This window comes from Paenibacillus sp. S28 (assembly GCF_016624415.1).
GTDB lineage: Bacteria > Bacillota > Bacilli > Paenibacillales > Paenibacillaceae > Paenibacillus_AQ > Paenibacillus_AQ favisporus.
This window is the reverse complement of sequence record NZ_JACVTM010000018.1, coordinates 1-57,671: the sequence shown is the minus strand read 5'-3', so window position 1 is coordinate 57,671 and position 57,671 is coordinate 1. Positions and strand designations below refer to the sequence as shown.

52 protein-coding genes (1 of these 52 running past the window's edge) are annotated in these 57,671 nt (G+C 51.9%); 14 read left to right on the top strand and 38 right to left on the bottom strand.

Annotation, left to right across the window (positions count from 1 at the left end):
- Window positions 1-373, top strand: the 3' portion of a protein-coding gene (locus tag IAE55_RS28600; protein ID WP_200634538.1) for an SRPBCC family protein. The gene continues 80 nt to the left of window position 1, outside the view; only the last 373 of its 453 coding nucleotides appear in the window; its start codon lies off the left edge, out of view; its stop codon occupies window positions 371-373.
- A 162-nt stretch (window positions 374-535) separates the two neighbouring features.
- Here IAE55_RS28600 and IAE55_RS28595 read toward each other — a convergent pair whose 3' ends face one another.
- From IAE55_RS28595 to IAE55_RS28580, 4 genes are all read right to left on the bottom strand, one after another.
- Complete coding sequence (locus IAE55_RS28595; protein WP_234489943.1) at window positions 536-1,453, bottom strand: ArsR/SmtB family transcription factor; 918 nt, start codon at window positions 1,451-1,453, stop codon at window positions 536-538.
- A gap of 288 nt (window positions 1,454-1,741) precedes the next feature.
- Complete coding sequence (locus IAE55_RS28590; RefSeq protein ID WP_076171613.1) at window positions 1,742-3,049, bottom strand: hemolysin family protein; 1,308 nt, start codon at window positions 3,047-3,049, stop codon at window positions 1,742-1,744.
- Between the two features lie 347 nt (window positions 3,050-3,396).
- Complete coding sequence (gene gerQ, locus IAE55_RS28585) at window positions 3,397-3,918, bottom strand: spore coat protein GerQ (RefSeq protein WP_181152716.1); 522 nt, start codon at window positions 3,916-3,918, stop codon at window positions 3,397-3,399.
- Between the two features lie 66 nt (window positions 3,919-3,984).
- Window positions 3,985-4,410, bottom strand: coding sequence for a cell wall hydrolase (locus IAE55_RS28580; RefSeq protein WP_076171610.1), 426 nt, complete (start codon window positions 4,408-4,410; stop codon window positions 3,985-3,987).
- Window positions 4,411-4,654: 244 nt separating this feature from the next.
- On the opposite strand from IAE55_RS28580, the gene IAE55_RS28575 reads away from it, so the two are divergent.
- The 3 genes from IAE55_RS28575 to IAE55_RS28565 all read left to right on the top strand — a co-directional run bounded on the left by IAE55_RS28575 (window position 4,655) and on the right by IAE55_RS28565 (window position 7,940).
- Window positions 4,655-5,596, top strand: a complete 942-nt coding sequence (locus tag IAE55_RS28575) for a carbohydrate ABC transporter permease (RefSeq protein ID WP_234489942.1) — start codon at window positions 4,655-4,657, stop codon at window positions 5,594-5,596.
- Window positions 5,593-6,417 (top strand): carbohydrate ABC transporter permease, encoded by an 825-nt coding sequence (locus tag IAE55_RS28570; RefSeq protein WP_200634536.1) that lies wholly within the window; start codon window positions 5,593-5,595, stop codon window positions 6,415-6,417. The genes IAE55_RS28575 and IAE55_RS28570 overlap by 4 nt, the downstream gene beginning before the upstream one ends.
- Before the next feature lie 143 nt (window positions 6,418-6,560).
- Window positions 6,561-7,940 (top strand): ABC transporter substrate-binding protein, encoded by a 1,380-nt coding sequence (locus IAE55_RS28565; RefSeq protein ID WP_145158988.1) that lies wholly within the window; start codon window positions 6,561-6,563, stop codon window positions 7,938-7,940.
- A gap of 151 nt (window positions 7,941-8,091) precedes the next feature.
- Here the strand turns inward: IAE55_RS28565 and IAE55_RS28560 are convergent, their stop codons facing one another.
- The 12 genes from IAE55_RS28560 to IAE55_RS28505 form a co-directional block, all read right to left on the bottom strand.
- Window positions 8,092-8,547 carry an SRPBCC family protein gene (locus tag IAE55_RS28560; RefSeq protein WP_105442341.1) on the bottom strand — a complete coding sequence of 152 codons (456 nt, stop codon included), beginning with the start codon at window positions 8,545-8,547 and terminating at the stop codon, window positions 8,092-8,094.
- Between the two features lie 172 nt (window positions 8,548-8,719).
- Window positions 8,720-9,823: a hypothetical protein gene (locus tag IAE55_RS28555; protein ID WP_200634535.1), complete on the bottom strand. Its 1,104-nt coding sequence runs from the start codon at window positions 9,821-9,823 to the stop codon at window positions 8,720-8,722.
- 89 nt (window positions 9,824-9,912) lie between these two features.
- Window positions 9,913-11,703: a hypothetical protein gene (locus tag IAE55_RS28550; RefSeq protein WP_200634534.1), complete on the bottom strand. Its 1,791-nt coding sequence runs from the start codon at window positions 11,701-11,703 to the stop codon at window positions 9,913-9,915.
- A gap of 219 nt (window positions 11,704-11,922) precedes the next feature.
- Entirely contained in the window at window positions 11,923-12,672 is a 750-nt protein-coding gene (locus IAE55_RS28545; RefSeq protein WP_200634533.1) for an SDR family NAD(P)-dependent oxidoreductase, read from the bottom strand.
- A gap of 176 nt (window positions 12,673-12,848) precedes the next feature.
- Entirely contained in the window at window positions 12,849-13,280 is a 432-nt protein-coding gene (locus IAE55_RS28540; protein WP_200634532.1) for a DUF2500 domain-containing protein, read from the bottom strand.
- Window positions 13,281-13,388: 108 nt separating this feature from the next.
- Window positions 13,389-14,660 (bottom strand): WD40/YVTN/BNR-like repeat-containing protein, encoded by a 1,272-nt coding sequence (locus tag IAE55_RS28535; RefSeq protein WP_200634531.1) that lies wholly within the window; start codon window positions 14,658-14,660, stop codon window positions 13,389-13,391.
- A 175-nt stretch (window positions 14,661-14,835) separates the two neighbouring features.
- Window positions 14,836-15,438, bottom strand: a complete 603-nt coding sequence (locus IAE55_RS28530; protein WP_076171583.1) for a nitroreductase family protein — start codon at window positions 15,436-15,438, stop codon at window positions 14,836-14,838.
- A 180-nt stretch (window positions 15,439-15,618) separates the two neighbouring features.
- Complete coding sequence (locus tag IAE55_RS28525; RefSeq protein WP_200634530.1) at window positions 15,619-16,035, bottom strand: SRPBCC family protein; 417 nt, start codon at window positions 16,033-16,035, stop codon at window positions 15,619-15,621.
- Between the two features lies 1 nt (window position 16,036).
- Complete coding sequence (locus IAE55_RS28520) at window positions 16,037-16,561, bottom strand: hypothetical protein (RefSeq protein WP_200634529.1); 525 nt, start codon at window positions 16,559-16,561, stop codon at window positions 16,037-16,039.
- A 70-nt stretch (window positions 16,562-16,631) separates the two neighbouring features.
- Window positions 16,632-17,285 (bottom strand): TetR/AcrR family transcriptional regulator, encoded by a 654-nt coding sequence (locus IAE55_RS28515; RefSeq protein WP_200634528.1) that lies wholly within the window; start codon window positions 17,283-17,285, stop codon window positions 16,632-16,634.
- A 281-nt stretch (window positions 17,286-17,566) separates the two neighbouring features.
- On the bottom strand, window positions 17,567-18,241 hold the full coding sequence (locus tag IAE55_RS28510) for an SOS response-associated peptidase (protein WP_105442337.1): 675 nt from the start codon (window positions 18,239-18,241) through the stop codon (window positions 17,567-17,569).
- Between the two features lie 256 nt (window positions 18,242-18,497).
- A complete protein-coding gene (locus tag IAE55_RS28505; protein ID WP_200634527.1) occupies window positions 18,498-19,784 on the bottom strand; it encodes an adenylosuccinate synthase in 1,287 nt (428 codons plus the stop codon).
- Window positions 19,785-19,891: 107 nt separating this feature from the next.
- Here IAE55_RS28505 and IAE55_RS28500 point away from each other — a divergent pair, with 107 nt between their 5' ends.
- Window positions 19,892-20,770, top strand: a complete 879-nt coding sequence (locus IAE55_RS28500) for a LysR family transcriptional regulator (protein ID WP_200634526.1) — start codon at window positions 19,892-19,894, stop codon at window positions 20,768-20,770.
- Between the two features lie 65 nt (window positions 20,771-20,835).
- Here IAE55_RS28500 and IAE55_RS28495 read toward each other — a convergent pair whose 3' ends face one another.
- Window positions 20,836-21,450 carry an NAD(P)-binding domain-containing protein gene (locus tag IAE55_RS28495; RefSeq protein ID WP_234489941.1) on the bottom strand — a complete coding sequence of 205 codons (615 nt, stop codon included), beginning with the start codon at window positions 21,448-21,450 and terminating at the stop codon, window positions 20,836-20,838.
- 164 nt (window positions 21,451-21,614) lie between these two features.
- On the opposite strand from IAE55_RS28495, the gene IAE55_RS28490 reads away from it, so the two are divergent.
- Window positions 21,615-22,556: a copper amine oxidase N-terminal domain-containing protein gene (locus tag IAE55_RS28490; protein WP_145158962.1), complete on the top strand. Its 942-nt coding sequence runs from the start codon at window positions 21,615-21,617 to the stop codon at window positions 22,554-22,556.
- Window positions 22,557-22,673: 117 nt separating this feature from the next.
- Here the strand turns inward: IAE55_RS28490 and IAE55_RS28485 are convergent, their stop codons facing one another.
- Entirely contained in the window at window positions 22,674-23,258 is a 585-nt protein-coding gene (locus IAE55_RS28485; protein WP_325168698.1) for a DUF2785 domain-containing protein, read from the bottom strand.
- Between the two features lie 236 nt (window positions 23,259-23,494).
- Window positions 23,495-24,070 (bottom strand): TetR/AcrR family transcriptional regulator, encoded by a 576-nt coding sequence (locus IAE55_RS28480; RefSeq protein ID WP_186381910.1) that lies wholly within the window; start codon window positions 24,068-24,070, stop codon window positions 23,495-23,497.
- Between the two features lie 219 nt (window positions 24,071-24,289).
- Between IAE55_RS28480 and IAE55_RS28475 the strand changes: the two genes are divergently transcribed.
- Window positions 24,290-25,297 (top strand): tetratricopeptide repeat protein, encoded by a 1,008-nt coding sequence (locus IAE55_RS28475; RefSeq protein WP_200634523.1) that lies wholly within the window; start codon window positions 24,290-24,292, stop codon window positions 25,295-25,297.
- Window positions 25,298-25,365: 68 nt separating this feature from the next.
- Complete coding sequence (locus IAE55_RS28470) at window positions 25,366-25,902, top strand: DUF1697 domain-containing protein (RefSeq protein WP_200634522.1); 537 nt, start codon at window positions 25,366-25,368, stop codon at window positions 25,900-25,902.
- A gap of 183 nt (window positions 25,903-26,085) precedes the next feature.
- Here IAE55_RS28470 and IAE55_RS28465 read toward each other — a convergent pair whose 3' ends face one another.
- From IAE55_RS28465 to IAE55_RS28450, 4 genes are all read right to left on the bottom strand, one after another.
- Window positions 26,086-26,919, bottom strand: a complete 834-nt coding sequence (locus IAE55_RS28465) for a carbohydrate ABC transporter permease (protein ID WP_116229976.1) — start codon at window positions 26,917-26,919, stop codon at window positions 26,086-26,088.
- A 15-nt stretch (window positions 26,920-26,934) separates the two neighbouring features.
- Window positions 26,935-27,828, bottom strand: a complete 894-nt coding sequence (locus IAE55_RS28460; RefSeq protein WP_089547803.1) for a carbohydrate ABC transporter permease — start codon at window positions 27,826-27,828, stop codon at window positions 26,935-26,937.
- Between the two features lie 94 nt (window positions 27,829-27,922).
- Window positions 27,923-29,368: an ABC transporter substrate-binding protein gene (locus IAE55_RS28455; RefSeq protein WP_200634521.1), complete on the bottom strand. Its 1,446-nt coding sequence runs from the start codon at window positions 29,366-29,368 to the stop codon at window positions 27,923-27,925.
- Window positions 29,369-29,866: 498 nt separating this feature from the next.
- Window positions 29,867-30,214, bottom strand: coding sequence for a hypothetical protein (locus tag IAE55_RS28450; RefSeq protein WP_105442327.1), 348 nt, complete (start codon window positions 30,212-30,214; stop codon window positions 29,867-29,869).
- A gap of 168 nt (window positions 30,215-30,382) precedes the next feature.
- On the opposite strand from IAE55_RS28450, the gene IAE55_RS28445 reads away from it, so the two are divergent.
- The 3 genes from IAE55_RS28445 to IAE55_RS28435 all read left to right on the top strand — a co-directional run bounded on the left by IAE55_RS28445 (window position 30,383) and on the right by IAE55_RS28435 (window position 36,276).
- A complete protein-coding gene (locus IAE55_RS28445; protein WP_200634520.1) occupies window positions 30,383-31,357 on the top strand; it encodes a helix-turn-helix transcriptional regulator in 975 nt (324 codons plus the stop codon).
- A 69-nt stretch (window positions 31,358-31,426) separates the two neighbouring features.
- A complete protein-coding gene (locus tag IAE55_RS28440) occupies window positions 31,427-32,059 on the top strand; it encodes a GyrI-like domain-containing protein (RefSeq protein ID WP_200634519.1) in 633 nt (210 codons plus the stop codon).
- Between the two features lie 392 nt (window positions 32,060-32,451).
- A complete protein-coding gene (locus IAE55_RS28435) occupies window positions 32,452-36,276 on the top strand; it encodes a S8 family serine peptidase (protein ID WP_200634518.1) in 3,825 nt (1,274 codons plus the stop codon).
- Window positions 36,277-36,381: 105 nt separating this feature from the next.
- Here IAE55_RS28435 and IAE55_RS28430 read toward each other — a convergent pair whose 3' ends face one another.
- From IAE55_RS28430 to aroC, 7 genes are all read right to left on the bottom strand, one after another.
- Entirely contained in the window at window positions 36,382-37,365 is a 984-nt protein-coding gene (locus tag IAE55_RS28430) for a phosphotransferase family protein (RefSeq protein WP_200634517.1), read from the bottom strand.
- Between the two features lie 360 nt (window positions 37,366-37,725).
- Complete coding sequence (locus IAE55_RS28425) at window positions 37,726-39,318, bottom strand: amidohydrolase (protein ID WP_200634516.1); 1,593 nt, start codon at window positions 39,316-39,318, stop codon at window positions 37,726-37,728.
- Between the two features lie 121 nt (window positions 39,319-39,439).
- The gene (gene mraY, locus IAE55_RS28420; RefSeq protein WP_200634515.1) at window positions 39,440-40,393 is read right to left on the bottom strand and encodes a phospho-N-acetylmuramoyl-pentapeptide-transferase; all 954 of its coding nucleotides are present in this window, start codon (window positions 40,391-40,393) and stop codon (window positions 39,440-39,442) included.
- A gap of 167 nt (window positions 40,394-40,560) precedes the next feature.
- Window positions 40,561-41,757, bottom strand: a complete 1,197-nt coding sequence (locus IAE55_RS28415) for an ATP-binding protein (RefSeq protein WP_267918384.1) — start codon at window positions 41,755-41,757, stop codon at window positions 40,561-40,563.
- 153 nt (window positions 41,758-41,910) lie between these two features.
- Window positions 41,911-42,609 (bottom strand): CD3324 family protein, encoded by a 699-nt coding sequence (locus IAE55_RS34305; RefSeq protein WP_325168695.1) that lies wholly within the window; start codon window positions 42,607-42,609, stop codon window positions 41,911-41,913.
- 11 nt (window positions 42,610-42,620) lie between these two features.
- Complete coding sequence (locus IAE55_RS28405; protein WP_234489940.1) at window positions 42,621-43,400, bottom strand: hypothetical protein; 780 nt, start codon at window positions 43,398-43,400, stop codon at window positions 42,621-42,623.
- Between the two features lie 65 nt (window positions 43,401-43,465).
- Entirely contained in the window at window positions 43,466-44,521 is a 1,056-nt protein-coding gene (gene aroC, locus IAE55_RS28400) for a chorismate synthase (RefSeq protein WP_200634513.1), read from the bottom strand.
- Window positions 44,522-44,690: 169 nt separating this feature from the next.
- Here aroC and IAE55_RS28395 point away from each other — a divergent pair, with 169 nt between their 5' ends.
- Window positions 44,691-45,581, top strand: a complete 891-nt coding sequence (locus tag IAE55_RS28395) for a LysR family transcriptional regulator (RefSeq protein ID WP_200634512.1) — start codon at window positions 44,691-44,693, stop codon at window positions 45,579-45,581.
- Window positions 45,582-45,605: 24 nt separating this feature from the next.
- On the opposite strand, the gene IAE55_RS28390 is transcribed toward IAE55_RS28395, so the two are convergent.
- Window positions 45,606-46,499, bottom strand: coding sequence for an AraC family transcriptional regulator (locus IAE55_RS28390; RefSeq protein WP_200634511.1), 894 nt, complete (start codon window positions 46,497-46,499; stop codon window positions 45,606-45,608).
- Between the two features lie 110 nt (window positions 46,500-46,609).
- On the opposite strand from IAE55_RS28390, the gene IAE55_RS28385 reads away from it, so the two are divergent.
- Window positions 46,610-47,521: an EamA family transporter gene (locus IAE55_RS28385; RefSeq protein WP_200634510.1), complete on the top strand. Its 912-nt coding sequence runs from the start codon at window positions 46,610-46,612 to the stop codon at window positions 47,519-47,521.
- 101 nt (window positions 47,522-47,622) lie between these two features.
- Here IAE55_RS28385 and IAE55_RS28380 read toward each other — a convergent pair whose 3' ends face one another.
- From IAE55_RS28380 to IAE55_RS28370, 3 genes are all read right to left on the bottom strand, one after another.
- Window positions 47,623-48,456: a carbohydrate ABC transporter permease gene (locus tag IAE55_RS28380; protein ID WP_145158928.1), complete on the bottom strand. Its 834-nt coding sequence runs from the start codon at window positions 48,454-48,456 to the stop codon at window positions 47,623-47,625.
- Window positions 48,457-48,458: 2 nt separating this feature from the next.
- On the bottom strand, window positions 48,459-49,352 hold the full coding sequence (locus IAE55_RS28375) for a carbohydrate ABC transporter permease (protein ID WP_105442313.1): 894 nt from the start codon (window positions 49,350-49,352) through the stop codon (window positions 48,459-48,461).
- A 75-nt stretch (window positions 49,353-49,427) separates the two neighbouring features.
- A complete protein-coding gene (locus IAE55_RS28370; RefSeq protein ID WP_076171508.1) occupies window positions 49,428-50,759 on the bottom strand; it encodes an ABC transporter substrate-binding protein in 1,332 nt (443 codons plus the stop codon).
- A 758-nt stretch (window positions 50,760-51,517) separates the two neighbouring features.
- Between IAE55_RS28370 and IAE55_RS28365 the strand changes: the two genes are divergently transcribed.
- Window positions 51,518-52,894: a serine hydrolase gene (locus IAE55_RS28365; RefSeq protein WP_200634509.1), complete on the top strand. Its 1,377-nt coding sequence runs from the start codon at window positions 51,518-51,520 to the stop codon at window positions 52,892-52,894.
- 176 nt (window positions 52,895-53,070) lie between these two features.
- Here IAE55_RS28365 and IAE55_RS28360 read toward each other — a convergent pair whose 3' ends face one another.
- From IAE55_RS28360 to IAE55_RS28345, 4 genes are all read right to left on the bottom strand, one after another.
- Window positions 53,071-53,955 carry a carbohydrate ABC transporter permease gene (locus IAE55_RS28360; protein WP_076171504.1) on the bottom strand — a complete coding sequence of 295 codons (885 nt, stop codon included), beginning with the start codon at window positions 53,953-53,955 and terminating at the stop codon, window positions 53,071-53,073.
- 22 nt (window positions 53,956-53,977) lie between these two features.
- Window positions 53,978-54,868, bottom strand: a complete 891-nt coding sequence (locus IAE55_RS28355) for an ABC transporter permease (protein ID WP_105442309.1) — start codon at window positions 54,866-54,868, stop codon at window positions 53,978-53,980.
- A 93-nt stretch (window positions 54,869-54,961) separates the two neighbouring features.
- Complete coding sequence (locus IAE55_RS28350; RefSeq protein ID WP_200634508.1) at window positions 54,962-56,638, bottom strand: extracellular solute-binding protein; 1,677 nt, start codon at window positions 56,636-56,638, stop codon at window positions 54,962-54,964.
- Window positions 56,639-56,818: 180 nt separating this feature from the next.
- Window positions 56,819-57,671: helix-turn-helix transcriptional regulator (locus tag IAE55_RS28345; RefSeq protein WP_200634507.1), on the bottom strand; the 853-nt coding region annotated here is incomplete at its 5' end.

Genomic DNA, 57,671 nt, shown 5'->3' with positions numbered 1-57,671 from the left:
GGCGTGGCTGGCTCCTGCAGCACGGATTGAACCATGGGAAGGCGGCAAATACGAGCTGTACCCTAACCCGAATGATCAAACACCGACCGGATGCAAACTGCTCAAATATGAGAAACCACGGGTGCTGCAGTTTGAGTGGAAAGGACCTGAAATTTTTGCGGAGACGATGAATCTGGACGGGGATTTAACCATGGTGCAGGTCAATTTCAAACAGCTGGAGGACCTTACACGCCTCAGCGTGATGCATATCGGATGGAAAAATACGCCGCAAGGCATGGCTGCAAGGCAGTGGCACGTCCGTACGTGGCTTCAGCTGCTGGACGAGCTCAAAGCGGCAATAGAGTCCAAAGATCATATACTTAGCCGGCCGTAATGGTTAACGTACAAAAAGCCTGGTTCCGTAACATCTACGGCCAGGCTATTTTTTATAATTATATCTGCTCGCATCTGTCTTATACGATCTGCTGCCGAATGACCCCTTCGTGTACTATGGTCCGGTCCCTCATGCTCTGCTGTTCCAATTGGTATCGAAGCGTCATCCTTCTTCTATGTACCCGAGCAGCCGCTCCTGCATCTGATGGATGGCGCGTTTTCTCAGGCTGTATTCAGTCAGGTTCTCCCCTTCAAAATGGGCGTAGATCAACCCGGCGGTGCGCAGCTTCGAGATGTGGTCATGAGTGATGCCTTTGGACAGCTGGACATGACTGACGATTTCCGTAAACGTCCGCGGTCCTCCATGCAGAAAGCGCAAAATTTTAAGCCGGCTTTTCTCGCCGAGACTGCGGATCATCCGCAGGTCATGGGTCGGAATATAATCATCGTCTCCCAAATAAATGCGGGAATTATAATGGCAGTAAATTTTCCGTCCATAATGAGTCACCATGTTGACCGGTTGAAAATGGTACTGCGGAATGAGCACCAGCTCGTCCGCGCTGTCCACCGGTTTGAACAGCATGCCGTTGGTCGTTTCGTCGACAAAATCCGCCCGGTCCGCGCCCGTCAGCTGCTGCAGCCGCTCCTCTTTCTCCCGTTCCAGCGCCTGCAGAATGGCCGGATCCACATTTCGGAAGTACTGCTCGTACCACTGCTCAAACATCGACCGCGTCCGGGCTAGGAAAACCTCCAGATCCTCGTCCGGAAACTCATTGCCGTTCGCAGTAAACAGCTGGACCAGGTCTTGAATCGTCAGTTTCTCCAGCCAGTCCAGGAATCCCTCGACGCCCCTGCCCTCTGGAACGAGGAGGCCCAGCAGGTATGCAAAGCTCCACCAGTCGCCATTCACGAGCATCTCGTCCAGCATGGCGGCAAATTCCGGCTTGAGCTGTTTCTTGGTGGCCGTTGCCCACGAAGGGGACAGATCGATCTTTTTGTAGGACGCCCGGCAAATATAGGTATGAAGGCTGTTCATAAATTCATGTACGGGCTCGAATTTTATGTCAATGCGGTAATCCAATCCTCGGTTCCCCCTCTCAAATTAGTAATCATTATAACGTGAATGCTCCGTGATGTTCCACTCCTTTAACGAATCACCGTGAGATAGTCCAGACGGCATTCGATCGAAATGCTGCCTTTTCAGCACATAATGGAACACAATATAAGGAATTCTTATCGATTTACTAAGAAAAATTGAAGATCCAAGCTTTGAATATTAAAGAGCACAGCGCCGCAGCACTGTGCCCTTTAGAAAGCACCCGCCAATCCGCGGACTGCTCCCGTGAACTTCTCCCTATATGTTACAACTCTACGCGCCCGCTTCCTCGACCATGACCTCTGGCTTCAGGAGCTTAATCCTTGAAATGCGCTTATTATCCGTTTCTTCCACTATGAAAATGTGGCCGTCCAGTTCTGCCGACAGTCCTCGCTGCGGAGGAATCGCCTCGATGCGTGAGTACAGCCAGCCGCCGATCGTATCGTAATCGGATGTATCCAGCTCCAGACCAAAGCGTTCGTTAATTTCTTCAATCAGCATCAATCCGTCAATCGAATATTCGTCGTCGCGGATTTTCTCGATTCCCGGACGTTCCTCGTCGAATTCGTCCTGAATTTCACCGACGATCTCTTCCATAATGTCTTCCAGGGTAACCAGCCCAGATGTGCCTCCATATTCGTCAATCAGGATGGCGATCTGGGTTTTGCCCCGCTGCATCAGTTTCAGCAATGCGCTGATCTGGATGGATTCGGGCACAGTCAGGATCGGACGTATCAAAGTATTGTATTCAAGCGTTGTGGAATGTAATAAGTCTTTAATGTGCAGGAAGCCGATGATATGGTCCTTATCCCCGTCACAGACAGGGTACCGGGTCCGCATGCCTTCATAAGCGATCTCGAGATTCTCCTCCCGCGACAGCTGAGTATTCAGACAAATCATCTCCGTTCGGGGAATCATGATTTCCCGTCCGGTCGTTTCCGCAAATTCGAATATGTTATCAACTAGTGCCATTTCCGTATTGTCAATGAGTCCGTTTTTGTTGCTTTCTTTCATCAGAATGCGGATTTCTTCCTCCGTATGTGCCGAGTCCGACTCGGAAGCCGGGGCGACACGGAATACCCGCAGCAGGCTGCCTGCCAATCCGTTCAATACCCAAATGAACGGGTACATCAATTTGTTGAAATAGATCATGATGGCCGACGACATGAGCACGACCGATTCCGCCTTGCGGATGGCCATCGTCTTCGGCGCCAGTTCTCCAAGCACAATATGGAGAATCGTAATGAGCAGGAATGCAATGACAACCGCAATGCCGTGTACAGCTGCTTCCCCAAACCCTAGCGAATGAAGCAAAGGTCTGAGAAGCGTCGCGACCGCCGGTTCGCCGAGCCATCCAAGCCCCAGCGAAGCGAGCGTAATGCCCAGCTGGCATGCGGACAAATACGCATCCAAATTATTGACGATCTTGCGGGCATACACCGCGCCTCGTCGTCCTTCTTCCACCAAGGTCTCTACCCGGCTGCTCCGGACCTTGACCATGGCAAATTCAACCGATACAAAAAAACCGTTCAATAATACGAGTATAAAAACCCATATCAAACTCGGTAAGGGGTCTCCCAATCTGCTTCCTATTCACCGTCATCCTTGACCGGCAAATAGGTACACCTCCTTCGTAAGTTAAAATGGTGAACCACCGTTATCCACTGTTGCGAATAGGCCGTCAACTTCCCAATGGATTCATCTCCCTTCAAATAAACGAAATCTTTAGCTTAATTTATACACTATACTTAATTATATAATTATACACTACACAGTCAAACGGCAAGGTATGACTGCATCATTCAGGGACGGCCTGATATTTCAAGCAATCGAGCGGTTGCCAGGCTAAAAGAGCCGTCCCTTGTCAATTCAGACACCAGGGACGGCTTTTTCGTCATTTGCTATGGGTTTTATGGGCGAAATGCTGTTTAACGGGTTGTCGGCGGGTTGCCGATAACACCTGGATATTGATAGGTCAGCGGCTCGTCAAATGTGATGTAGTCCAGGTTGATCGTCAGCAAAATAATCCGCTTGCCTGTCGAACGTTCGCTGATGATGATGTGGTCACGGCCTGCCGCCTCGATGACGCCGGTGAATATTTTTGCATTCCACTGCGAGTTGTTTTCGTATGTCATGTAAAAGGTGCCCGTTTTGCCCAGATTCAGGCGAAGTATGTTCTCAACGTACGACTGCTCAAACTGCTGGGAAGGCGGTGCCTGGATGACAGCACCGGTCTGTGTCATCGGGCTGCCGCTGGTTACTGACGGCGGCACGATTCCCGTGGTTCCGGGCTGTCCCATCGGTCCCATCATTCCCTGGCCCATTTGCCCCATCATCCCCTGCTGGCCCATCGGACCCATCATTCCGTGCTGGCCCATCGGCCCCATGCCGGAGACCCCGGGATAACCTCCTCCAGAATACGTAACAGGTCGGAACGGTTGCGGTATCATTGTGTTTTGCATCCTCCTTTATATATGGCAAATTGGAAAACCATGTCCCATGTGCTGCTTGAAGGTCTATCCATAGACTCGTGGGCAATCCGCGGCGGTTGGGCTGAAGAAGCAGTGGGATTTAAAACGTCCGGTTTGTTGCTGGTTGAACCAGGTCGGCGGGCATTCTCCCGTCGGACGGAAGAACCACAGTGCATTGGATGCCGGCCAGGTTCTTTCGCCGTTAATCGACCGCCTTGCGAGCCTGATGTCGGCGTCTCTCGCTCTTTGATAGAAGTACCCTTTTTGCGTGGACTCAAACCCGCCGGGACTTTGAAACACCATATCCCGAATGCTGCGGATATTGTTGAAATCCAGGCAGTTGCCGAGCACCCGGTTCACCCCGACATTGCCGACCATCAGCATGCCCAGGTCTCCCTCAGATTCCGCTTCTGCTCTCATAAGCCGTGCCAGCAGCCTGGTTTGCTCCGAATTGGTTTTGATGACAGCCAAAGGTCCATCCTCCTTGCTTCGATGTTTTCCTCTACAGTGTATGTGCATCCGCCCAGTTGGTGACCAGAAAAATTGCGCTTCTTGTCCTTTCCTGCGGCTGATTTACAAGCATTTGACAAAGTTGTCCGTTTATCGGAAAAGCTTTACATTCGTCTGATTTCCCGTTAACAACGCCTCTCTATACTGGGTAAGGAAAGTCCACATCCTTATAAAGTGAGGTCGAACCAGGCTGATGGAAAAAGACATGACGCTACCAAATCCTCCCCGATCCCGCTCCCATGCCGGGGCCATCCGGTTGAATTCCCTGCGCGTTTCCCGCTGGAAGGAACGGCTGCTGGCCTATTGCTTCCTGGCTCCTTCCCTTATCGTTTTCGGTATCTTCCTGTTTTACCCCCTTGGTAAATCCGTCTACCTGAGCTTGTTTTTGACGGATCCGCAGGGCCGGATTGCCGAATTCGTCGGAATCGACAATTTCACGGCAGTGCTGAGCTCGGACCAGTTCTATAACAGCCTCTGGGTAACCGTAAAATACATCCTGTTTACCGTGCCGACCGGCGCTGCGGCCGCCCTGCTGCTTGCCGCCTTGTCCCACCAGAAGCTTAGGGGCATGAAGATCTTCCGTTTCATCTTTTCATTGCCGATGGCTGTCTCGGTTGGAACAGGCTCTGTCATCTGGATGATTCTGTACCACCCGACCCTCAGCATTCTGAATTACGGGCTCAGCTTTCTCGGCATTCCGGCGATCCAATGGCTGACCGATCCCAAGTGGGCCTTGCCTTCGATCGCGATCATGACCGTCTGGCTGAACCTCGGCTTCAACTACATCGTGCTGCTGAGCGGCCTGCAGGGCGTTCCGGACGACCTGTACGAAAGCGCCAAGATCGACGGCTCCGGATCGGTGCGGACGTTCTTCCGGATCTCGCTGCCGCTGATTTCTCCATCCCTTTTCTTCGTCGGGGTCGTGTCGGTCATCAGCGCGTTCCAATCCTTTGCTCAGATCAACATTTTGACCAAAGGCGGCCCGATGAACAGCACCGACGTGCTCGTGTACAACATTTATCAGGATGCATTCATCAACTACCGCTTCGGCAGCGGCAGTGCGCAGGCACTGATCCTTTTCGTCTTGATCACGGCGCTGACGATCCTGCAGTTTAAATTCGGGGAAAAGAAGGTGCATTACCAATGACCCTTAGCAGAATCCACCAGCCGCTGCTGTACCTTATTCTGATCCTGGCGTCTCTGGCGATCTTGTTTCCGCTGCTGTACACGCTGTCGTCGGCCTTCATGAGCAGCGCTGAATCGGCGGCGTACCCGCCGAGGCTGCTTCCTTCGGGACTGCACTTCGCCAACTTCGTTCAGGTGTTCCAGACCATTCCGGTGGCCCGGTTCATCGGCAACAGCTTCGTCGTTGCCACGGCCATCATGCTCGGCCAGCTGTTTACGGCCAGCCTGGCGGCGTATGCTTTTGCGTTCTTGCGCTTTCCCGGCAAGGCGCTGCTGTTCTCCCTGTTTCTGTCGACGATGATGATTCCATGGGAAGTCACGATGATTCCCAATTATTTGACCGTCCGCAGCTGGCATTGGGTCGATACGTATCAAGGCTTGATCGTTCCCTTTATCGCTTCGGCGTTCGGCACGTTCCTGCTCAGACAGTACTTTTTGCAGCTGCCGAAAGAACTGTTCGAGGCAGCAAAAATGGACGGCTGCGGCCATCTCCGCATCTTTTCCCGGTTGGTGCTGCCTTTGTCGGCGCCGGCCCTGGCGACCCTTGCCGTCTATTCCTTTCTGACGAATTGGAGCAATTATTTGTGGCCCCTGCTCATTACAAACAAGGAAAGCATGCGGACCGTACAGATCGGCATCGGCATGCTGCAGTTTGAGGAGGTCACCGCCTGGAACGTCGTCATGGCCGGCATCGTGGTGCTTCTGCTGCCATCTCTCCTGCTCCTGATCATCGGTCTGAAGCCGTTGGTGCGGGGAATTACGGCAGGTGCGCTCAAAGGCTGATAACATTAGCCAAACGTCTATCGACGCACATTCAGTCCATTTACACTCAGAACCGGATCGTTGTTATAAGCCGGTTGGCGTTCCGGCCGGCTTATAATTTCCGATATAAATTAACGATTTCAAAAAGGGAGAGATTGTTGAAGATGAAACCATTCGGCAAGAAATCACTCGCCATGATGCTGCTGTCCTGCATGATGCTGATTACGGCGGCATGCGGAACATCCAGCGGCGGCCAAGCTTCCGGGGAAGATACGGCAAATGCCGCGGCTTCCGCTTCCGGCGACAGCAGCCCTGTAAAGGTGGTCTGGTGGCATTCCATGAGCGGGGATGTGGGAAAAGCGGCGCAGCAGCTGGTGGATGAATTTAACGCTTCTCATAAAGATATCGTCGTTCAGGCGGAATACCAGGGGACGTACGACGAGAGCCTGAACAAGCTCAAAGCTTCGCTCGGCTCGGACAGCGGTCCTTCCCTGATTCAGGTGTACGAGATCGGAAGCCGCTTCATGATCGACACCAAGGCGATTACACCCGTACAGCAGTTCATTGATGCGGACCAATTCGACATTTCCAGCCTCGAACCGAACATTTTGAACTATTACAAATTTGACAACAAGCTGTACTCTATGCCGTTTAACACGTCCAACCCGATTCTGTACTACAACAAAGACGCGTTCAAAGCAGCCGGACTGGACCCTGAGAAGCCGCCGGCCACGTACGCCGAAGTGGCGGAAGCGGCGAAGAAGCTGACCAAGCAGGGACAAGCCGGTGGTTCCTTCGCGATCTACGGCTGGTTTATGGAGCAGCTGCTGGCCAATCAGGGCGCAGAGCTCCTCAACAACGGCAACGGCAGAACGAGTATGGCCACCGCCTCGCAGCTGAACAGTGACGCGGCCGTCAAGACGCTCGATTGGTGGAAGCAAATGGTGGACGACAAGTCGCTCTTGAACCTCGGTCGCAAGACGGATGATACGTCCAAAGCCTTTGCCGCCGGTCAAATCGCCATGACGCTTGATTCCACAGCTTCGCTGCGCAGCATCGTTAAGGCTGCTGGTGACAAGTTTGAAGTCGGCACCGCCTTCCTGCCGAAGCCGGACGCCGCAACGAAAGGCGGAGTCATTGTCGGCGGGGCGAGCAACTGGATCTTGAACAATCGGCCGGAAGCCGAACAAAAAGCAGCCTGGGAGTTCATCAAATTCCTGGCCGAGCCGAAATCTCAAGCGGAATGGCATATCAATACCGGTTACTTCCCGATCACGACCAAAGCTTATGACGAACAGAACGTGAAAGACAACATGAAGCAGTACCCGCAGTTCCAGACGGCCGTAGATCAGCTGCACCAAACCGAACCAAGCCTCGCTACCCAAGGCGCGGTGATGGGTGTGTTCCCCGAAGCGCGCCAGCTGACGGAAACGGCGATCGAGGAAGTGCTTAACAACAAAAAAACGTCCAAGCAGGCATTGGATGATGCCGCCAAGGAAATTACGAGCAAGATCGAGGAATATAACAAAACGGTTGGCCATTAAGGTCAACTAATAGCTTGACCCTTTAGCATGACCCTCTTATGTTGGCGAAGACAGCGCTAATATCAGCATCAAACAGGAAAAGCCGGAAGTTCTCTTCTCGAGAACCCCGGCTTTCGTTTTGTCTTTTGAAGGAATTAGTGTCCGCAAGCCGTTATAGGGAGATCGGCGGCATCGTCTTGCCTGTTTCCAAAAAGGTTTTGAGATTGCTGAGAATCGCCGGCCAGCCATTGTTATACCCTTCAAAGGTTCGTTCTTCATCAACAAAGTCGCTGTCCAGCAAGTTCTCGTGCCGGAGGATCATCTTCACGACCGAACCCATGGGCTGCAGCTCGAAGGTGACGACGCCCGGGCTGTTCCGGGGCGTGTTGTCCCCTTTATAGGTCCAAGTAAAAGACAGCTGTCTGGGCGCTTCGCAGGTCAGCACCTCGCCATAATCGGTTACCTCGCCGCCTCGCAGATAGTTCACGGCTGATCCGACTGTCCACTCGGATTCCACGCGTGTTCCGAAAAAGTATTTTTCGGTCAGGTCGCCATCAGTCAACGCTTGCCAAAGGTTCTCGGGCGTCGCAGCAATATAGGTGACATAAACAAAGGAGCGCTTGCCCATTCGGTTTATTTCCTCCCTCTTCTCATGGATTTCGGAGCTTGTATCATCATAGACAGCAGACATAGGCAAGTCAAGTAAAGCCACTGCGGGATAGCCATGCAGCAAAAAGCCCCGTTCCCAATGATTTGGAAAACGGGGCTTTCCTATGATGCATAGACACGGATAACCGTAATTAATCGCCAACGACCGACGAGTTCGTCAAGGCATCCACTTCGGCTGAAATCCCTTCGGCCAAACGGCGGATGGCTTCCCGGTCGACCGCCTGGTCATAAATTCGCAGAACGGGCTCCTGAACTTCTCTGATTGTGGCCAGCAGGGCGATCGCTTCCTTCATCGAGCGGGAATAGCGGCCGCGAATTTCGGCGATCTGATCCTCAAACCGTTCGTCGGTTCCCGCCGTAATCGCCAGCTCGTAAACATCGAGAATTTCGTCGCCCTCACGGCTCGGAAAATGCTCATGGGGCGCCGTGCTGTCAAAGATCGCCAGGCTCTGCTGCGGAAAAATAATCATGTCCAGGCTGTTCGGATCAAAGCCGCAGTGATAAATTTCCGTGTCGACCCCTCGTTCCTCCGCCGCTTTAGCAAGGCGTTTAAACAGCGTCGATTTGCCTGAACCCGGGCGGCCTTTGACGAAGACGCGCTTCTCGAGGCCATCCGTTAAATTTAGAACATAATCGACGGCCCCTTCACAGGTAGCCGCGCCAAGGAAGCGGTGAACGGCATGGGCACGTCTGGGCCGGATCGGAACGAGATGTTCTTCCGCCCACTCTTCGGCAAGCCGGTCCATGACGGCCCGGTCCAGATTCTGGATATAGAATGCTTCCCATTCATCATGGATCCGCAGCGTTTTTTGGAACGTATCGTAGGCTTCGCTGTAGAGCGCGCTCGTTTGCCGTTCGGCTTCTTCCATTTCGCCGGCATGCTCGTTCAGCAGCTCCGTGGAAATCGCATCCTCCAGATCGATTATGCGGATTTCGGTTCCTTCAAGAACCGGATCGGCGCTCCAGGCGTTGCCGTCGACAACCCCGATGCCGATATCCTTCAGGATGAGGCCTTCCAGCCAGTCTCGGTTCAATGGATGATGAATATAGTGAAGGCTCCAGCCCTTTTGGCTCCATGCTTCCGCAAGCTCCGAGAGAAATGCCGAGACCGCCGTCCCTGCCCGGCCCTGCAGTACGAAGACCGTATCCAAACCGCTCAGCACCGAATCAAACAGCGTATATAAACCGTCCGCCGTATTTCCCCTCGCAAAATAATGCTTCACTTGATCCGCCATACGGGTCAACACTCCTTTGTCGTCCGAAAATGTTTACATCCTATGTTATGCATGGCGGCAGATCTGTGTGAATGCCTAGGGAAAACAGGTTAAGGCTTCGCAGTTCTCCAGTAGTCATAAGCGTGAACAACGTTTCCGGAATAGGACGGCGAGTCGGCCAGCAGCCCAGGCAGCTTCGCGAGTTCTTCCTCCATGTAGGCGGATCCTTCCTCGGCAAAAGTAATATGGTTCCCTTCCCCGCTGTCCTTCATTTCGACAGAGATGAGAATCGGCTTGCCAAGCTCATTGGCAAAGGCGATCTCTTCCTTGGAGACGGCTGCGATCCCGTTCGTTCCTCCCGCCGTATCGCGGAATGCCATCAGGGATACAAAATCCATCTTGTCGATCATCCACTTGCTGATGGATTCATCCGTGCCGGGGACCTTGTATTTGTCCAGCCAAACGGCCAAATCCATGCTGGCCTGCAGATTCGAATCCTTTTTGATTTCCTGGACAAAAGCGCTCAAATTCCCTGTCCATTCCTCAAGGAGGTGGTCCGGATCCTTTCTCCATTCCGGCAGCACGTACGGCTCGATATCTAGATGGATACCGTGGAAACGCTCGTCCCCTGCCACCTCCTGGTTATATTTCTTCACATAATTCACCAGTTTCATCATCTTCGGCCGGCTCTCCGTCAGTGCCCAAATCGGGTGACCGCCCATGGCGTGAACTTCGATGCCAGCCGCCGAGGCTTCCTTCACAAACGAACGATACGCTTCGACCGGCTGTTGAAGGTCCAGGCGGACGAACAGCCAGTTCAGCTTCTTCTCCTTGGCAAATTCGATAATTTCCTGGCCATGTTCCATGACCTGATTGGCTTCCCATACGTAGGTGCCGCGCACCTGCTTATCCCTGTCAACCGGATCCGGGTCCGGCACTTGGCCGTCCGAAGGTGTCTCAGGTTCCGGATCTGGATTAGGTGCGGGATCCGGTTTGGTGCCTCCCGGCTCTCCGCCGTCCGGCATGTTCTCCCAGTTGCGGAAGTCGTGAATCGCGATGCCACCATACGAGGTATAGGATTCCAGCGCGCCCGACAGCGATACAAGCGATTGATCCATTTCGCTTTTACCGATTCCGTAGAAGGACGTATGTTCCTCACCGGGCATTTGCTTCGTATTGACGGCCACGAGGACTTTGGTGCCGAGCCGCTGGGCGGATTCCATCTCGTCCCTGGCCAGTTCCACGATGCCGTGTTCCGAATCGACCGTATTGCGGTAAGCCAGAACGGTCACATGGTCAAAAGACTTCATAAACCATTCGTTCAGCTTCTCGTCGCCTTGGCCCGGGACGGTATACCCGTCAAACCAGAACGGGAGATCGATCCCGAGGTCCAGCTTGGAGCCGGATGCGTGCGCTGCATCCAGGAACGCTTGTATATTATTGATCCATGTCCCGATGACGCCTTCCGGGTCCGTGCCCCATTCCGGAAGAACATAAGGTTCGATGTCCAAATGGATGCCGTCGAATTGGGCTTCAGATGCTTCAGCGTTGTTGTAATCGTTTACCCAATCCACCAAACCCACAAGCCGGTCACGGTGCTTGGTCTGAGCCCAACCCGGGTCTCCACCGAGCGCATGCACGGCAATGTTGTCAGCATGAGCATTTTTTATGAAAGCTTCGTATTCGCTTGCCGGCATGTCCCGATTAATCTGTAAGTAAATCAAGTTGATTCCTTGGTTTTGAGCAAAGTCAAGCAGGTCCTTCCCGCCATCCTCGATCAGCTCCGTCTGCCATACCCATGTGGCTTTAACTGGTTCGGACGGGGACGAAAACCCCATCAGCAGCCAAGCCGAAAGGCACATCAGCGCGGTCAGCAGGATTCGAGAACTTTTGACAATCATAATTTCCCTCCATTCCTATAGATCTCTAGTAGAACGGAGTAATTATAGCATTGATGTCGAAAAAAGAGATGAGCCCAAGTCCTTATTAGGCTGGGCTCACCTCGGGCACCAGGTTTCCCGACTGCATAGAAGGAACTAAATTCTCCAGTTAATTTTTTCCTTTAACAAGGCTAAAGAGAAAAATTGGAAAGGATTAGTACCTTTTGATTAGTCGAAAAGTTACGGTTCATATATCATTTTGCGGGTCATGCCCCCATCGACTACGAGGTGGGTCCCGGTTACAAATGAATTGTCCGGATCTGCCAAATATAGACAGGCACGGGCGATATCATCCGGTTTGCCTACTCGTCCCGCCGGATGCTGACTGTGGTCCTCCTCCCGCAGGGCGGAGTAGTCACCCGTTTCGATCCATCCCGGGCTGATGCAGTTGACACGGACCCCGTCCTGCCCAAGGGAGACGGCCATCGCATGGGTCAAGGCCACGATCGCCCCTTTGGAGGCGGCATACGCCTCGGAATTCGGCTCCGACATGAGTGAACGGGTCGACGCCATGTTCACAACGGATCCATGAATCCCCTTCTCCTTCATGATCCGGGCCGCTTCCCTGGTCGCCAGAAAACAGCTGCGGACATTGGTGTTCAGCACGTCGTCCCATTCGTCCACCGTCAGATCGTACGGCGACTTCCAGCGTGACACGCCGGCATTATTGATCACGACGTCGAGTCTCCCGTATTCGTCCAGCGCCGTCTGCATCAGCCGCTTGATATCCGCTTCGCTTCGCACGTCGCACGGGCAGAACACGGCTTGTCCCCCGTCCTGGCGGATGGAGGCGGCAGCTGCCGCACCTTTCTCCTCATGCTGATCACCCAGGACGACCAGCGCGCCATGTCGGGCAAAAGCCCGGGCAACCCCTTCTCCGATTCCCTGCGCCGCCCCGGTCACCACGACGACTTCTCCTTCGAATGACATGACCATTCCTCCTTTAGATCTAATCTCGATGTCTCTATTTAACCTTAACGCAGCCGGGGAATCAAGAAACGTCCGTGCTGCACGACGTCCGCGCAAATCAAAAAAAAAAAAGCGCCTCCGGCAGAGCGATCTGCCGAAGACGGATCCATTTAATTCTTTGGATTCGTGTTCCGAAACTATGGGTTCATCCTCCGAAAAGCGCCCGGGGTGCCTTCTTCTCCGGATACACGCATGTAGCGCTGAAATCCCAGGTATCTCGTTCCCTGGAAGGTAAGACGGCCGGCGTCGCCCTCGGCGCATAAACCGTACTGTTCGCCGCTGACCGTAAACTCCATCCGGTCGCCGCTCTCCACTTCGAAAGTAAGGTAATAGGTCGTTTTCGTATAGCTGGATAGATGGTCATTGGTATCTTGATGCTGATGATGGCTGACCTGACTGCGTTTGCTGACAATCCGGGAATCCACGGTGAGCAGGGGCTGCTTGTTGTTGCGCCCCCACTGCAGAATACCTTTTCCGGCAGACAGTACAATAATTCCGATAACAACGACAAAAAAGATCGGCATGACCTTTCCGAAGAAATCGAACATCCAGAAAGACGTATCTCCCATGCTCTTCCCCCTTCCATCCACCAGCTTCAAGCTTCACAGTGACACGCATAGCATGGTCATTAACAGTATATGCGTCCATTTGAAGAACTTGATGCCAATCTTACGGGATCAGAGCACTTTCCATGTAATTCCCCCATCAATCGTCTGAAGGAGCCGCGATCGCATTTCGTCATTTTTCATAACGAGCATCCAGCCGACGCGCTGGGAGCTGAACTGCAGCTTACCGACCTCGGGATATTCCTTTAATATACTGGTCAGCACGCGACTTGCGGGCAGCGGCATCCACGTCTTCCCTTGGTCTTCGGTGTGATACACTAGATTGCCGACCAGAGCCCAGCCTTGTGTAGAATTAATAAATGAAGGACGAAGCGACTGGTTTACGCCCTTATTCCAACCCAGGTTAAAAGGGGTGAAAGTCCAGGTCTGGCCTTGGTCCGTCGTGAAAAAGCCGTTGTATTTAGCTGAATCGCCGACCTGGCAGCCGACCGGAATCCAGCCTTCCGTATTGGACGTATCGAAAAATTCCGGGCTTGACGGAATAAATCCGCTGCAGGACGCCAGCTTGTCCCGGTTAAAAAACGCCGGTCCTTCACTCCACTCGCCGCCCCCATCTTGTGTACGGTACAGCTTCGGCACCCCAAGCTCCTGAATCATCGCAAAGCCTTTTGACGGGCTGGTAAAGGTCATGCCCATCGCATAGCCGAGCGGCGGAATAGCGCCCTGCGTCGACGTCTGATTGCTGCTGATATAATTATGCATCACCATTTTCCATTTGGCTCCGCCGTCTTCGGTTTTATACAGCGTTTTATCCTGTTTGCCTGTCGATGATTCCGCGGTCAGCATAATCCAGCCGACATGATTGGAATCGAAAAAGATCGAGGTCACCCTGTTCTTGTCCGGGATGGAGGCCACTTTCCAGGAACCGCCTCCGTCCGACGTGTGCAGCACGATCGTCTCCGACGTGCCGGAAGCGCTGCGGACCAACCAGCCGTTCATCCGGTCCTTGAAATACAGGTCTCTTCCATATTTTAAATTGTCGGGAAATTGTACATTGGAAGCCGGCGAGATGTTGACCCACGTTTTTCCGTTGTCTTCCGTGAGGTACATCCGCAGTTCATTTCTCGTCAGTCCCCACGCGATACCCGTCGTCCCGCTTAGTAGCTGGAAATCCGTCAAGCGGGTCTGTATTTGGTATTGGGATGGATCTTCCGCAGCGGCCTTGGCTGATTCTGTCGGCACCACGGTCAGTGTTTGCCCCAGCTCCGCAGGCTCGGGATTCGGGACAGGTACAGACGCGGGTTCTTCCTTCTCTGATGTGCAGGCAGAGAGCAATAAACAGAACAGGAGACCCATGCCCGTCCATTGTTTCCACCGTTTCATTCTCATTCCTCCTTCGCTGAGGACCCTTACAGTCAAGTCATCTTCTAAAATAAATATTATAACATAAAGAGGTGCTCACGCCAGTCGGATACGACTGGTATGCAATGGTACACAAAAATACCCGGCATCCTCATGAAGGACACCGGGTATTGTTTACTGGTATGATCGCAATGGATCAGCGAACCACTTTCACGCGCTCCGCAATCGGCTGGAACTCCTTGTCCCCTGCCGGCGCCGTCGGTTTGCCGAAAGGCATTTGGGCGATCAGCTTCCAGGATTCGGGAAGGTTCCATTCACCCCGGACACGCTCGTCGATCAGCGGGTTGTAATGCTGAAGCGAAGCGCCGAAGCCTTCAAGCTCAAGCGCTGTCCATACGATCAGTTGCACCATCCCCGAGGTTTGATTGGACCATATCGGGAAGTTTTCGCTGTAGGCGGCGAATTGGTCCTGAAATTTACGGACGACGTCCATGTCTTCATAGAATAATACGGTACCGTAGCCGCTGCGAAACGAACCGATCTTTTGCTCGGTCGATTTGAACGCCTCCGGGTTGTTGACGACCTCGCGCAAAATATCTTCCGTAATATCCCACAAGCGGTCATGATTGGACCCGAGCAGAACGACCGCGCGGGAGGTTTGGGAGTTGAACGAGGAAGGCGCATGCTTGACCGCGTCCTCCACGATTTCCTGAATACGTTCATCGGTGGTCACGTTCTGTTTGCTGATGGTATAGATGGAACGTCTTCTTTTCAGTGCTTCGATAAAATCCTTGGGCATCGCTCTTTCTTACCTCCTTGTTATATATCTGGCGACAATGTGCCTGGACCAAGGAAATGAACTTTGGCCGTTACCGGTTAACTTTCCCAGCCTGCTTTTTTAATATGCGGACCCCCTGGGATTGTTTGCATCAAAAAGGCAGGCCCATCCGCTGATATCACGAATTGACCTGCCTGTTACTTACACGTTGTTCCGTGCTTCGGTTTCAATGGTACGCTTCATAACCTCTGCCCCCCGGTCGACCCGGATCTGAATTTCCGCCGCCAGCTGGTCGGGCAAAAAATCCGTAATCCACACGAGGCGGCACCGGCTCCCACTGTCTTCGAGCACTTGAAACGAAGCATGATGATGCTGCAGCGGCATTTTCGTTTCCACCACCGCATAAGCCATTCTTCTCTGCTCATCATCCCGAGTGACGATCAGTTCTTTCACAATATTGCCGTTGCTGAAATGGATCAGCCGGTTCACCCCGTCAAAATGCGTCTCAGCCGTGTAATCAGGCACGAACCGCTTATGCACTGCGCCGACATCACGGACGACGTCCCAAACGAGTTCCGGAGATGCTTCGATCCAAATTTCTTTATAAATCGTTGCCATCTCAGCATCCGCCTCCATTCCATGGTTGGGCCGACTGAACATTCGATGAAACGAATTGTACGAATGAACCCGGATGAATCCGGATGTATCGGCTGATCCGCTGCATGGTGTCGTCGAATGATTTGAATTGTTCATATAAAGGAGAGATTTCTGAATGAGGGATCGCGGCATTCGTGCGCGAAAGGGGGACATGTCCTTCGATCGCTTCCTTGGCTTCGTCCAGCAACCGAATGAGTTCGGTTTCGCCAAAAAAATGCAATCCGCCTTGAACGCCCTGCCAATATCCAGGCTTATCAAGCAAATACCGGATCCAGGCTTGGAAGTCCGGTTCCGAATGGCATGCTGGGTACAGCAGCCTGATCATGAACACCTGCTGCTGATCCGGATGAAGCGAACGAATCACACTTGCCTTATCGGCGCCCTCTTTTCCCTGCAACGCACTGACTGCCGGGTCGGTACAAGCCAAAACAAGCTCTGCATCGGTTAAAGCATCAAATGCCTGCTTCTTCATTTCCACTAATTTCAAAATATCACTCTCCTTGCCTTCATTTTATTTTTGACTGATTAATAAGTCAATATTAAAATCAAAAAAAACATCAGCCTCCTTTGATCAAGGAAACCGATGAATCTACAATTTGATGGAGCATCCCGGTCAGTTTTATTTTGACCTCGGCATCCGGCATCCCTTGGGCTTCCATCTCCTGCTTTGATTGATCCAAATAAGCCATCCCCTGGCTCACCGAACCCCAAAACTGCATCGCCATCAAGTGTGCGTCACCCTTCCGGATCTCTCCTTCCGCGATGCCTCTGTCAATTGTGCGGGTCATCGGGAGCATAAATCCCTTCACCCAATCAAACGGTGAGATCTCATCCGGCGTATAGAGGAAATGGATATCGTGACTGATCCGCATGTAAAAACGGGACATCACCGGATTTTCCAGAACCCGTTCGCAAACGATTCGCGTATAGGTTTCGAGCAGCTCCAGCACGGGAAGATCCTGTGCAAAAAATGCATCGGTATAGCGCCGGGATTCCTCCATCATGTGCTCATACAGTGCTCTGAACAGGTTTTTCTTATTTTTAAAATAATAGAATACAAGTCCGTGGGCGAGCCCGGCCCGATCCGCAATGTCGCTGACTTCCGAAGCCGCATACCCCTTCTCAACATACACACGCATGGCTGCCTGCAATATTTCCTGCTGCCGCTGCCTGCGGATTTCCTCATTTTGTTCTTTGGTGCGCGGAGACATGATACGTCCACCTTTTCGTTGGCTTAGATAGATTGAACTAAAGTATTTGCATTTGAACATCCTTTGATAACGGCCAAATATGCCTATAACATTCATTTCTTTAGTTCATTCTATATAGATACTAGTCGAAATTATAGGAGAAGCATACCGGGTTGTCAATTTGCCGGCCATCGGCGGCAAACTGAAAAAGCCTTAGGGCTGATTCAGCTCGAAAAGGGTTATATCCCCCCCGCTGCTCAGCCGCAAGGCTTTTTCGCAAGCAGTGATAAACTGCTTTAATTTTATCGTTTTACCCAGGCCCGCTCCAGGTTCATTTCCTGAATGCATTCCTCCGTGTCGTGCGTGTCGTTGTCGATAAGCGGCGTGACCGCGTATGCATGCATCTCTTCCGCCGAATGGGTACGCAGAATGGGATCCAGCGCGTCCAGATCCATCGTACTTTCATCCAGCCAGCGTTCCATGTCCCCGGGAGACAGAATCGCCGGCATCCGGGCGTCGAATTCACCGATCAGCGGATTGGCATCCGTCATGACCAAGGTACAGGTGCGCAGCGGCTCTCCACGCGTATCCCGCCAAATTTCATACAATCCGGCCACCCCGAACATGCTGCGGTTTTTCATCACTACACGGACGGGATAAGACTTCTTGCCTTCCCTCTTCCAATAATAAAATCCGTTGCAGGGGATCACGCAGCGCTGCTTGTCCACCATTTTCCGGTAACTGGGGTTCTGGTGCACATTCCGAAGGTCCGCATTGATCGCGTCTTTTCCCCAATAGGGGATAAAGCCCCAGCGGAATTCATCCAGAATCCGCGCCCCGTCCTGCTGGAGCACCACCGGCATATGCTGCGTCGGACTGATGTTGTAGCGGTTTTTATAGTAATACATCACCCGTTCGATTTGAAAATGCTCCTGAACCTCCGGCAGCTCGGCGGCCATGGAAAAACGTTGACACATGAAGCATCAGCCTCCCTTTATCCCGTATTGTTTGCCATTGGAGGGAAATTATTCATGTGCCTGCCGCTTCACAACAAAAAAACGGCCCCCTTCGTGGAGGGAACCGTTTTGACGCTTGTTTACTCGGAAAACACTGTCGGAGTCTCGGTCAGGTTCTCGCGTGATTTTTCTTTCCTCGTCTTTCTATAAAGCAGCCGCTTCCCGGCCGCCCGAAGCTATCGGGCTGAAGCAGCTCGATCGGCAGATCGCTCGAGCTCTATAGATTACGCGTGATCAGCTGGTCGCGTTTAGGCCCCACGGATACGTATTTTACTTTCACCCTTGCGGTCACTTCGATGATCTCAATATATCGCTTCGCCGCCTCAGGCAGCTCTTCAAAGGAACGAATGCCGGTAATGTCACAGTTCCAGCCCTTGTGATGCTGCAGAACCGGCTTGGCCTCATCCAGCTTCGCGCTCACTGGAAACTGGTCGGTCACCGTCCCGTCAGCCAGCTGATATCCAATGCATACAGGGATTTGGTCCAGGTACCCGAGCACGTCCAGGTTCGTTAACGCGATCTCGGTGGCTCCCTGAATCATGCAGCCATAGCGGGTTGCTACCGCATCGAACCAGCCCACGCGTCTCGGACGTCCGGTTAATACGCCGTATTCGCCCGCATCGCCACCGCGCCGGCGCAGCTCCTCGGCTTCTTGGCCTGCCAGCTCGGTCACGAACGGGCCGGCACCGACGCAGCTCGAATAGGCTTTGACCACCGCCACCACTTGGGATATGGCATACGGCGGCAGGCCGGCACCAACCGGCGCGAATCCCGCTAACGTTGAGGAGGACGTGGAGAACGGGTAAATGCCGTGATCCGGGTCCCGCAGCGCTCCCAGCTGCCCTTCCAGCAAAATGCCTTCTCCTTTGCGGTAGGCCTCATTCAGCATTTGGGCCGTATCGCACACGAACGGACGAATCTTCTCGCCCTGCTCCAGTAATGCTGGCATGAGATCCTCCGGAGTTAGAGACTGATGACCATAAAGATGTGTCAGCAGAACATTTTTGGCTTCCAGCATCTGTTGCAGCCGGCGCCGAAGTCTTTCTTCATCGTACAGATCGGCCACCTGCACGCCGAGCTTGGCGTATTTATCGGCGTAAAACGGAGCAATCCCCTGCTTCGTCGATCCAAAGCTCCGTGCCCCCAAGCGTTCCTCCTCCAGCTCATCCAGCAGTCGGTGAATTGGCAGGACGACCTGCGCCCGATCCGATATGGCCAGTTTCGGTTCAGGAACGCCTCTTGCCAGCAAAGCTTCCCTTTCGCTCACCAACACGTTTACGTCCAGCGCCGTTCCAGTTCCAATCACGTTCGTCACATGCGGATAAAATACGCCGGAAGGCAGCATATGCAGTCCGAACTTCCCGTATTCGTTAATAATCGTGTGCCCGGCATTGCTTCCGCCCTGATATCTCACCACGTAAGATGATTTGGCTGCCAGCACGTCCGTCATCTTGCCCTTTCCTTCATCGCCCCAGTTGGCTCCAACAATCGCTGTTACGGTCAATGGTTTGGCCTCCTCTTGTTTTCCTTTACAGCGATCATTATAATTTGGATTAGTTACATAAGTAAAATTGATATTAATAATGATCTATATAAATTGAGGTAATGACGATGAATATTCAAATGGAATGGTATCGTGTATTCTACTGGACGGCCAAGCTTGGCAGTTTGACAAAAGCGGCCGAGCAGCTGCATATTACCCAGCCTGCGGTCAGCCATACGTTGAAGCAATTGGAAGGTGCTCTTGGCGGGGCTTTATTTTTCCGGACAGCAAAAGGAGTCACGTTAACCGCAGAAGGCGAAGTGTTGTACAGCTACGTGGAACAGGCCATGCAGATGCTGGACATCGGGGAGAAAAAGATGGCCGAGATGCAAAATCTGCTGCTTGGGGAAATCCATATCGGAGCGAGCGACACCTTGTGCAAACACTACCTGCTGCCATGCCTCGAACAGTTCCACCAGCAGTATCCGGACATCCGGGTGCACGTCACGAACCGGACGACGCCAGAGACGATCACCTTGTTAAAAGAAGGAAAAATCGACTTCGGGATCGTGAATCTGCCTGCGGACGACCCCAAAATCGATTTTCGGCCAAGCGCTCCCCAGCAGGACTGCCTTGTCGGGCATCCGAAGTATGCGGAATTGGCACGGCAGCCGCTGCCTTTGGCGGAGCTCCACCAGTACCCGCTGCTGCTTCTGGAACCGGGTGGGAGTACGCGCCGATTTCTTGACAGCTACGCCGGGGCGCACGGCACGACCCTTCATCCCGAATTCGAGCTTGGCAGCCTCGATCTCTTAGTCCAGTTTGCCCAGAGCGGATTTGGGCTCACCTTCATTACGCGCCAATTCATCACCGAAGAGTTAGCCTCGGGCAAGCTGGTAGAAATCCCTTTGACACCTCCAATTCCACTTCGGCACATCGGGATTGCGACGCTCAAAAACGTTCCTCTTTCGGCTGCATCCAAACGGTTTATCGGCTTTTTGTCGTAGCTGAAAATCGGAATGCTGCCTGAGATACCGTTCACGGATGAGCAATGATGGATCCGCTCCCGGATTTAAGCATCCATCGATTCCCGCCGGAGCAGGCGAAAGCCGAAATCGCGTCCGAACAAGGGCGACAGTGCCTGCCACAGCATGCCGATCCCGGCCTCTATCCGTTCCATGTTTTCGGAATCGCCGACATCCACCGGATCCAACCCGATGTCGCGGGACAACCGGGCAACCGTATCCTTTGCTTCGGCATCCTCCCCGCTGATATAAACGGTGGCATTGCCCTCCTCGTATCGGGGCTGGGCAAGCACTTCCCAAGTAAGGGTATGGAATGCCCGGACAACCCTGGACTCTTGCGCCAGTCTACGCACCTCTATATCTGCCGACTGCCCGTCGAAACGGTTTGTGCAGTTGATCAAAATTTTGCCGGCCAGAGCTCCGGCTTCCGCCAGCACCCTTTCCACTTCGTCCGCCATTACGGCCAGCAGGATGACTTCGCCAAAAGCAGCCGCTTCCCGCACGGTTCCCGCCTGTGCCTGAGGGCCGGACTCCTGAAGCAGAGCTTGAATTCGCTCATGATGCGGATCCCGAGTGCCGAACATCACCTCATGCCCCTCTGCGGCCCATTTTTTCCCGAGCGTTCCACCCATGTGTCCCGTTCCGATCACACCTATTTGCATGGTCATTCTCCTTTGCGATGGATAGATTGAGGGGGAGCAAACCCCTCTCTCAAGCATTCTAATCGCTGGAGTCGTCTCCAGCGCAAGTCATGACATCAACATTTTTAATCCGGGTAACCTCTTGCCCTATTCAGACGTCTTAGATAAAAAGGAGTGAACTTTGTATGAAAAAGATCATTGGCGCGATCACTATGGCATGCTTGCTCATGTCAGGCTCGTCCGCTTACGCGGCTGTTCCGGACAAGGTATATATGGAAAACGTAGAAGTCCCAAATGCAGCACCTGTGCTGAAAGACGGGCGGGTGCTGGTCCCCTTGCGTACCTTAGCCAATTCCATCCATGCGTCGGTATCCTGGGATGCCAAAACCCAAACAGCGACCGTCCGCAAATGGTCGGAGAAGGTTGTGATTCCGCTTGGTAAAAACGCAGCTGTAGTGAAACAGGGAGATTGGTCGACCAAAATCAAGCTGGATGTGCCTATGCAGAAAATTCACAATCAAATGTATGTACCGCTGCGCTTGTGGAGCGAATGGCTGGGTTACCGTCTGGAGGTAAAGGGCATGACGGTATCGTTTCAGTCCCCGCTGAATCCGATGCAGCTGGAGGTGCTGAATTCAGGTGACCTGGCCGACGCCCGCCGGATGATGCTCGATATGAACAGTCGCCTGCATTATGAGCATGAAGCCTTGAGCAGCGAGCATACTTCCGAAGGGTTCAGCACCATCCTTCTCTTCCCTCAAGGGGTGGGCACCAGGTATTACGTCATTTCCGACAACCTGGTGTCTAGGATCGAGTTAAAAGGTGGTATGCAGATCGTCACCTGGCAGGCTCATATCTCGCCGGGCGTGAGACCAGCAGAGGAGCTGTTTGCACAGCAGAAATTTACGGATGCAACCGGACCGTTACCCTGGAAGGATACGACCTATTTTTATTACCGTGAAGGCAGCATCGTGAACATCAATACGTATACGGTGGGACGTCTGGATCCGGATGGAAAGCTGAACAAGCTGGCATATAAGCTGACGCAAGACGGGGAGATTCGGGAGCAGTCCGGAACCCTTACTCTGAAACTGCCTGATGAGGTCCGGACAGATGTGAAGAAATGATCGCTGTAATAAGCTACATGTAGGTATTCAAGCGCGGTCTCTAATGCAAAAGTGCACCTAGCTCAGCCATTCTGCCGAATTTCAGCTCGAATGATCTAGTTAAGTGCACTTTTGCTTTTAAATCATATTTTGAAGCATCAATATGTGGCCTTCAAGATTTTTGCGGTACTCCTCACCAGCCGGGTAAAAATACAAAGTCTTGAAAAAGTTCATGACATTCGTTCTTGAGCGAAAAAAGTATAACGTGGCTCCCTCATCAGCATGAATCCGAACTAGATCATGAGCGATTCCTTGCAGCCACAGGCCGAGATTCACTTCTCCGCTATCTTTTCGATGAAGTAGAGCTATTAAAACTTGGATCAATCTTTCGTCCTCGTCGTCTGAGTAAGCGTAGCCTTTGAACAGGGTTTGACCCACAACATTTAATACTCGCCAACCTGACCCATCAACAGGACTAAGCTGATGTCTTACGGCCGCTGCCAATAAATCAGCCCCATGTGCTATCGCGTGAGCCCAACCTTTCCCTTCCACATATCCTCTCGTATCCTGCTCCATTTCGAGATACTGGCAGACCCGTTCAAGGAGCCTGCTTACGGTATCTTGGTCAAGTCGGACATCATTCTGGTCTTTCTGTAATACAGCTGCAGCAGCAAGTGCCGAAAATGAACGTTTAAACACCGAATCTGTGCATACTTCACCAATTTGATAAAATAAATGATTATCATCAAAAGCTTTAGTCAGAATGTGCTCCAGTTGGTCTTCGTTAAAAAAATCGTTATGTATCCATCGGGCTAATGTTGCTTATAAAAGCACGTCTCGAAGCCGGGGATCAGTCGCACCGATGTTCTCCAGCATAAAGGAGATCGTTTCATTGGCCAATTCACACGTCATCGACTCCTTTGATATGGCTATTAACTCCTCAAGCCGCCTTTTCAACGCTACCTCCTCCCCACTTCCACCACAGACAAAATAACCTCTGCCATCTGTTCTTCGGACATAGTCCGCTGCTCCCGCGCCCACTGAATAGCCGGACCAAAAATAGCCCAGCTAACGGCCCTTGCCCGTGCCTTAAGCTGCAATGGATCATTAAGCGGATATCCAGGATCATTCCTCATCAACCCTGAGATATAACGGGTTAGTTCTTCATGGATGGTCTCCTCCAAAATTGAAACCGGTACCCTGCTGGATGGCTGCCTGTGGCTATATTTACCCTCAAAGCACTGAAGAACGGCAATCACGATCTTCCGTGCTGTTTCGCGGTTCCACGGAGAATTCGGCGAAACGGCATTCATCAGCAGCTTGCCGAAGTTGTCCCGGATGACATGTTCCAGGAGCATATATTTATCCGTGTAATGGATGTAAAACGTCCCCCGGCTCACATTCGCCCGCTCCGTGATGTCCTGTACACTCATAGCGGAAAAGCCCTTTTCCCGGATCATTTCGACGAAACCTTCCCGAAGCAGCTGACGTGTGCGCTCGATTCTGCGATCACCATTTTTATCAGTGGATGCCATATCTATCCCTCCCATAGTTGGATATCGTTCATGATCAATGACCTACTGCTGAACAATTCTTCCTTACTGTTCAAAACTGAACACTGGCTGCGATTTGTATATGGTTCACTTCCTTGCGTCGATCTAAAATTATCATATCTCATCGGACTTCTGCGAAGAAAGGGGTATCGCCTTATGTTCTTGTGAATATCTACGTTCAACTATGAAAGGGGAAATTTAATGGTGGAAGAATATGCAGCGAACACAAAGCATGAAGCACAAAGTGATCTTGGCGGCAGATTCAACAACGCTATAACAGAACTGGTTGAAATCACCACGGCATACTTTTGGAATGGGCGGTCCCAGGAGGCGCTGCACATCCTGAATCAGCTTCTCCCGATCACCGGCATCCGTGAGGCGCAGCACCTGCGTCTTCCGATTTTGCTGCAGCTTGGCAAAATACAAGCCAATGAATATGTCTACACCAACGTCGATCCGGAACCTATGTTTTCCGTGTTGCATGAAGCCAGGCGGCTCGCTGAGCAATCCAATGACCGAAAAGGCCTGGCTGATGCGCTAAGTTCCCTTGGTGCAGCCCACTATTTTGTTGAACTGAATGCGAGCTCAACGATCGAGAGCACCACAGAACAATATAGGGAGGCTCTGAATTACCATGAGCAGGCATTACAGCTGAGGGTCGAGCTTCAGGACAACCGCGGCATAAGCGAATCGTATTTTCAAATCGGTACCGTGTATGAACGCTGGCAAAAGAAGGAGATGGCCCTGAATTATTACGCCCAGGCAGCCCGAATCGCTGAGGAGCATCATTTTCCGTTAGAGCAGAGCGAGCCTGCCCGCCACTTTGCTTTCCATGCGTTTCAATCCGGAGACCTGGACAAAGCGTTAAGGTTTGCACAGCAAGCTTTATTCCTGCGAGAAACAGCAGGGTTCAAGCCCCATCTTCCGCTGGATCATTTGCTGCTGAGTGACATTTACCTGAAACGCGGCCAGATCGAAACGGCTCGGCAGCATGCCGAAACCGCCACCCGCTTGGGAGAGGAAATGGGATATCTAAGAACGGTGTCCTCCTCCTGCCTCACCCTCGGCGATATTGAACTCGCTCAACAAAGGGTTGATGCCGCTCGTACCTATTATGAAAAAGCTCTCTGTTTAGGGCATGAACTCAAGCTCCCACTGTCCGTTCACAGAGCAGAGGAAAGGCTGGAACAACTGAGCGATCACACGTGAATCCCTAAGCGGAATTCCAGTAAATGTATGGTATACTGTTTTAAAAAACGAAACGGGGCGGCCGATTGATGACAGTATATATCGCACTGCTGCGGGGCATTAACGTTGGCGGACATAATCTGGTGAAAATGACCGAGCTCAAGAAAATGTTCGAGGACATGGGCTTCCACGATGTCAAAACGTATATTCAAAGCGGGAACGTCTTGTTTAAAAGCGATGAAGAGCCGCATGGACTGAAGTCCAAAATTGAGCAGTTTTTGGAAAAGGCGATCGGCAAGCCGGTATCGGTCGCCCTGAAATCTGCGGAGGAAATGCAGCAAATCATCGCGGGATGTCCATATGACGCCTCTGCTTTGGGCGAAGGTGAGAGCATCCATGTCTCTATTCGCACCACACAGCCCAGCCAGGAAGCGCTGGACAAGCTGGCGGCCTTAGACAAAGGCGGAGATGACTTCCACACCGACGGCGATGTCGTGTACCTGATGCTTCGGCAAAGTATCCGGGACTCCAAGCTTGCCGCGAATTTGTCCAAGGCTGACGCTCCGGCTACGTCGCGAAACTGGAATACGATGAATAAGCTGAACGAGCTGGCCAAAACGTTGTAAGCAGCCAGCTGCCCGTCCACTGGAAATCTATCTAACGAAGAAACTATCACGCCGGAAACATCCCGCTTTACTTAAAAAGCAGGCAAAGGAACGTTCCCGCTCCGTTGCCTGCTTTTTCACGTCTAGTGACATAGACCCGGCAAGTAGACTCGGCCTTGCCCATCTAAATACAAAACGCAACGTTTACCCCTTCGTACCTCCCTGCAGCCCAAACCCTTTGGACATAAACTGCTGCGACAAAATATACAGCACGACCGACGGAAGCGCATAAAGGACGGAGAATGCCGCCAGCTTGCCGTAATCAGCCATGCCGTATTGGCCGAAAAACTGATACAGCTTGAGCGACGCCGGAAAGTTTTCCGGAGATTGCAGCAAGATGTAAGGGACGAAGAAATTGCCCCAGCTTCCAGAGAACGTAAAGATGGCCACGGTGCAGATTCCGGGGATCATGAGCGGGGCTACAACCTTGCGAATGCCGGTGAACACCGACGCGCCGTCGACCCATGCGGCCTCCTCCATATCGTTCGGCACGGAATCCATGAAGTTTTTCAGCATCCAAATGCCGTACGGCATCGAGGAAGCGACATAGAACAGAATGACGCCAAAGATGTTGTTGTACAGCTTCAGGCTGAGAAACAGCTGATACACGGGAACCATGACCGCCGTAATCGGCAGCGAAGTCATGAACAGAATGGTCAGCATAAACGGTTTCTTATATTTCATTTGATACCGGGACAGCGGATAGGCGGCCAGCAGACCGAGAATGACAACGATGACGGCTTGGCCGAGCGACATGAAGAGACCGATCAGAAAGGCGCGCTGGTTCTCGCCGTTCGTGATCACGTCGCCGTAATTGGCCCCCGTGAGCCGGGTTGGCATTTTGAGCGACTGCATCGCATTGGGATCGACGGACGCGACCAGCACCCACAGCAGCGGAAGCAAAAAACAGATCCCGATGACGGTAAGGATCAAATACGGCAGAATACGGTAGATGAGATTGCGTTGTTTCGCGTTCATACGAAGTCTCCTTGTTTATTGCTCTTTCATCGAGCGGATGTAGAACAGGCTCAGCACGATGCCCAGCAGGAGAAGCAGCAGCGATATGGCCGTGCCGTACCCGAGCTGGTAATTGACGAAAGCCTGGTTGTACATAAAAATCGGCAGCGTCGTCGTCGACGTTCCCGGTCCCCCGCCCGTCATCGCATAGATCAGGCCAAAAACGCCCAGCGTCTGCAGCGTGACGAGCATCATATTGGTCAGAATGGTGTCCTTTATGTAAGGGATGGTGATCCGGAACAAAATTTGCAGCCGGGAGGCGCCGTCGACGACGGCCGCTTCTTCGATCTCCGTCGGCACGTCGTCGAGTGCAGCCTGAAATACCAGCATCGAAAAGGCGGTGCCATGCCAAATGTTCGCTAAAATGATAGTCAGCATCGGTACGGTATAAAGCCAGGTCACATCGGAAATCCCGACGAAGGAAAGAATGGCATTCAGCGTCCCTTCATCGCCGAAAAAGCTGTATAAACACAGCGCGCAGACGATTTCCGGCGTGACCCATCCAGCCAATACGATGGTGCCGATGACCCGGCGAAACAGCCGGTTTTTGTGCTTCATCAAGAGCGCAATGATAAATCCGAGCACCTGCTGGCCGATGACAGCCGAGCCGATCAGGAAGATCAGCGTGTTCCAAATGCTCACCCGGACCGTGGGATCATGGAACATGCGGACATAGTTGTCGAAGCCGACGAATTTCAGTTCCTTGGCCGCTTCGCCCGTCAACGCTAGGTTGGTGAATGAATAGAAAAACGTTAACAGAATCGGATAAATGAAAAACACGAGCATGATCGCGATTGAAGGAAGCAGGAAATAGAGCCATGTATACGACTTTCTTTTTTTGTACACCGAAGATACGGTCAAACTGCTCATTCAGGTTACGTCTCCTTCCCCTAAGCTGAAAATAAAACCGCTTGCCCACGCGCTTTTCCCGCTGGAAGCAGCAGCATGAGCAAGCTTTGATACGTTACTTCTCTACGATATGGTCCTCACCGACAATCCGGGTTACGTCCTGCGCGTATTTCTTCGCAGCATCCGCAGGAGAGGTTCCGGTGGCGACGCTCTCGACCATCGTCTGGATCTGCGTGGACACTTCCGGATATTTGTCCTGCGCCGGTCTGAATTCGGCATGCTGCAGGTATTCCGTGGCGATGCCGTTAAACGGCTGAGCCGTATATTCGGGATCCTTGGCGACGTCCGCACGGACGGTAATGTTGCCGGAAGCGATGACCAGCTTTTTCGTGTTGTCCTTGTTCAAAGCGTACTTAATGAAGTCCCATGCTTCGTCCTTATGCTGCGCGTTGCTCGGGATCGACAGTGCCCAGCCGCCGGCGAGCGTGATGGAACCCGGATCCTGGCCTTTGCTGGTCGGCATCGGGGCAAAGCCCAGCACGTCTTTATACTCCGGCCAAGGCGCAGCACCGGTATCAAAGTAGTTGCCTGTAATCCACGATCCGTCGAGCGAAATCGCCAGCTTGCCTTTTGGCAAATATTCGCGGGACGCGGTGTTGCCCGCCTGGCCGTTCAGCACTTTGGACAGCGGAGGTCCGAGCTTCTCCTTGTTGACCGTCTGGATGAAAGTCAACGCGTCGATGATGCCCTGGCTCTTGGTGATCCATTTGCTGGTATCGTTGTCATAGAGACGCTCCCCGGTGCCGTACAGCAGCATTTCGTACGTTTGCATCGAGGTGGCTTCCCCTGTCGCCTTGCCCATGTTCATCCAGATCGGCACGATATCCTTCGTTTTCTCTTTGATCGTCCGGGCCGCGTTCAGCACGTCGTCCCACGTTTTTGGCTGCCAGTCCTCGGGAAGTCCCGCCTGTTTGAAAATCTCTTTGTTGTACCACAGTCCACGCGAATCGGTGTTGTACGGTACTCCGTACACCTTGCCGTCGCTGGCCGTAACCCCTTTTTTCATCGCCTCGATAAAGGAGCCGTTCGTCCAGTCCTCCCAAGCCTTGACTTTGTCATCCAGCGGTTCCAGGTAGCCAGCACTGGCATCGGAATTGAGGATAAACGTATCCTCCGTAACGATATCCGGAGCGGTATCCTTAGACTTCAGCGCGAGAGCCACTTTGGCAAAATAATCCCCTTCGGACGCCTGAATCGGTGTCGGCTTGATTTCCACATCCTTGTTCGGATACGATTCGGACAGCTCTTTCAGCCATTTGTAGAACGTACCTTTCTCCCCGATTCCGTCGTCCCGGTAAGTGATCGATATCGTCGTTTTCGTCTTGGCGGTTCCTTCGCCTGAAGAATCCGTATTGCCGGTAGTCGTGGTCGTAGTCGTATCCGTTCCCGGCTCCGCCGTCTTCGTGCCGCCGCTGTCGCTTGAGCAGCCTGCCATCGCCACCGTTAACGCGCAGAAGAGCGCGGTGGATCCGAGCAGCCATTTCTTTTTCCCTTTGACCATGCTTGCCCCTCCTTTTTGATGTAAAGCCTTGGGATCTCTGCCTTGAAGCCTTGGAGTAAAGCGCTTTACTATGTATGTGTATTAGCATTTCAGGTTTTCATAACAACATATTTTGGGGATGGCCGGACAGAACCATTTCACTTACAGAACACCTGCAAATCTCTTCGACCTCCGCTTTCAACAAACCAATCCGCTGCTGCATCAACCAATTCAACACCTTCTCCCATTTCCGCGTATTGCACACCCGCTGCACGAATCATTGATTGCCACCAAATGTAAGCGATATCTATAATGGGCAAGAATTTTAGTTGACATTTCAAAAAGAGAAGGATGCTTGAGAAGAAGTAACGTCTGTTGAAGTCGTAAGCGGCTGGCTGCGATCGATTGCGATATGGTATACAACTAACAGCTTTCGGAGGGGCTGTTTGTCTTGGTGTGAGAAGCTATACGGGATCAACAAAAAGACTGCCCTTACCCGGGCAGCCTCCTATCTCGAAGTTATATTTTATCCACATGCAGCAGCTTGATTTGCTTGACCTCGTACGTATTCTCCAGCCTCTCTTCCGGGATAACACGCAGGCGGACCAGACTGGAAATTTTCGATCCGTCCGCTTTGGACATCAGCCGCCACAAATCCGGGTCCGGCAGCGCTTCGTACAGCTTCTGGTCGTCGTATTCCTTGCGGATTTGAGATACCAGCTTCACCTTATAGGCTCCAATCTCCAGCTGATCGGCCTGCTGCGTTTCACAATAGGCGGTAATTTCTTCGCGAAGCTGCTTAAGCTCCTGCTCCGTTTCTCTCTGCCGCTGCTTCAGCAGGTAATACCTGTCTACGATCTTGTCCATCTTCCCACTCCCTTCTACCTACACCATATGTGCGCTGAAGCGGTTTTAGGATCGATTTTGCATCGCGGACGCGCCCATGGTACTGTGGGAATATCATACAAACGGGGAACGGATGAATATCCCATTTATTTGTATTGTTACTATGAAAATGGAAGGCTGGCTCATCATATGCCCAAACTGGATTACATGCTGTCGCTGCTGTGGCTTTTGCGGTCGAGGGGTAAAATGACGGCGGAACAATTGGCCGAAGCGTTGGAAGTCAGCGTACGCACCGTCTACCGGTACATCGACCTCCTATGCCAGAGCGGCGTTCCGGTCGTCGCGGAACCGGGTCATGGGGGCGGATTCACGCTTCCGGACTCCTTTCGGGAGTCGCCGTTGTTTTTTGACACCAATGAAATGAAAGCGATGGCTCACAGCGCGCGGATCGCTTCCCAGGCAGGGTATCCGTTTGCGGACGCTCTGGAGCATGCGCTCGATAAAATCAGCCACCGGCTGAATGAGGACCAAGGAGAAGAATTAAGGCGCCATCAGGCCGGGCTGGAAGCCGTCCCCTATTCAATTAGCCGGGAGATTAAGCGGTTACTTTCCGACCTTGAAGAAGCGGCCGCCCATTCCCGTGTGTGCTGTATTCAATATGCCAACACGACTGGGGATGCTGAGCGAATGCGCCGCATCCACCCCTACCGCTTGGCTTACCGGACGAACCGTTGGTATGTCGCCGCTTACTGTGAGTTGCGGGGTTCCGTCCGAATGTTTCGCGTCGACCGGATCGAACAGCTGAAGGTAACGGATGAAACGTTTGCGAGGCCGGAGGATGTTACGTTTACTGATCTGGCCAGGGATACTTTGGCCGGTCAATCAAAAACGGACGCATCCTGGGTTACGGTGCGAATTGGCGGCGATTCGGATGTTTTGGAGTCCATCGGGAATCAATATTTCGTGCAGCCGTTTCTGACCAAACACACGGACCGGGAGCTTCGGTTTGAAATGCCGCCCTCCGTGATGCTGACCTATATGCCCCACCTTCTTCTTTCCTTCGGTACGCTGGTATCTGTGCTGGAACCATCCCTGCTGGGAGAACGGATTGCCGAACTTTGTCACGAAATTGCCGAACATCATACAAGCCCTAAACTTCCCTGACAATCTAGCTGTCAGGGAAGTTGTCGTAAGATGCGGTTATCCTGTAATACAAGAAAGGAGTATAACCTTATGAAACTGGATAACCGCAAGCTGGATTTGACCAAAGTGAACCCCTCGTATTATTCCGCCCCTCAAGTCCCGCAAAAATGCTATTTTGATGAGATCCCCTACCTCACGATCGACGGCGAAGGCGATCCAAACGGACCAGGATTTGCTGAAGCGACCGAAGCCCTCTACACCGTAGCTTATGGCATAAAAGGGATGTGTAAACAGGAGGATCAGGATTTTACCGTGGCAAAGCTCGAAGGACTCTGGTGGGCAAGGTCCCATTCCGGACAAGACGCCATGTACGCTTCCAGGGAGGATTGGATGTGGAAGCTGCTGATCCGGATGCCGGACTATGTATCGGCCGAACGATTCGAAGAAGCCCGGTTGCTGGCAGTGAACAAGAAACCGCATCTTGCCCCCCTTCGCTTCGTGAGCTTCGAACGCCTGTATGAGGGCGATTGTGTGCAGATGCTGCATGTCGGTCCGTTCAGTGCCGAGCCGGAAACGATCCGGCAGATTTTCGAGTATATTGAGGCCCAGCGCCTGACACCAAAGGGGCGGCATCACGAAATTTATTTGTCGGATCCGCGCAGAACACCTCCCCATAAAATGAGAACCATCCTGCGGCATCCTGTCATCCAGCAGGAGAACTGATCAGGTCCCCTGAGCCCTGTAGGGGGGCTTTTCGATCCTCTTGGCCTCCCGTCTCATGGGAGATCAAGAGGATTTTTGTCTTTCGGCCTTTCGCATTTCCCTCTTTCTTTAGTCCTACGATAACGATTCTATAAACCTATCTAACCGATGGGATAAGGCAAAAAATATCCGTTATGCCACAGAAAGCGCCGTTTTGGAGCATTTCGACACCTCTGCTCGACAGCAAACGCCCACCCTGCCCAAAGTACCTATCAACCTTTTGTCTCATCCCAATAGAATGCAAAAATTGTAAAATGAAAAATGTATTTTACTAGTGTTCAATTAGTTTCGCGCAAAGGAGGATCGTTTTTTCGGCATGATTTCCTATCTCATTCGATAAAGGAGGACATCTTTTGAAAAAAGGTTCATCGACCATCCGTACTTATTCGACGCTGTTGTTAAGTGCCTTGCTGGCTATTGGTGTCGCCTATCCGAACGCCAGCGTGTCGGCGGCTGCTGCACCCGATCTCCGCTCGGCCGACCATTCGGCCATTCATCTGGAATCTTCCCTCCGCCAAGGGGACTGGAAGCTTAACCCCCCGGCCCAAGGTACCTCATCTCCTGTTCAAAGCCTGGCGGCTGCGGCGCCGGATGAGCCTCAAAACTTCGTAGATCCTTCGGACAGCAGCGAACCGGTAACGGTCATCGTTCAGCTGAAGAACGATCCGCTTAAGGTCTATGAGGCCAAACCGGGAGCACAGGCCCGTTCATCGCTTGGAAGCTACAGCAGCATATTGAATCAGGAGCACAGCGCCTTTAAATCGGCAGCTTTATCGAAAACCGGCGCCAAATTCAAACGGGAATATTCCAAAGTGTTTAACGGTTATTCTGTGACGCTCCCGGCGAACGAAGTGGACAAGCTGCTGACACTGCCGAACGTCAAAGCGGTCTTCCCGAATGAGGAAATGCACGCCCTGCCGGTTGCAGACGGGCATGAAATGACGCCGAACATGGATGAAAGCGCTCCGCTGATCGGTGCGGAAGACATGTGGGATTCGGGATATGACGGAGAAGGCGTTAAGGTCGGCGTCATTGATACCGGTATTGACTACAACCATCCTAGCTTAAAGGACGCCTACAAAGGTGGATATGACTTTGTCGACAACGATGCCGATCCGATGGAGACACTCCCGGATCCAAGTAAGCCGCTCGACAGCAATGGCAACACCTATGATACGTATCACGGAACGCATGTCTCCGGAACCGTTGCCGGACGGGGTGACCCTGAGCACCCCGATGCAGGCAAGGGCTGGGTCCGCGGCGTAGCCCCGGGATCGGATCTGTACGTATACCGCGTACTCGGTCCTTATGGCAGCGGCTCGACCGAAAACGTCATTGCCGGGATTGAAAAGGCGGTCAGCGACGGAATGGATGTCATTAACCTGTCGCTGGGCTCCAATATGAACAACTCGTATACGCCGGATGCCATCGCAGCGGACAACGCGGCGCTGGCAGGAGTCACCGTCGTTATCTCCAACGGCAATGAAGGACCGGATGCGGAAACGGTTGGCAGCCCGGCTGCGGCACAGCTGGCCATTTCCGTTGGCGCCTCGACGCCGCCGCTCCAAACGCCGATTTTCACATCCGATACCATCGGCATTACGTACGCCCAGCTGGCGGCGACATCGCCGAAGTTGGAAACGGAAGGCGCGGACTTGGAGCTTGTGGACGCCGGCCTCGGCCGTACTTCCGATTACGCCAACATTGACGTCAAGGGCAAAACGGCGTTTGTGCAGCGCGGAGAAATCTCCTTCGCTGAGAAAGCGCAAAACGCGGCCGCCAACGGCGCCGTGGCCGTCATCATTTACAATAACGTGCCAGGCGAAATCGGCGGAGCTACGTTGAATGGCGCCGAAGACGTCGTGCCAGCGTACACGATCAGCCAGGAAAGCGGCCAGAAGCTGAAGAGCGAGATTGCCAAAGGCAATAACCACGTAACGTTCGGCTATAAAGCCGAAGTCGACCTGCTCGCAGACCTAAGCTCCAGAGGTCCTGCTCTGCCGAACTATACGATCAAGCCGGACATTACCGCGCCTGGCGTGGGCATTAAGTCTTCCATTCCAGCATTTGGCGGCGACTACACCAACGCTTATGAGGAACTGCAAGGCACAAGCATGGCCGCTCCGCATGTGGCGGGTTCGGCTGCCCTCATGCTGGAGAAGACGCGCGAAGAAGGTCTTCAGCTGAAGCCGGATGACGTGAAGGCTCTGCTTACGAACAATGCGGTTCTGATCAAAGACCGGGATAACCGTGAGTATGGCACCAACGAGCAAGGCGCCGGCCGCGTTGACCTGAAAAATTCTTCCGAGGCGGATGCCATCGTTAAGGTGGAAGAATCGCTTCCGGCTCAGCTTCAGGACGATACCCACCAAACCTCGTACTCCGGCAGCATTTCTTTCGGTCTGCAGGGTGCAGGAGCGGACGTCACCCGCAAGCTGACGGTGGAAAATATTGCGAATACGGATCAGTCCTATTCGGTTGAGGTCAAATGGAATCATGGCGGAGGGCCAGTGTTGACGCCGGCAGCGGAATCGGTAAACCTGTCCGCAGGCCAATCGACTGCCGATCTGAACGTATCCCTGAACATTCCGGAAGGAACCGCAGATGGCCTGTATGACGGTCAGCTGATCTTTACACAAGCCGGAAACGGGCATGTCCTTCATGTGCCGTTCAGCGTGTATGTCGGCGAAACTTATAACCTGGCCGATATTTCGAACGTAGAACTCGATCCGATTTACCTGTCCAGCACCAACGAAAGCAAAGGCTCAACCCTTTATTATGCACTCAATAAAAAATTGGTGGATTACGAATTCGACGTCTACCGTTTTGATGACGAAGGAAATGGTGAGTATGTAGGTTATATCTACGACCGCGACTTCCAGAACAAGCTGGATCCGTTCTACTATTCCTATGAATGGGATGGCAAAGTAGATATCGCCACCACACCAGGAAAGAAACGCGTGTACCTGGATCCGGAAGGCGTCTACGGCATTGTTCCGGTAACGGTCGAGGAAGGCGACAAAACCGCCGAAGTAGTGACCGACTCGCTGTCGCAGTTCCTGGTCGACAACACTGCACCGGATGCGTCGGTGCCGGATGAACTGGTCGTCAATCCGGATAAGCCGAACGTTGGCTTGCTTCAAGGAACGATCAACGGAGATTTGCTGCTGGATTACTTCTATGACGGCACGAATCTGCAGGATCTGATTCATGTGAAGGCGGTCAATTCCGTAAAAGGCAAAGATAATGAATACCAGGGAACAATCGATGAGTACGGTAATTACACCGTAGAAGTTCCGCTTGAGAACGGAACGAACAACATCGACCTGTATATTTCTGACGATGCCGGCAACGGAACAGCTAAAGCGGCCAAATCCTATAAGTATAAATACAAGCCGGAGGAGACCCCAAGCACAGACGTAGAATTGTCAGCCAAGCAAGGCAAGATCAAAACAGGTAAACCATTTAACGTTTCCGTTGAATTCAAAGGTAAGCAAGCCGTGCAATTTATGACGGTTGAGGTAACTTACGATGCAAAATTAAAACTAAACAAGATTACACCTTCTTCCAAGCAGGTTAAAATCCAAAATGATGTCGCGGCAACCGATGCGGAAGCATCTTTGGCGAATACAGGCAAAAAACGGGCCGTGTTCGGCATTGAATTCAACAAACCAGTCAAGAGTGGTACCCTGGTGGATTTCTCCTTCACCGCTTCGGATGCAGGCACCTACGATTTTGAGATCAGCAGCGTCACGATGCTCGATTCAAATCAGCAGCCCGTTCTATCCGGAAAATTGACCGGTACCAGCGTAGAAGTCACCGGCGGCAAAAAACCTGGCAAAGGCTCCAATTCCGAGGATTCGCAAAATATTGATGACAACTTAACAACGGATGAAGATCAAAGCCCCGACCAGGCACAAAGCCCGGACGGTTCTCACAGCACGGATGGAACCCAGAGCCCTGGTCAAAGTCCAGTTACGGATGATAACCAGCCAGCTTCACCAGAAACCGATCCTTCACAGCAGCCGGATAACAGCCAGCAACCGGCTCAGTCGGATGATGGCGTACAACAGGGTTCAAGTCCTGTCGGTGAGGACGCAAACACAGGAGCAACAAACCAAACGCCAGCTGCAGACAGCAATGCAGCAGCCGGTGCAGATACCAATACTGAAAGCTAAGGAAAGTAAAAATTCGAATAAGACTTGATTTGCTTTTGAAAAAGACACAGGCAGTCCTGGAGTAACTCTCCAAAACGCCTGTGTCTTTTTTTTAAGGTTGATATTTTATTCTCCCTCACCCCGTACCGTTCCCGCGATCAATCGGCACAAATCTTGTACCCGGTTCGGCGTCTCCGCCGTCGAGTGGCTCAGCATGTCGCTTAAGGCGACTAGGTCCTCCAGACGGGACTGAAGCCTCCAATTGTTTTCCAGCACGATCCCCTCCGCCTCGTAAGCCTTTATGAAGTGCTGTTCGATCCACGAACCGTTCGCCTCATAACGCAGCATATTGCCCAGATCCGCATGCCGGTTCCAGGCAAAAGCTTCCTCCCAGTCGAGCACGGCCGAAACGAAGTACCCCTCGGAACCTTTCTCCATCAGAATATTTAAGCCGTTATAATCGGAGTGGGCCAGCACGGGTTTTTCCTGACTAGCCGATAACATAGGCCCATATCGTTTGCAAAATGCCCACAGCTCCCGGCTAAGCTCTTCTCCCAGCCAAGCTTCGCATGGACTATGGAAGATTACTTCATCCATAAATGCAAGAAACCGCTCGCCGCTCATGCTGAAAGGCTGTGTGACCTCCAAATCGCTGCCGAAAAAACCGGAAGCTTCAAACGGAAATCCATGAATATGGGCGAGCGTTCTGCCGGCTGCGGCCGCTGCCGATGCTTTCTCCTCGGACGTTCCGTTGCGGAAAATATCGCTCAGCAAGACCCCCGGCTTCCATTCCAGCACCGCCCATGGTTTCGGATACCTGCTGCAGCTCGTATCGGCATACACAAATTCAGCGACCGGTACCCGTTCCCGAACGAGCCGGGTAAGGGCGACTTCTTTGCCGGCAATGTCTTTCCCCCGGCGAAAAAATCTCAATACATACGGCCTGCTGTCCCCCTCTACCTGAATTTTGTAATTAGAGTTGCTGAGACCCACGCCTATTCGCCGGGATGAGATTATCTCGCGGCCATGAAATGCAGGGGCTGCGATCTGATTCAGTTCTTCCAGACTTAGTTCCAGCGGCTGCTCCGTTCGCTCCCAACTTTCTTTCATCCATTTTCGCCTCCGATCCGAACAAGGATTTACTTTGCTAATAGGTTATCGATTCCTTGCTCACGTGTATGAACGATCTTTAAAAGCTCGAATAACCACATTTACGCTTGATCTTTAAGTTAACATCATATAAATCATGGTTTTTCACAGCTCCTTTTTTCCGAATGATCTGCTGTTAAGTACGTTGTGATGGTGATATAGCTTGGATAATCTAGGATCGGTGTTGTGAAGATTTTTCTGTTGTGAATTTTTCATATAGTGAGTTTTTGGAATAAAACAACTTCAATTTACTCCGTTTTAAGTTGACCTAGCAGCAAAAGTACACTTCTTTCGCCTGCAACGGCCATGTTCCCCACCGGGCTATCCGTATACGATCGTTTCATCGACAACCGTCATCCGAACCTTATTTTCCAAAATGGATTCCGGCTGTTCGCCGAACGGGTCTCGTTCCAGAACGGTAAAATCAGCGGCGTATCCAGGCTGAATCCGTCCCCGGTCTAGTTCATGCCCTGCTGCATAGGCACTGCCTGTCGTATACAGCGTGATCGCTTCATACATGCTGAGCCGCTCATCCGGACCATACACGCTCCTTTGAGCATCCCTCGGCTTCATACGGGTTACGGCAGCGTATATGCCAAGTATAGGCGAGACGCTTTCGATCGGCGCATCCGATCCGCCGGCACAAGGAATCCCGCTGCGAAGAAGCGTCTGCCAAGCGTATAAATGCAGCCCTTTCGCATCGCCGACCCGGTCCAGCACCCACGGAAAATCAGAGGTGACAAAGCTCGGTTGAATGTCAACGATAGCAGGCAGCTCCTTCAGCTGCGCCAGCAGCTCATCCCGCAAAATCTGCCCATGAATCAGCCGGTCTCTTCTGCCCGCCGGGCATGGATGTGCGGCCAACGCGCGCAGCACCTTCTCGGCGGCCCCGTCGCCAATGGCATGCGCAGCCGCCGCAAGCCCAGCGCTTCTTGCCTTGGCCACCAGCCGGTCCAGCTCCTCATCCGAATGAACGGCCACGCCGCTCGTGGTTGGATCATCTGCGTAGGGGCGGCTGAGCAAGGCCGTTCTTCCGCCCAGGGATCCGTCCGCAAACAGCTTCATCGCCCCGTATTCGAGGAACTCGGATTCAGGCACAAGGTGCCTTCCTTCCTCGAGCCATTCATCGAGCGCAAGATGGTGGATCAGAAGATGTGTTCTGAATTTCTTTGGCCCCTCCATAATGACCTTTTGGAACGCTTGCAGCGTTCGCGTACAGCCGCCATAGTAGCTCAGATCTTCCGTATGGCAGCCAGTGATTCCCTGTCTCCAGCAGTCCTCAATCGCCATTCTCAGCGCGGTCTCCAGGTAGCTCTGAGTCACGCCGGGCATCCGATGCAGGATCAGATCCTGGGCCTGCTCCTTAAAAATACCGTCTAAGCATCCGTCACTGCCTTTTCCCGCGACTCCACCGCTTGGCACCTCTGTGTCTTCATTAACGCCGGTCTCCTGCAGGGTCAGTGTATTGACGGTCAGCACGTGCCGGCAGACGCGCCGCAGCATCACAGGATGATTCGGAGCGGCCCGGTCCAGCTCCACTCTAGTCGGGAGGAGCGCTTCCTCCCACTCATTTTCGTTCCATCCTTCCCCGATGATCCACGTGCCTGGCGGAAGGCGCCGGGCTTGTCCGGCAATCTTGTCCAGCAGCTCGCCCCGGTGCTTCAGACCGGAAAGCTGCAACTTGAGAAAGGTCTCCCCGTGGCCGATCAGGTGAATATGACTGTCCACAAATCCAGGGAACATGGTGCCCCCGCCAAGATCGATCACCTCGTCGATCCTGCCGTGAAATTTCTCTTTCAATTCCCGCGTATCACCAGCATCTATGATGCGGCCTCCTTCGGTCATTACCGCTTCAACCGTCTTATGCCCCTGTTCCATCGTGTAGATGGTTCCGTTCGTCCAGCACTTGGCCATGACGCTCCCTCCTCTATCGCTTCATTCCTCAATCATCGATAAGTTTGACTGCTACAAGAATAGCACAAAAAAAGCAGCCGGTCCCTTGACCGCTGCTGCCTCATCTCAATTAATCTATCGCTCAATGCATCACGTATTTCCAGATCAGCCAGCATATCAGCACACAAATCCACGAAATAAACCCGAAGATCGTAACAATTTTGTTTTCGCTCCATCCATATTTCAGACTGAAGTGGAAATGGATCGGGGTCATTCGAAATAACCGCAGCTTCGTCTTTTTGTAATACCATACCTGCAAAATGACCGACAACTGCTCCGCAAGATAGATAAAAAACAGGATCGGTATCAAAATTTCAACCTTTTCAATGACGGCCAAAATGGAAAGCGATCCTCCGATCGCCATCGATCCCGTGTCCCCCATAAACGCCCTTGCCGGATAGATGTTGTAAAGAAAAAGTCCAAGCAGGCAGCCGATCATCACCAGCGAAAATGTCTGCACCTCAGGTTTGTCCGAAATCAAAAAGAAGAAAAAATAAGTCGGAATCGCCACATTGATCAGCAGTCCGTCCAATCCATCCGTAAAGTTGATCGCATTCGCAGAACCTACCACAAACAGCAGTATGATGGCCACATATACGTAAACAGGCAGCTGCAGATGGTATCCTTGAAAAAGCGCGATATCACTCGTTACGCCAAACGAATGAAGCAATACATACAACAGGATTCCCGTAAAAGCAAATTGAAGCACCAGCTTCGTACGGCTCGAGATGCCGGCCGGGTCTTGCCAGAAGGCTTTTTTAAAGTCATCGAGAAAGCCGACCGAGCTGAACAACAGAAACGTAGCGCATAGGAGCAGCATAAGGGATGCCGGTTGTGATTGCAGCGAAATCGCTACCCCAATCAGCAGGATTAATCCGGCCATCAGCGGCGTACCGCGTTTGGCTTGATGATCTGCCGGAAGCTCGGCGCGGATTGGCTGCGTCAGCTTCAGCCTGCGCAAGGTCCAAATCAGCAATGGCGTCAGTACGGCAACCAGAAGGAAAGATAAGCCGGAAACAGCCATAATTCCATACATATGACGAACCCCTTCTCATTGAAAAATATGGTTTCCTTACATTATAAATAATTCGGATAGGTAGACAAACATTCCCTGAAGTCAAAATCTCTTAGAGATCATCTTGCTTGTGCAAGCCATCTATGGAAAATATGTACCTTCAACCTCACCAGTTACTTCCTAGGAGCTTACTCTTTTTTTGTATACAGCGGCAAAGTAATGATAAAAGTAGTTCCTTCGCCTTCCTTGCTTTCAATCGAAATCTGTCCGTTCATCTCGCGTATGATATTGAAAGTCACCATGGTTCCGAGCCCCGTGCCTTTTAACTTGGTGGAGTAATAGGGGGATCCCAGTCTTTGAATCTGCTCTTTCGTCATGCCTACACCTGTATCCGAGATATAGATTCTGGCTTTGTTGTCACTTTCGTCAACGAAGTATTTAATCGTTAATACACCGCCGTCAGGCATCGCTTCAACCGCATTTTTGCACAAATTAATGATAGCTTGCCTTAACTTGGATTTGTCTCCATAAATGGTACCGGATGAATGAAATTCGGTGACCATTTTCACATTTTGTAAATTAGCATAGGAGCTCAGCACATGGGAGGTTTCCAAAAACTCTTCATTCAGTGAAATCGGTTCCAGTTTCTGGATTTGAGGTTTAGCTAATGACAAGTAATCGGAGATGATCGATCCCGCCCGATCCAATTCCACGAGGGTAATGAGGGAAAATTCCTTACGCTTCTGATCCGTCAAGGACGGCTCACCCAATAGTTGAACAAATCCCCGCACAGTGGTGAGCGGATTTCGCACTTCGTGAGCAACCGATGCGGCGATTTCGCTGACGACCTTCAGCTTCTCGGCTTCGATCATCTCTTCTTGAATCTTGACGTCACGACGGACCGTTTCTAATATGTATACCAAAATGACAGACATTACGCACTGCATCAGAACGATCGGCAAGGAAGGCACAAACGAATCCAGGAAGTACGCCGGATTGCCATCAAGCACATAATAAATGTTCAGAACGGTAATGCGTAAAAAGGAGCACAGGCCAAACACCAGCAGCATCCGCTTGATTAAGCTTGCACGGTTAAATACCGGAATGGCCAGACATACGAGTACCAAAGTTGGCAGCAGAGCCAGCGTATAATGTACGACATGGATATCACCTAATATCAGCCGATAGATCAGCATGCTGGCAAACAGCAAAAGCGCACTGTATAACCCGCCGTATAGGGAGCCCGCCACAAGCGGTATTCCCCGCAAATCTAAAAACGTATTAAATACTTTGACAGGGAACGACATTGTAATAATTAGAGGTACAAGAAACAGCAGGAAATAGAGCACGGTTTTTTTCGATTTACACACAAAACGATAGAACATGATAGGCAGTAATATGATGAAAACATTGAGTATTAGGTTGGATTCGATATGCATCCCCTGTAGCCCCTTCATTTGTAGTAAATAAGCATTCTCGGGGCCCAGGATAAATTCCTTCTCATTAAATTGTAAATTTTTCCGCATCCGCGCTCATCATCATGCATGATTTATAAAAAACAGCACGTGACCATATTGCTTCATGAACCTTTTATAATCCGCCGATTCCTTTAAGACAATGATTGTGGAATAAGCATTTACTTTGCGCCGTTTTAGTCTGGAGAACAGTCTTTTCTGTTCGATACAGTAAAATTTGCCTCTTTCATATTCAATAAGAAGAGGCGGAAGATCCGCAGCGTGATCATCCGCTTCGTCCGAATCATCTGCCTCTAGCTTTATTCCATCCATCTGGATCAGGCGTAATGGAAACTTGACGACGCCAAAATAATGATTCTTCTCTCCTGAATAATCATGCAGAGCCGAAGCCACCTGCCTCGTAAGCATCAGGTAGCACTGAATCCATTCTTCCAGCAGCCCGTTATTCGCATATTGTACTGCCGAGCGAACCGTCGGAGCATAAGTGATATGCCTGTCATGTTTCTTCGAATAAATGATTTTCTTTATGGAATCCAGGGATAAGAAGTACTCGTCCGCAAGCTCCGAAACCGTCATCCCATTGGCATATTTGTTGCGGATCATTACATTTCGCCTCTGCAGGCGATCCCGGTAGCCGGACGTTTCTCCCCAGCCCTTTTTCTCCTTACCCTTCGGAATATACAGCAGTTTCCCGGCGGCGTATTTCTGGATTTCTTTCAGCAGCTCCTCAGGCAGGACCTCGCCGGCATTTTCATATTTCATACGATCATCCTTTATAAAGCGTAAATTCGATCCTTCAGTTCGCTGATGGATTTCATGATGGACATGCACGATTCCTCGTCATCGATCGACGCATGCCACCGCAAAACATCGATTCCCTTATAATACGCCATACATAAAAATCTTTCTTTAAAATCCGGGATGACGATGTTTCGTTGTCCGCAATATTCGAATAACAATTCAGGAATGTTCAAATAGGGCTTATTTAAGTCCATAATGGCAAAATCCAGAAGGAAGTCGCATATGCCGGACCGGCTCCAGTCAGGGAAACCAACCTGCGTTTTTCCATCGGTGATCATAATTTCAAAAAACGTATTATTGTTCACTAAATAACGTCTGCCTTCACAATACTCGATTCTGGCTTCCATCTCCATCAAGTATTTTTCGACAAATTCACGATCCAGAAGCGTCGTATCATAGAGTTCCTTCCAATGATACCAATATCCTTCTTTATCATCCGCGAATGTGTCAACGAGAAACTCCCTGCAGGTGCTATACTCCGTTTTACAATTCTCATTGAACTCACCGTAGCCTTCGACGCCCGCTATATCTGATGCGCTGATTTTAAAGATGCTGTCAAAAAACAATTCGTAGACTTTGGCAAATTGCTGCGGATTTAACTCATCGGCGAGAAATCCGTTGGGTGTCATGCTCACCTGTTCGGAAAGCATGGACTTGATGATATGATCCTTACTCATGTACAGTTCCCCTTTACATACACAAATGATTGATGTTTCAGTGTCAGTTGCGCGCATCTGATCTGTCGTCATCATACCACTTGATCCTGTAACGGAAATAGGCAATGAATAGGTTAAGTCAACTTTACCCTCGAATGAGGCTAGTACAGCAGCGCCGCTTGTCTTTTATAGTGATCTTCGATCACCATACAGGCCATCGCTTCAATCACCGGTACGACCCGCGGACAGATACACGGATCATGCCTTCCGATCGTTGTAATTTCCCTTTCGTTTCCTTCCGTATCTATCGTTCGTTGAGGTTTGGAGATTGACGAAGTCGGTTTGATGACAACCCGGAAAATGATGTCGGCCCCGGTGCTGATTCCACCGATAACGCCTCCGGCATGGTTCGTAATAAACCCGTTCTCGTCCATTTGATCGTTGTGTTCGCTTCCCAGCATGGATGCCGCCTGGAAACCGGTCCCGAACTCGATCCCTTTGATCGCGCCGATCGAAAGCATGGCCTTGGCCAGCTCAGCATCCAGCTTATCAAACACGGGCTCCCCAAGCCCTGCCGCAGCGCCGCTGATCCGGCATTCAACGATGCCGCCGCAGCTGTCGCCCTCTGCCGCGAGTTGTTCGATCCGCGCAATCATCTTCGCCGCCGCTTCAGGATCACAGGCGCGAACAGGATTTTGTTCGATGGCATCGGGATGGAAAGTTTCGCAGCGGATACCGGCGACCTCGGTCGTATAGGCCATGACGGAGACTCCCCGCCGTTCCAGCAGTTTCCGCGCAACCGCTCCGGCCGCGACCCGTGCCGCGGTTTCCCTTCCGGAAGCTCTTCCGCTGCCCCGGTAGTCCCGAATTCCATATTTCTGATCATAAGAAAAGTCCGCATGCCCCGGGCGATACATCTGTTTGATGTCATCGTATGCGGACGGACGCATGTCCGTATTGTTCAGCATCACGCTGAGCGGAGTCCCTGTTGTCCGGCCTTCAAATACACCGGATAAAATCCGGACCTTATCATATTCTTTACGCGGCGTTGTGACTGAAGACTGCCCCGGCTTTCTGCGATCCATCTGAACCTGAATATCGTCCTCGTTCAGTTCAACGCCTGGAGTGACGCCTTCGATAATGACGCCAATGGCTTCTCCATGCGATTCACCAAACGTCGTCATTTTAAACCGTTCACCAAAAGTACTTCCCGGCATAAAAATTCCCCCTCTATATAGATTGAACTAAAGTTTTGCATGGAACTTCAGTCTCTTTAGTTCATTCTATCTAACATCATGTATTGTCCTTATGTACTAGTTTAGAGGTATACTTGTAATAAATGAAATTGTAATTTTCGACTCTTGCCATAGAATGGATTGATGCCAAATGATGATTAACACGGAATGGTACCGGATTTTTCTTCATGCTTCGGAAACTTTGAATATGACGAAAGCCGCCCAGCGCTTAAATATGACACAGCCCTCCGTCAGTTATGCGATCAAGCAGCTGGAAGACGCGCTTGGAGTTAAGCTGTTCGACCGCTTATCCAAAGGAATCGTTTTAACAGAAGAAGGGCATGCCTTGTACGATCAAGTCAGACAAGTATTCGATAAACTGGATTACGCCGAACGATACATGAAGCAGTTGGGACAGCTGAACGAAGGGCGATTGCGGATCGGTGCCAACGGAGCGATCATCCGCGACTATATCGTTCCTCTACTCGATATTTACCGTTCCCAATACCCCAACATCCGGGTCCAAGTCTCACAGCAAAAGACCGGTCAGATTTTGGAGCAGTTACAGCAGGGCTTACTTGATCTGGGCTACATTTATCTTCCGGTGAAGGATGCGGAGATTCAAGTCGTGGATACTTTTGTCTCGCCGTATGGTGTGATGGCGGGGAAACCCTTTGCCGCTCTGGCAAAAGCCCCCTTGTCCGCTGCACAATTGGCCGAGCTTCCCCTGTTAATGCTGTCCCAGGGAAGTGCGACCCGCTCCTATATCGAAGCCTGGTTTCAATCCCAAGGCGTGGAAGCGGCGGCCGATTTCGAGCTGAACAGCTTGGATATGCTGGCGGAGTTCGCCGAGCGGGGGTATGGGGCCGCTATTTTGCCGAGAGCGTTTGTAGCTTCAAAGATTGATGAGGGAGCTTTATTGGAGCTTTCTATGGAAGTTCCGCTGCCGGACCGACATGTAGGCGTAGCTGTCAGAAAGCAATCGTCTCTGTCGCTCGCTGCAGAGGCCTTTTTGAACATACAAAGCAGCCGGTCTCATTGACCGGCTGTCCTCGCCGCGTTCCGATTATGAACGTGCATCCATTTTACATTTCTTGTAAGCAAGTGGTGTCATATTCATCGCATTTCTGAATTTTTCTATAAAGTAGCTGGTGCTGTTAAATCCAACTTGGTAAGCCACCTCGGTAATACTGGAATCGGATTGCTGAAGGAGGACTGCGCTTTTCTGAAGCCTATAATCGGTCACATAATTCAGCGGAGTCGTGTTCAGGATTCGTTTAAAATAGCGGCAGCATTCCGAGCGGCTCAATTGACCGGCTCTGGCAATATCATTTAACGCGATTTTTTCGGCGTAATGGATATCGATCCAGCTCAACATCTGCTTCATCCGCTCGTTTTTTACCGCTTCCACCTGGTCATATTGCAGTTGAAAACCGTTCAGGATCAGGTTTTTCCAAATGAAAGCCAGCTGCATCGTCAAATCCAGTTCAAAGTATGGCGGTTGATGCTGAATCCATTGATGAATGTTCACCAAGGCATCTAAAATATTGGCGCTCCAAGCCTGACTAGGATCGATGTATACATAAGGCAGATTCGTCGCTTGAATATACGGAGCCACATAGGCAGCATATAGCTCCCGTGATACGACAAAGTCAGGCGAGACATTCAGGCAAATATACACACAGCCGGATGCGTTCCGATCTACCGCCATGTGCAGGCAGCCGCTGTTGATGAAGACCCCTTCCCCTTGCCGAACAACGAGCTTCTCTTCGTTGATTTGGAACTCGGCTTCCCCTTTGACAACCCGAACGAATTGCAATTCATCATGCCAATGAAGCGGAATATGACCGTGTATGTTTTGGTTAATCGTCGTTTCGTAGCAAGCAACCGGAAGCACGACCGTCCGGTGCTCGGTTAATTCCTTCAAATTGCCGCCAATCCTGAAATCTTTAATTTGCAAATAATCTCCACCTCAATATTGTTATATTTTTATATCCAATTTCGGTATTCCGAACAAATTATTTTATCTATTATAACACTATTATTATATTTAAGGCGGAGAATTGATCTATGAATCCAACAGCTAGAAGGAAAGGGTTATTTCTTGTCATTACAGGAGCGATATTTTGGGGAATGAGCGGTACCGTCGCCAAAAAGCTCTTTGAGCAAACCGCAATCGATGTTAACGGACTGGTCACAGTACGCCTGCTTATCGCCGGTATTTTACTGTTAACCATTCAATTTTGGGTCAAAGACCGCTCGCAAATCGTTGGGGTATGGAGAAACAGTCGGAACGCCTTGCGGCTCATTGTTTTCGGATTGGTTGGCATGCTATCAGTTCAATATACGTATATGGCGTCGATTCAACATGGAAATGCCGCTGTGGCAACACTGCTGCAGTATTTGGCGCCTGTCATGATCATCCTCTATTTAATGCTGCGGAAGCAAATGGTTTTCACGCGAAAAGACTTACTCACCGTGATCCTAGCTTTAGCGGGTTGCTTCTTTTTATTAACCAACGGCTCGATCTCGGAGCTTTCCGTGCCATTCCCAGCCGTAGTTTGGGGTGTTTTATCAGGCGCGGCCTTGGCGTTCTACACCTTGTATGCCGTCCCGCTGCTGAAGCAATACGATTCCCTCGTCATTGTCGGCTGGGCGATGATCGTCGGCGGTTTGGGCTTAAGTGTGATCCATCCACCATGGCACACCGACTTTACAGGCTTGACGATCGACGCTTATCTGTATTTAGCTTTCGTGGTCCTTTTCGGCACGATGATCGCATTTTGGTTTTACATCGAAAGCTTACAAAGCCTTTCACCTCAAGAAACAAGCCTTTTAGGCAGTTTGGAGCCGCTGGCTGCTGTGATCACAACCGTATTTTGGCTAAAAGAGCCTTTTGGTTTTTTTCAATGGTTGGGTACAGCGTGTATCATCGGACTGATTTTGCTTCTGGCATGGAATAAGAAACCCTCATCCGACTAGTGTGATTTTTTCAAATATCGATTTTCTCATATGCCGCTCAAAAGAAAAACCGGCAAATTTGCCGGTACTCGCGGGTGTATGCTGCTATTTCAGAAACGAATCTACCCTTTCACCGCACCGGCCGTCATGCCGTCGATGAAGTACTTTTGGAAGGCCACAAACAGGATAAAAATCGGCAGAATCGAGAAGAACGAGCCGACGATGAGCAGGTCATAGTTGTTGCCGTACGGCGTCAGCAGCGTCTTCAAACCGATCGGCAGCGTGTACTTGTGCGAATCGCTCAGCACCATAAACGGCCATAAAAAGTTATTCCAGCTGTTCATGCCGTTGAGAATGGCCATCGCGGCGAATGAAGGCTTCATGACAGGAAGGATCAGCCTGGCGTAAATGCCGTATTCGCTCGCACCATCCACCCGGCCGGAGGCGATAATCTCTTTCGGAATGCCGGACAGATACTGCCTGAAGAAGAAAATCGTCGCCGCATTGGCTATGCCCGGCAAAATAATCGCCGAGTACGAGTTCATCATGCCAAGGTTAAAAGTAAGCGTGTATAAAGGAAGCAGCAGTATTTCAAAGGGAACCATCATGATCAGCAGCACGCATATAAAAAGGATATTTTTCCCCTTGAAATCATAAGCGGCAAAGCCGTAAGCTACCGTCGCGCTGACCAGCAGCGTCAGAACGACCTGCACCACGGTCAGCAGCAGCGAGTTGAAGAACCACGTAAAATACGCATGATCCCCCGTGAACAAGAAAACAAAGTTGTCCAGACTCATGACCGAGAAGTCAAGCTTCAGGTTCAATCCGTACCGGATCAGCTCTTCGCCGGGCTTGAAGGAAGCGAGCGTTATAGCGTAGAACGGCAGCAAGATCAGGAAGCAGATGACGGCGAAAATGACGACGAGGACGATGTTGAGAGAGGTGTTCTTTTTCATCCCTAATCCTCCTTCTTAAACATGCCGGAGAACGCCAGCTGCGTCAGATTAATGATCATCGTCACGGCGAGGAGCACAATGCCGACCGCGGCGGCGTAGCCGAGGTTGTTCTTCTCGATCCCTTGGCGGTACAAGTAGCCGACGATCGTGAGGCCGATGTTTTTCGGCGAGTTGTTGCCGTTCCACAGCATGAGGCTTTCGATAAACATGGCCAGTCCCGCATAAATGCTGATCGTAAGCACATAAATCGTGGTCGGTTTCAGCAGCGGCATCGTGATTCTCGTGAATTTCTGGAATGCGGAGGCGCCGTCAATCGAGGCGGCTTCGTAGTATTCCTCCGGAATATTTTTGAGACCCGAAAGAAAGTAAAGGATGTTAACTCCCGTCCACCGCCAGGTCGCCAGGGCGAGCAGCGCAACAAAACCGGTCAGATGCCCTTTCAGAAATTTCACCGGCTCGATACCGAAGACGCCAAGGACGCTGTTGATCAGCGACCCTTCCATCTCCCCGAACATCAGGCGGAAAATCGTCCCCGCCACCACCACGGATGTCAGTGCAGGAAAGAAGAAAGCCGATTTAAAAAATTCGCGGCCCCACATCCATTTGTTGTTGATCAGCACCGCAAGCAGCATAGGAAACGGAATCAGAATGACCAGCGTCAGCACCATATACAGCGCGCTGTTGCCGATCGACTTGAGGAACACGCTGTCCCCCATCAGCTTCTGATAGTTGTCCATCCCTGTCCACTCGGCCTCCTGCCCCAGGGTGACATGCTGGAAACTCATGCCGAACGAGCTGAGCAGCGGGTAAACCCAGAACACCAGAAAAATGGCGACAAACGGGAACACGAACACATACGGGGCGACCTTTTGCGAATATATAAAACGCTTGATCATGTCTCTACTCCTTTCTGTTTGAAAAAGAGCCGCTCCCCGAAAAGACAAGAGCAGCTCTGAGTCCGGGCATGCCGGCTATTTCAGTTCCTGTTCGATCTGTGCCTGCGCATCGTCCAGCGCTTCCTTAATGTCACGTCCGTCCTCGAAAATTTCGTTGAGCGTCGTCGTGTACAGCACGTTGTTGATCGTCGGCGAAGCCGGCGTCGATTTGATCAGACGGATTTCATCCTTGATATCGTTCAGCACGTCAAACGGGTTGTTGACGAAATATTTCACGAATTGGTTTTCGGGATTATGCGTCACGTCTTTCATATTCCATACGTCCATATTGATCGGGTCAAAACCAAGTGTGTTCCAGATTTCGATGTTCGCGTCGAGGGACAGCTTGGCGTAAGCAATGAAGTCTTTGGCCAACTGAACGTCTTTGGCTGTTTTCGTGACGACGGTACCGGTCCCGCCTCCGCCGTAAGAGCGCGGCATTCCTTTTTCCATGACCGGAATCGGCGCAAGTGCGATTTTACCGGACAGGTCAGGCATATAGTTCGTGTAACGCGACATCATCCACAGCGGCATGAAAGCCGTCGCATATTTTCCTTCGTTAAACTCGCCGTACGCTTCCTCTGTGTCCGGCTGCCCGCCGGCAATTGTGGCGATGACGTTGTTATCCTGGAGGTCTTTCAGCACCTTCAGTCCTTTGACCATGGCGTCCGAATTGACGATCGGATTGCCCGCATCATCGGTAAAATCGCTTTTCTGCTGAGCCAGCATCATCGATGCCTCCCAACCGGCACTCGTATCCGCCGTACCCATATATTTGCCGGTCTTCTCGTACACCTGCATGCCTGCCTTCTTGAAATCGTCCCAGGTGACGATCGATTTGTAGTCCACGCCGGCTTCCTTTAGAATTTCAGTGTTATAGAACGCGACCGACGCACCGACGTGGGTCGAGAGTCCGTATACCTTCCCTTCCTTGCTGTACATATCGATCTGGGACTGGACGATGGTATCTTTGTAAGGCTCGACCACGTCGTTCAGCGGCTCCAGCTGAGGGGTGCCTTTCAGAAAATCGGGAAACTTGCCGATCTCAATGTCTGCAATATCCGGTGCCCCAACGCCTGTCTGTACCGCGATCGAGAGCTTGTTATGCATGTCGTCATACGGCATGACCGTGACGTTCAGCTTGATCTGGCGGTCCGGGTTCGCCGCGTTCCATTTCTCCAGCATCTTCTTGAAATGCTGCCCGTGCAGCTCCACAAATGTCCAGTAGGACAGCTCGGTTGCCGTGTCTCCGGCCCCTCCGTCCAGGACGGACGTTTTGCCTTCCGCACTATTGGAAGACTTGCCGCATCCCCACAACATCGTCGTCATCGTGACGACCAGCAGCAGCATCAGCCATTTTTTCTTCATATCCAGGATCCTCCCCTAAGCTTCAATGATTTTTCTTGCCGCCAAGCACTTGCAGGACAAAACAAATCTGACTGACCAAGAACGGGTGACCTAAAAACATGAAATAAAGCGCTTTCATTTGTGTCTGATTTCAACTCCCCTGCCGGACTCCGGCGGCTCCTCATCTCAAGAACCATTTTTCCGGACGCCGCTTCCGCAAGCTGAACCGGGGCAGCTTCGATAGGTTGCTGCGAAGATGACCTCCTCGGTTTTAAAGTTTTCTAAAATAATTCAAAACATATTGAATGAATCCGTTTGCAAGTATAAAATAACATACAGGAAATGGAGTTGTAAATATAAAATCTAAAACATTTTATATTTTTTTAAAACATAATAGAATGAGGCTTTTTTAACCTTGATCCGACCTTTTCTATATTCAGCTGCCCATACCAAGTTCTTTCCCCTATTCAGTTAGCCGATCGTCATTCTCATGGTCTGCCATCTACTCCCGCCAATCGACTTTTTTCTGCATGATTCTTCTAATGCCCCTATTATTTTATGTTTTTGTAAAATAAAAAACGGAACCCAAGCTCCCGCTTTATTCCCGAGCCTATGTAAGTAATTTTGTCAAATCCACGGCATCGACAGAATGTTATGAACAAAAAGTGAACGCTCACAAAAACAGATTGTAAACTAATATTACATCCATTTATAATAAGAGGTATACATCAACCGATCATGTCATTTTATATAACATTTCTTTTTTGGAGGGATGTTTGATGACCCGCAGACGGAAACCGGTATTAAGAAGAACCCTAATGACGACGATTGCCGCTACTGCCCTGCTGACCAGCTTGCTTCCGGCAGCGTCCGATGCTTCTCCGGACAAAGGCTTATCTGCTATCGCATCAGCCCTGACTCCCATCCTCCAGCAGGCGGAGAAGGACGGGATTCGCATGTCGGTCGGCATCCGCGACCTCAGCGGCCATTACGGGCATGAAACGCTGCTGCTTGGGTCGCAGGAGCCGTACATGCCGGCCAGTACGATCAAGCTTGCCGTCGTATCCGCATTGATGCAGCAAGTTGACCGGGGCGAGCTGTCCCTGGCCGATCAGGTCACGGTAATGCCCGAAGACGTCGTGGGCGGCAGCGGATCGCTGCAGACCGAAAGCTTTCCGCAGAACCTTACCCTGGAACGCCTTGCCCGTCTGATGATCACCCAGTCGGACAACACGGCGACCAATGTGCTCATCGACAAGGTCGGCATGGACAATGTCCAGCAGCTGATGGATCAATTGGACCTTCGGACGATGCACCTTGGACGCAAAATGTTTGCAGCTGCTCCCTCCCCCGCCCAGGACAATTACATTGACGCCGCGGATTTGACGGAGCTGCTCGGCCAAATCTATCAGGGTTCCTTCCTCAGCGTCTCCTCCAGAAACCAGATCATCGCCTGGATGGCCCGGCAGGAGGTCAACACCAAGTTTGGAGCTGCGCTGTCCGATGCCCCAATCGCCCATAAAACCGGGGAAAACACCAACGTCACCCACGATGCCGGATATTTCCTTGTACCGGGGCACGAGCTCGCCGTCTCCGTGCTGCTGCAGGTAACGACAACCCAGGATTTCGACGAAGCGCAGCGGATCGGCAATCCCATCGTGCAAAAGGCCGCCAGAGCCATCTACAGCGAGCAGGTCAAGGATCAGGAAGCATCCGCCGGCAGTCCGCTCACCCGCGCCGAGTTCACTTCCTTGGTCGCCCGGGAACTTGGCCTGGCATCCGCTGCGGGTCAATCCAGCCAGTTTCACGATATCAGTGACGACAGTCCGTATGCAGGCGATATCGCCGCAGCCCGTCAAGCTGGCCTCGTGCGCGGAACCGGCGAGGGCTTGTTCAATGGGTCTGCTCCAATCACTCGCGCCGAAATGGCTGTGATTGCGGTTCGCGCCTATGTGTTTATTCACCGCGAAGCCTCGGCGTCAGGGGAAGCTCCCGAAGCCAACGAAGGCACCGTTCCCTCCGGGGCCGCAGGTTATGTCAGCCAAGCTCTCCAATTAGGAATGATGGAGCCTGCTGCAGCGCGAAGGACGGACCAACCTGCAAACCGGCAGGACGGGTCCCGATTCATCACCGGCATGTGGAACTTCACTCGCTGATCCGGTCCGGCTTCATCTAAGCTGCCGCTGGATTCAACACATAAAGGGATGCCCTGCCGTCAATCGGCGTAAGGGCATCCCTTTTGTTTTTATTCCTTGCTTTTTCGTCGGGCTCAGCACGCAAGGACGATACCGGATCAGCGGATGTTCCCTGATCCACTTTGCCAGCGTCCCCCTCATTCCTTCACGGAGCCCAGCGTAATCCCCGTAATAAAGAACCGCTGCAGAAACGGATAGATGACCAGCACCGGAATCATCGCAATGAAAATTTTGGCCGCATTCAGCGTCCGGTTCGACAATTCGCTCATTCGCTGGATCTGTTCGGCCGTCATCGTGTTGGCATCGATCACCACCACCATCTGCTGGATATACGTCTGAAGCGGATAATGGTCCGCCGCCGACATCAGCACCAGCCCGTTAAAAAATTCGTTCCAATGGTATACGATGCTGAATAGCGTAACCGTAGCGATGACCGGCCCCGCGAGCGGGACAAAGATCTGGATCATCATCCGCCAGGGACCCGCACCGTCGACAAGCGCTGCCTCCTCCAACTCTTTAGGCAGATTGCGGAAAAAGTTAATGACAAGGATGACGCTGAATACGGGCACGCTGTTGCCGAGAACGAGCGCCCAAATGTTGTTGATGAGCCCCAGCGACTTTACCGTCATGTACCAAGGAATCAGTCCGCCGTTAAACAGCATCGTAAACACGAGGATCCACATGAGTACATTGCGATACGGCAGCTCCTTTGCATTTTTGGATAACGGATACGCCATCAGCAGAATGACCACAAAGTTCAGCCCCGCCCCGAGGATGACCCGCTGCACGGATATCCAGAACGAGTTAAAAAATTTGCGGTCTCCCATCAGCTCCTGGTAAGAACCGAGGTTGAAACCGACGGGCCACAGCCCGACCCGGCCCGAGCTTGCCGCTGCATTGTTGCTGAGGGATACGGCAAGGGTGTACCAGATGGGCAGAATGCATAAGATTGCGATGCCTACCAGGATCACGATCAGCGCAATATCAAACAGCCGGGAGCCTGCCGTGTTGTCTTTTACCATTGAACATGCACTCCTTTTGTCATCAAAAGATACGGTAGTTGGCAAACCGGTAAGCAAGATAATAGGAGATCGTGATCATCAGGAAGCTGACCACCGATTTGAGCAGGCCCATGGCGGTCGCCAGGCTGAACTGCAGATTGACCAGCCCCGTCCGGTAGACCCAAGTGTCGATAATGTCGCCGCTGGAATAGACCAGCGGGTTGTACAGATTGAAGATCTGCTCAAAGCCCGCGTTCAGCACGTTGCCAAGGCTGAGCACCGAGAGCAGCACGATCGCCGAGACGATGCCGGGAAGCGTCACGTGCAGCATCCGCTTGAACCGGGTCGCCCCGTCGATCGCAGCCGCCTCGTACAGAGCCGGATTGATGCCGGTCAGCGCGGCCAAATAAATGATCGTGTTAAACCCGAATTCCTTCCACACGTCGCTTCCCACGATGAGGGCCGGAAACAGGTCCGCCCGCCCGAAGAACAGGATCGGCTTGATATGAAACACCGACAAGATTTGGTTCACCGGACCGGTGTAGCCGAAGATATCGAGCAGAATCCCCGAAAGGATAACCCAGGACAAAAAATGCGGCAGGTATACGATCGTCTGAATCCAGCGCTTCAAATACCGCAGCCGCAGCTCATTCAGCAGCAGGGCAAAGACGAGCGGGATGACCAGATTACCTACAATTTTGAGCACGGCGATCACCAGGGTGTTGACCAGAATCGTGACGCTGTCGTTCAAGGAAAACATGTACTTGAAGTTTTCAAGACCGACCCATTCCGAATGCAGAATTCCGAGGCCCGGGTTGTAATCCTGAAAAGCCATGACGATGCCGAACATCGGAACGATGCTGAACAGGGTCAGCCAGATCATTCCGGGGAGAAGCATCAAGTAATAGTGCTTGGCGAATCCCTTGTTAATCATCTTGCAGCTCCTTCCTTTTCCGGGTCATATGCTTAAATAGGGGAGGCGCCGGAACGGTTCCCGGCACCTGCCTTTCCTTGGAGCGTTAAAAGCCTACTGCTGCGCGATTTCCGCGACTTCTTTGAGGATGTCGTCTCCGCCCTGCTTCCGCCAGTCCTTTACGAACTGATCAAAGGTATCCAGCGGGGCCGCTCCCATAATAATTTTCAGAAACGTTTCCTTCTCCATCTTGTCGAGCGTCGCCCACTTGCTCTCCATCGTTTTCGTTTGGGAATAGGTCAGGCTGTACGTCTTTTTATAAGGCTCCATCAGCGGCGCAATGCCGACCAAGGTGGAGTAGAGCCGCTTCCAGGCGCCCAAATCCGCATTCGGGTCCCAATACTGGATGTCCATTTTATCGTACGGTTCGAGCTTCACCTTCTTAATGTTCTCGGCATCAGCCTTCAGCAGCTTGTAACCCGGCAGATCAAGCTCCTCCGGCTTTTTGGTGCCGGCCAGCACTTCCTTCATCGCGTTGTAGGTCACGTACATTTCGTCCATTGGCGCGAACACGATACGCAGCGGATAATTCCCGATGCCGACGCTGACGTCGAATTTGGATTCGTCCCGGAGCAAAAGGTTTTCCATTTTGATCGCAGCTTCCGGATGCTTGTAGCCTTTGCGGACGACGAGATATTGGTTGGACGGCGTTCCCATATGAGGTGTGAACTCTCCGTTCTTGTCGAGCAGGGTGTAGGCCTGCCAGTTCGCCTTCGGATTGTTTTTGATGGCGTCTGCCAGCGGGCCGTACCCGCCTGCCCACCACAAGCCGAAGTAGATTCCGGATGTGCCGTTCTTGATCAGCTCCTGCGCATCCTTGCGGATGCTCATTTCCGGATCGATCAGCCCTTTGGCATACAGGTCCCGGAGCTTGGCGAGCGCCTCCTTCGTTTCGGGTTCGATGGATCCGTAGGTCGGCTTCCCGTCTGCGCCCTTCAGCCAAAAGCCCGGATATGCGTGATAGGCGCCGAAGATCGGATCAAATCCGTAGTTGTTGTTGTTCGGATTGATGAAATCCGCATTGAGCAGTCCGCCGGATTGCGGGCCGCTGATGCCGATGGTGTCGTTTTTCCCATTACCGTCCGGATCCTGTTCTACAAAGGCTTTGGCGACCTTCTCCAGTTCCTCGACGTTACGCGGGACTTCAAGATCGAGCTTGTCGAGCCAGTCTTTGCGAATCCACATGATATGCTGCATGTCCGATTCCGCCGTCACGTTTGGCAACGCATACATTTTTCCGTCGAAGGTGACGGATTTCATCGCAAGCCCATCCGTCGAATCGATGATCTTTTTCAGCACCGGGGAGGCATACTGCTCGTATACTTCCGACAGGTCGGCCAGCTGGTTGCTCTTGACCATCTGCCGCAGCTGCGTATCCGTCACGACAAGAGCATCCGGAAGGTCGTTGCTGGCGATGGCCAAATTTACCTTTTGCTGATAATCCTTGCCGACGCCGGCCTGCCAAATAATCTTCGTATCGATATTGAGATTGTCCTTGACGTACCGGGTATACACATTGTTTTCCGGTGAGTCTCCTGGCGGAAGGCTCTTATCTGCCGAGTCCACCTCTTTGCCGATGTTGATCGTAACCGTCTCGCTGTACTTGCCGAACGGGTCCACCGGATCTTTGGATACGTCGGCTTCCTTCTCCGAAGCGCCGCCGCTGCCGCAGGCCGACAGAACCAGCATCAGGCCCGCTATCGCCAGGCTCATCATGGATTTTGCTCTCATCTTATTCGCCCCTTCTTTCGCTCTTGGTTTGCTTGCACCTTTAAGGTAACACAGGAATCCACTTTTCCCGGTTAGACGGAAGTTTCAGGTTGGGATAGACAATTGACTCCAATCGGGAGGATGTCAGCGGTTTCACTGAAGCGTTTTCGAAGAATTTCCTACTTGCCGGAGGACATTTCTCTACCCTTCTCTATCCTGATCCGATTGATTCCGATATTCGCTCGGCAGCAGCCCGGTATACTCCCGGAAAGAACGGCTGAAATACTTTTCGTCCTCATAGCCGACGTGCTGCGCGATCCAGAGGACGGTTTTAGTCGTATTCCGCAAGTAATGCTTGGCTTGATCCAGACGGATGCGGCGCAAGTAGGCGTTGAAGTTGATCCCGACAATTTCCTTGAAGCACTGGCTGAAATAGCTGCGGCTCATGCTGACCCTACGGGCGATGTCCGCCGCCGTCACCTGCTGGTCCAGCTCCTCGTGCAGCATGGATACAGCCGTCATCACGCTCTGAACGACCTCGGGTGAATACGGCGCCCTGCCCCATTCTTCGCGAAGCTGCTTGCGGACGGCGTCAAACCACGCTTCGACCTCGAACCAGGAATTCAGCGGGGCGGGCAGGCGAATGCGAGTCGTTCCGGTTTTACCGGCCAGCTGGTCCAACCGGTCGGCCAGCACGTACAGCCGCCCCGAGAGCTCCGCCTGCGGCAGCCGCAGTTCTTTCAGCTCCTGCAGATTTGCCTGAAACAAACCTTCCCGGTAGATCCAGCCCGGCGAGAGCCACTGGGCCATTACGGCGAGTGTAAGATCATCATTTACGGGATTCACGCTCTGCGCGAGCGCTGACAAGGATCGATCCATGACCTTTACAGCCGGGTCATATTCGTAAAAAAACTCCCCTTCGCAGTACCTCCGCACCTGATCATACACTTCGGAAGGCATTCGGCCCTGGATACCCTTTAACCGGATCAGCGTCCACCCGGCGTCCGCTGAAGCCAATCGTACCAGTTCATCCAGCCCCTCCTCCCCCTTCTCC

Coding starts and splice junctions, on each gene's coding strand:
- gerQ (WP_181152716.1), bottom strand. CDS start 3,918: ATGATACCGCAACCGTTCCGACCTGTTACGTATTCTGGAGGAGGTTAT.
- IAE55_RS28575 (WP_234489942.1), top strand. CDS start 4,655: ATGACGCTACCAAATCCTCCCCGATCCCGCTCCCATGCCGGGGCCATC.
- IAE55_RS28570 (WP_200634536.1), top strand. CDS start 5,593: ATGACCCTTAGCAGAATCCACCAGCCGCTGCTGTACCTTATTCTGATC.
- IAE55_RS28565 (WP_145158988.1), top strand. CDS start 6,561: ATGAAACCATTCGGCAAGAAATCACTCGCCATGATGCTGCTGTCCTGC.
- IAE55_RS28560 (WP_105442341.1), bottom strand. CDS start 8,547: ATGGGCAAGCGCTCCTTTGTTTATGTCACCTATATTGCTGCGACGCCC.
- IAE55_RS28555 (WP_200634535.1), bottom strand. CDS start 9,823: ATGGCGGATCAAGTGAAGCATTATTTTGCGAGGGGAAATACGGCGGAC.
- IAE55_RS28550 (WP_200634534.1), bottom strand. CDS start 11,703: ATGATTGTCAAAAGTTCTCGAATCCTGCTGACCGCGCTGATGTGCCTT.
- IAE55_RS28545 (WP_200634533.1), bottom strand. CDS start 12,672: ATGTCATTCGAAGGAGAAGTCGTCGTGGTGACCGGGGCGGCGCAGGGA.
- IAE55_RS28540 (WP_200634532.1), bottom strand. CDS start 13,280: ATGGGAGATACGTCTTTCTGGATGTTCGATTTCTTCGGAAAGGTCATG.
- IAE55_RS28535 (WP_200634531.1), bottom strand. CDS start 14,660: ATGAAACGGTGGAAACAATGGACGGGCATGGGTCTCCTGTTCTGTTTA.
- IAE55_RS28530 (WP_076171583.1), bottom strand. CDS start 15,438: ATGCCCAAGGATTTTATCGAAGCACTGAAAAGAAGACGTTCCATCTAT.
- IAE55_RS28525 (WP_200634530.1), bottom strand. CDS start 16,035: ATGGCAACGATTTATAAAGAAATTTGGATCGAAGCATCTCCGGAACTC.
- IAE55_RS28515 (WP_200634528.1), bottom strand. CDS start 17,285: ATGTCTCCGCGCACCAAAGAACAAAATGAGGAAATCCGCAGGCAGCGG.
- IAE55_RS28510 (WP_105442337.1), bottom strand. CDS start 18,241: ATGTGTCAACGTTTTTCCATGGCCGCCGAGCTGCCGGAGGTTCAGGAG.
- IAE55_RS28500 (WP_200634526.1), top strand. CDS start 19,892: ATGAATATTCAAATGGAATGGTATCGTGTATTCTACTGGACGGCCAAG.
- IAE55_RS28495 (WP_234489941.1), bottom strand. CDS start 21,450: ATGCAAATAGGTGTGATCGGAACGGGACACATGGGTGGAACGCTCGGG.
- IAE55_RS28490 (WP_145158962.1), top strand. CDS start 21,615: ATGAAAAAGATCATTGGCGCGATCACTATGGCATGCTTGCTCATGTCA.
- IAE55_RS28480 (WP_186381910.1), bottom strand. CDS start 24,070: ATGGCATCCACTGATAAAAATGGTGATCGCAGAATCGAGCGCACACGT.
- IAE55_RS28475 (WP_200634523.1), top strand. CDS start 24,290: ATGGTGGAAGAATATGCAGCGAACACAAAGCATGAAGCACAAAGTGAT.
- IAE55_RS28470 (WP_200634522.1), top strand. CDS start 25,366: ATGACAGTATATATCGCACTGCTGCGGGGCATTAACGTTGGCGGACAT.
- IAE55_RS28465 (WP_116229976.1), bottom strand. CDS start 26,919: ATGAACGCGAAACAACGCAATCTCATCTACCGTATTCTGCCGTATTTG.
- IAE55_RS28460 (WP_089547803.1), bottom strand. CDS start 27,828: ATGAGCAGTTTGACCGTATCTTCGGTGTACAAAAAAAGAAAGTCGTAT.
- IAE55_RS28455 (WP_200634521.1), bottom strand. CDS start 29,368: ATGGTCAAAGGGAAAAAGAAATGGCTGCTCGGATCCACCGCGCTCTTC.
- IAE55_RS28450 (WP_105442327.1), bottom strand. CDS start 30,214: ATGGACAAGATCGTAGACAGGTATTACCTGCTGAAGCAGCGGCAGAGA.
- IAE55_RS28445 (WP_200634520.1), top strand. CDS start 30,383: ATGCCCAAACTGGATTACATGCTGTCGCTGCTGTGGCTTTTGCGGTCG.
- IAE55_RS28440 (WP_200634519.1), top strand. CDS start 31,427: ATGAAACTGGATAACCGCAAGCTGGATTTGACCAAAGTGAACCCCTCG.
- IAE55_RS28430 (WP_200634517.1), bottom strand. CDS start 37,365: ATGAAAGAAAGTTGGGAGCGAACGGAGCAGCCGCTGGAACTAAGTCTG.
- IAE55_RS28425 (WP_200634516.1), bottom strand. CDS start 39,318: ATGGCCAAGTGCTGGACGAACGGAACCATCTACACGATGGAACAGGGG.
- mraY (WP_200634515.1), bottom strand. CDS start 40,393: ATGTATGGAATTATGGCTGTTTCCGGCTTATCTTTCCTTCTGGTTGCC.
- IAE55_RS28415 (WP_267918384.1), bottom strand. CDS start 41,757: ATGTTCTATCGTTTTGTGTGTAAATCGAAAAAAACCGTGCTCTATTTC.
- IAE55_RS34305 (WP_325168695.1), bottom strand. CDS start 42,609: ATGAAATATGAAAATGCCGGCGAGGTCCTGCCTGAGGAGCTGCTGAAA.
- IAE55_RS28405 (WP_234489940.1), bottom strand. CDS start 43,400: ATGATGACGACAGATCAGATGCGCGCAACTGACACTGAAACATCAATC.
- aroC (WP_200634513.1), bottom strand. CDS start 44,521: ATGCCGGGAAGTACTTTTGGTGAACGGTTTAAAATGACGACGTTTGGT.
- IAE55_RS28395 (WP_200634512.1), top strand. CDS start 44,691: ATGATGATTAACACGGAATGGTACCGGATTTTTCTTCATGCTTCGGAA.
- IAE55_RS28385 (WP_200634510.1), top strand. CDS start 46,610: ATGAATCCAACAGCTAGAAGGAAAGGGTTATTTCTTGTCATTACAGGA.
- IAE55_RS28380 (WP_145158928.1), bottom strand. CDS start 48,456: ATGAAAAAGAACACCTCTCTCAACATCGTCCTCGTCGTCATTTTCGCC.
- IAE55_RS28375 (WP_105442313.1), bottom strand. CDS start 49,352: ATGATCAAGCGTTTTATATATTCGCAAAAGGTCGCCCCGTATGTGTTC.
- IAE55_RS28370 (WP_076171508.1), bottom strand. CDS start 50,759: ATGAAGAAAAAATGGCTGATGCTGCTGCTGGTCGTCACGATGACGACG.
- IAE55_RS28365 (WP_200634509.1), top strand. CDS start 51,518: ATGACCCGCAGACGGAAACCGGTATTAAGAAGAACCCTAATGACGACG.
- IAE55_RS28360 (WP_076171504.1), bottom strand. CDS start 53,955: ATGGTAAAAGACAACACGGCAGGCTCCCGGCTGTTTGATATTGCGCTG.
- IAE55_RS28355 (WP_105442309.1), bottom strand. CDS start 54,868: ATGATTAACAAGGGATTCGCCAAGCACTATTACTTGATGCTTCTCCCC.
- IAE55_RS28350 (WP_200634508.1), bottom strand. CDS start 56,638: ATGAGAGCAAAATCCATGATGAGCCTGGCGATAGCGGGCCTGATGCTG.